This is a genomic window from Kitasatospora sp. NPDC001132, from assembly GCF_053598415.1.
In genome coordinates this window covers 1-54,466 of record NZ_JBSFKF010000020.1, presented here as the reverse complement: position 1 = coordinate 54,466, position 54,466 = coordinate 1, and the positions used below count along the sequence as shown (strand labels likewise).

Here is a 54,466-nt window from a genome sequence, read left to right as displayed (position 1 = left end):
GCTCTCGCAGGGCGCGGGGCAGAGCCGGCCGGTGAACTCCGGGAAGTTGTTGGTCGCCAGCAGCCGCGCCGCGGCCGCCCGCCAGTCGGCTCCCGCCGCCCCCGCCCCTGCTTCCTCACCCGCCCCCGACTCCGCCACCAGCCGGTTCCACTCCGGCACCAGGTTCCCCAGCGGACAGGCGCTGTGGCAGAACGGCAGCCCGCAGTCCATGCACCGCCCCGCCTGTCCGCCCACCACCGGCAGCAGAGCCCCCGGCCGGTACACCTCGTGCCAGTCCCCCAGTCGCTCCCGAGCGTCCCGCCGCGCCCGCTCCGCGCGCGGGGTGGTGAAGGGGGCCATCCGGTCTGCCATCGCGGCCTCCGGCAGGGCGTGCCGACTCGGACCCGGCGACCCACCCGGCGGTGCGCCACCGTACGGCCACCGTACGCCCGCGAAGCACCACGCAAAAGCGGCGGCCGTCGCGGACCGGCCAGGAGCGGGCCCGGACACCCCGACCCCGCCGCGAACCGTCGTGGACACGCCAGGGAGAATCTCCGCCATGACGCACACCGTGCTGATCGCCGAGGACGACCGGGCCATCCGCGACTCGCTCGCCCGGGCCCTGATGCTGGAGGGCTACCGGGTGCGGGTCGCCGCCGACGGCACCCAGACCCTGGCCGTCCTCGCCGAGCAGCGCCCGGACGTCCTGGTGCTCGACGTGATGATGCCCGAGCCGGACGGCCTGGAGGTCTGCAGACGGCTGCGCGCGGCCGGCGACCGCACCCCCGTGCTGATGCTCACCGCCCGGGTCGAGGTGCCGGACCGGATCGCCGGCCTCGACGCCGGCGCCGACGACTACCTGGTCAAACCCTTCGACGTGGACGAGCTGTTCGCCCGCCTGCGCGCCCTGCTGCGCCGCCACCCGCCCGCGCCCACCGGCGAGGTGCTGACCGTCGCCGACCTGCGGATCGAGCCGCCCGCCCGGCGCGCCTGGCGCGCCGCCCAGGAGCTCGAACTCTCCCGCACCGAGTTCGACCTGCTGGAACTGCTCGCCAGGCACGCCGGCGCCGTCCTCGACCAGGCCACCCTCTACGAGCGGATCTGGGGCTACGACTTCGGCCCCGGTTCGAAGAACCTCGCGGTGTTCATCGGCTACCTGCGCCGCAAGCTCGACCGCCCCGGCCTGGCGCCGCTGATCCACACCGTCCGCGGCGTCGGCTACACGCTGCGCGAGCCGTGACCGGCCCGGCCCGCCGCCTCCCCGGCCAACCACGCCTGCCGCGCCTGCCACGCCCCGGCCTGCGCACCACCCTCGCACTGGCCTTCGCCGCGATCGCCGCGCTGGTCGCGGTGCTGATCGGCGCGCTCGGCTACCACGCCGCCGCCCGGCTGATCCGGGACGACGAGACCGCCGACTTCGGCGCCGCCGTCGACTCCGTCGGCCGGCAGGTCCAGCGCGAGGCCCTCTTCCCCGGCGACTTCGCCGGACCGAGCGGCCTGAGCGCCGACCTGGTCCGCCCGATCCGGGTCACCACCCAGTCGCTCGACCCCGACGGCGCGGTGCTTCCCGGCACCGCCCGGCTCGACCTGCCACCGAGCCCGTCCGACCAGGAACTCGCCCACGCCGACCAGCCGGGCCGCACCTCGATCGGGCTGCGTCACCAGCACGACGAGGGCTACCGGGTCGGTGTGGTCTCGCTCGGCGGCCGGCGCGGCGCGGTCCAGATCATCCAGCAGGTCGGGCCCACCGAGGAGCTGCTGGCCACCCTGCGGACCCGCACGGTGGCCCTGGTGGCGGTCGTCGCGGTGCTCGCCGGCGGGGCCGGCCGGCTGCTGGCGCGGCGGATCACCGGTCGGCTGGTCCGGCTCACCGACGCGGCCGAACTGGTCGCCGCCAGCGGGAGGTTGGACGTCCCGGTGCCCGCCGCCGGAACGGACGAGGTGGGCCGCCTCGGCCGGGCCTTCGACCGGATGCTGGGCCGGCTGGCCACCGCCAGGGAGAACCAGCGCCGACTGGCCCAGGACGCCGGACACGAGCTGCGCACCCCCCTGACCAGCCTGCGCACCAACCTCTCGGTGCTGCCCAGCCTGGACCGGCTGCCGCCCGCCGAACGCGCCGCCCTGATGGCCGATCTGGCCGAGGAGGCACGGGAGTTGACCCAGCTGGTGGAGGAACTGGTGGCGCTCGCGGCGGACAGCAGGGCGGACGAGCAGCCGACCGAGGTGATGCTCGCCGACCTGGTCCGGGAGGCCGCCGCCCAGGCCCGGCGGCGCAGCGGCCGCGAGGTCCTGGTGGACGCGGACGGAACCGTCGTCACGGCCCGGCCGGACGCCCTGGCCCGCGCGGTGGGCAACCTGCTGGACAACGCCGCCAAGTTCGACCCGGCCGGGACCGGCCCGATCGAGGTGGTGGTGCGCGGCCCGCGGGTGGAGGTGCGCGACCGCGGCCCGGGCATCGACGCGGCCGACCTCGACCGGGTCTTCGACCGCTTCTACCGGGCCACCGCCGCCCGCAGTCTGCCCGGTTCCGGGCTGGGCCTGGCCATCGTGGACGAGGTGGCCCGCTCGCACGGCGGGACGGCCTTCGCCGCCAACCGGGACGGCGGCGGCGCGGTGATCGGCTTCACCCTCGACGGCTGAGCGCGCGTACGGGCCCGGCGCCCGAAGCGGCGGGCCCGGTACGCGCATCACCGGGCCCGGCGCGTACGACACCGGGCCCGCCGCCGCTCACCCCCACCACTGCTCCGGCACGGGCTCCGGCTCGGACGACTCCGGGACCGTCACCGGTTCGGCGTAGCGCACCAGCAGATCGCCCGCCTCCGTCCCGGCGACGAGATAGCCGCACTCGCGCAGCACGACCGCGGCCGCGCCGCTCAGCGCCGCCAACGCCTCCCGGGAGGGCGGCCCGCCCGGCTCCGCGCCCGGAGTCCAGCCGACCACCACGCCCTCGGGGTGACGGTCGATCCACAGCGGTGAGGGACCCGGTCCGAGGTCGAACCCGGCGCGGGCCAGGGCCTCGGTGACGTCCTCGAAGAGTTCACGGTGATCCACCATTGGCGCAGCGTAGGCCCCGGACGGTGCGACCCCCGGGCGCGGCGCGCGCCGAAACGCTTCAGTGGCACTCGACCGCAGCATCGGCACCCGTTGGGCCGAGCGGCGGCCAGCCGATCGGGCGTCAGGGCCCCCCGTCCGGCCCGACACGCGCGGCCGGACGGGCCGATGGACGTGCACAGTCGGCCCCCTGCCGACAGCATGACAGAGTAAGCGCTCCATCACCCTGAGCAACGAGTCCAGCGGAACACCTGGTCCGCGCGCCGGTCCGGCCGGCGGGCCCGTATCGAGAGGTCCCATGATCACAACACTTCGCCGGCCGGGGTTCGCGCCGGCGGGTCTCCAGCACGGCAGGCCGAGGACGCCGGGGAGCCCGTCGTGAGAACCGACCAGCAGTCGCAGCCGGGACCGGTGACCACCACGCGCGCCAACCCCGCCAACGGGGCCGAGGCGCTGGCCGACTGGACCGACGGCCGGCTCGGCATCTACTCCCTGGCCAAGTCCAATCTGCGCAAGATCTTTCCCGACCACTGGTCCTTCATGCTGGGCGAGATCGCGCTCTACACCTTCGTCATCATCATCCTCACCGGCGTCTGGCTGACCATGTTCTTCACGCCGAGCATGGGCGAGGTCGTCTACGACGGGACGTACGTCCCGCTCCGGGGCATCCCGATGTCCGAGGCCTACTCCTCGACCCTGAGGATCAGCTTCGACGTGCGCGGCGGCCTGCTGATGCGCCAGATCCACCACTGGGCGGCGATCGTCTTCGTCGCCTCGATGCTGACCCACATGATGCGCGTCTTCTTCACGGGCGCGTTCCGCAAGCCGCGCGAGATCAACTGGATCTTCGGCGCGCTGCTGCTGATCCTCGGCATGTTCGACGGCTTCATGGGCTACTCGCTGCCGGACGACCTGCTCTCCGGGACGGGCATCCGCTTCATGGAGGGCGCCATCCTGGCCATCCCGATCGTCGGGTCGTACCTGCAGTTCTTCATCTTCGGCGGCGAGTTCCCGGGCACCGACATCATCCCCCGGCTGTTCACCGTCCACGTGCTGCTGATCCCCGGGATCATGGTGGGCCTGCTCGCGGCGCACCTGATCCTGGTCTTCTACCACAAGCACACCCAGTTCGCCGGGCCCGGCCGGACCAACCAGAACGTGGTGGGCATGCCGCTGATGCCGGTCTACATGGCCAAGGCAGGCGGTTTCTTCTTCCTGGTCTTCGGCGTGGTCGCGGTGATGTCGGCGATCGCCACGGTCAACCCGATCTGGGCCTACGGCCCGTACCGCCCGGACCAGGTCTCCACCGACGCCCAGCCGGACTGGTACATGGGCTTCTCCGAGGGCCTGATCCGCGTGATGCCCGGCTGGGAGATCAGCGTCTGGGGCGGCCACACCCTCAACCTCGGGGTGTTCATCCCGCTGATGGTCTTCCCGCTCGTGCTGCTGGTCATCTGGTGCTACCCGTTCCTGGAGGCCTGGATCACCGGGGACCGGGGCGAGCACCACATCGCCGACCGGCCGCGCAACGCCCCGGTCCGCACCGCCTTCGGCGCCGCCTGGATCGGCCTCTACCTGCTCCTGCTGGCCGGCGGCGGCAACGACCTGCTGGCCACCCACTTCCACCTCTCGATCAACGCGATCACCTACGCGGTGCGGATCGGCTTCTTCACCGTGCCGGTGGTCGTCTTCGTGATCACCAAGCGGTGGTGCCTGGGCCTGCAGCGGCGGGACAAGGAGAAGGTGCTGCACGGCCGGGAGACCGGCGTCATCAACCGGCTCCAGCACGGCGAGTTCATCGAGGTGCACGCCCCGCTGCCGCCCGGCCGGCTCTACACCCTCACCTCGCACGACCAGCCGCAGCCGTCCGAGCTGCCGCCCGAGGTGGACGAGAACGGGGTGCCCCGCAAGGCCGGGCTGTGGACCCGCACCCGGGTCAAGCTCTCCCGCGGCTTCTACGGCAAGCACAGCCAGATCACCAAGCCCACCGTCGAGGAACGCGAGGAGATCACCAGCGGCCACGGCCACCACTGACCCCTCCCCCGGACACCGGAAAGGGCCCGCTGTGCCGTTGCCGGCGCAGCGGGCCCTTTCCGGTGTCCGCCCCGGCCCGTGGGCCGAGGGCCCGCTCAGCCCCGCAACACGGCCGGGACCACGGCGAACAGCGCCGCCGCCACGGTGACGGAGAGGCAGAGCGCCGCCCAGCGGGCGCAGATCCGGCGGCACTCGACGCGGTACCGGGCGGCCAACCGGCGGCAGCGCTCGACCGCGCGGTCGACGACCTCCTCGGCGTAGCGCAACCGGTCGGCGGTGTAAGCCTGTTCGAGGCTCTCCCGCTCCGCCGCCGGCAGCCAGGGGAACTGCGCGGCGAACGCGCGGGCGTCCCGCTCGGCCGCCGCGACCTCCGCCTCCCACGCCAGGAACCCCTCGATGCGGGCGAACGCCGCCCGGGAGTTCACCCGGGCACCGGCCCCGGCGGGCCTGCCCTGACGAGGGGTCCGCGCTCTCGGCGGACGCTGTCTGCCACCCATGACCGCTCCTCCAGTCCTGTCGAGTCGTCCCACCGGAAAGCCTGCGGGGTCGGGCTCCCGACGGGGATCGCTCCGCGACCACGCAACTACTACCAGCGACAAACCGCAGGTGGCGGGCGGCTCGCCACAGGCCGTACGGTCGGGAAGAACTTGCGTGCCGCGCACTGTTGCGCAGCGCGCACCTTCTGCGGAACGGTGGCGCCCGTGACGAACGGGCAGCCCGGGCTACGGGAACGGAAGAAGGCCGCGACGCGGGAGGCACTCGGCCGGGCGGCCCTGCGCCTGGCGGTGGAGCGGGGGCTGGAGAACGTCCGGGTGGAGGACATCGCGGCGGCGGCCGGGGTGTCCCCGCGCACCTACAACAACTACTTCTCCAGCAAGGCCGAGGCGATCGTCTCCCGGTACCGCGACCGGATCCTGCGGGCCGCCGAGGCGCTGCGGGGCCGCCCGGCGGAGGAACCGCTGTGGGAGGCGCTGACCCACTCTCTCGTCGCACCGTACGTCGGCGCGCCGGAGGGGCCCGACCCGCGGTGGGCCGCCGCCGTACGGCTCCTTCTGCGCGAGCCCGCGCTCCAGGCCGAACTGATCCGCGGCGGCGCGGCCGTCCGGACCGAGCTGGCCGCGGCGGTGGCCGCCCGGACCGGGACCGACGCCGACCGGGACCTCTACCCGAAGCTGGTCGCCTCGGCCGCGCTCTCAGCACTGCAGGTCGCCAACGAGCACCACCTGACCGCCGACCCGGCGGTGCCGTTCCAGCCGCTGCTCACCGAGGCGCTGCGGCAACTGACGGCCGGACTGCCGGACCCGTCACAGGCGTGAACCCACCGCCTCCGGGGGGACCTCGACATGACCGACGACGTCGTCGTCGGCGGTGGCGCGGGACCGCTCGGGCGAGCAGAAGACCAACAGCCTGGTCGGCCCGGTGCTCCGGCTCTTCGGCGAACTGCCGGCACACCCCGACAACCTCGGCCGGATCGCCGCGCTGTGGCCGGCAGCGACATCCGCTATGACCGCTGCGCACGTGGTTCGGCCCCGCCGACTCCTGAGCACGGGCTCCTGGCCGCCGAGCGCGGACGGGCCTGGTCCTCGGCGCGCCGAGGACCAGGCCCGTTGCCGTCGTGCACGGGGCGGCCGGGGGAGCCGCCCGACGCGTGGGGGACAATGGGCGGCATGTCCCGACGTCGTTCCGCGCCCCGCACCGCCGCGCCCCGGCTGCTGCCCTCCTCCCCCTGCCCGTGCGGCCTGCCCGCCACCTACGGCGACTGCTGCGGCCGACTGCACCGGGGCCAGACGGCGGCCACCACCGCCGAGTCCCTGATGCGCTCCCGGTTCAGCGCCTTCGCCGCACAGGACGAGGCGTACCTGCTGCGCACCTGGCACCCGGACACCCGGCCCGCCGAGGTCGACTTCGACCCGGGGCTGCGCTGGACCGGGCTGGAGGTGGTCGCGACCACCGAGGGCGGCGCGTTCCACGCGGAGGGCACGGTCGCCTTCCGGGCGCACTGGACCGAGGGCGGGGAGCAGGGCGTGCTCACCGAGAACAGCCGCTTCGTGCGGCACGAGGGCGCCTGGGTGTACCTCGACGCCCTCTCGCTCGGCTGAGCCGCCCGCGACCGGCGCCGCTAGAGGTAGTCGTCCAGCCGCGCCAGCGCGAACCCCTGCGCGGTGGCGTCGTCGACGACCTTGCGCAGCAGGTCCGGCATGGAGGCGTTCCAGATGTCGACGCCCCGGAAGTGGGTCAGGATGATGTCGCCCGGGTGCAGCTTCTGGTCGTCGTAGCGCCACTCCATGTGGTCCGGGAAGGCCTCCTCGTTCCACAGCGGCACCGCCTGAACCCCGCAGGAGGCCGCCGCGCGCAGGGTGTCGTCGTTGTACTCGCCGTACGGCGGCCGGAACAGCCGGGGGCGGACGCCGATCTGCTGCTCCAGCTGGTCCTGCTGGTTGCAGATCTCCTCGTGCTGGGTCTCGTAGTCCAGGACCTTCAGGTTGCGGTGGTTGATCGTGTGGTTGTTGATCTCCACGCCCTGGGCGTGCAGGTCGCGGAAGTAGCCGTAGTTCTCGCGGACGAGGTAGTCGGAGACGTAGGTGCTGAGCGGGATGCCCAGCTCCCGGGCCATCCGGGAGAACTCGGGGTCCTTCTCGTCCCCGTCGTCGACGGTCAGGAAGACCACCTTGTCATTGGTCGGGACCCGGTAGACGACGGGCGGGCGGCCGTCCGCGAGCTTGACGCCCTGCCCCTGGGTGAGCTCGACCCTGGTCGTCGGGCGGGGCGGGGCCTTCAGCGGCGGGCGCTCCAGGCCCCAGCGCCGGGCGGCCTCCTGCTCGGCCTGGGCGGCCGTCTCCTGACGGGCCATGGCATCGCCGCTGTTCTCCTCCTCCTTGCCGGCCGTGCCGGGCAGCCGGGGCGGCGCCACGGGCGGGGCGCCCGCGTGGTCGGGGCCCTGGCCGGCGATCTCGGCGACGGGCGCGGCGTTCGCGTTCCCGTCGACGGCCGGGGCCGGCTTCGGCCCGGCCGGAGCGGCGCAGCCGGCGAGGACGGCGGAGAGGCAGACGGCGGCCAGCAGTCCGGTCCGTGCGCCGGTCCGCCCCCGCCGACTTCCCCTCAGATCCCCTCTAATCCGACAAACTGATGGTCTGTTCATGGCTGCACTGCTCCCCCGCCGCGCAATACCGCCAACCCCCTCGTCACTCGCACGGGGCAACGACGCACCGGAGGCCTTGCCATTCCTTTGCCCGGGCGGCGGGCGATCGGGTGGCGGGCGGCAGGGCGCGCGGACGGGGCGGACGGGGCGGACGAACGGATGGGGCCGCCGGGAAAACCGATTGCGACGACGGCGCCGTGAAGTGGACCATGCGCGCATGACGAACAGCGCGCAGCACCGCCCAGGCTCCTGGACCGTCGCCACGGCCGACGTGACCACTCCCGAGGCCCTGGACCTGCTGCGCGAGTACTACTACGACGTGGCCAACCGCTACTACCGCCTGCACTTCGACCGGGAGGGCACTCCCGAGGAGCTGGAGTCCGGCCTCGCCGGCTCCCCCAGCGACGACCTCGCCGCCCCGAGCGGCCTCTTCCTGATCGGCCGCCACGACGGCGTCGCCCACTCCTGCGCCGGCCTGCGGCGACTCGACGCCACCACCGCCGAACTCACCCGGGTCTTCGTCCGCCCCGGCCTGCGCGGCACCGGCGGCGGCACCGCACTGCTGACCGCCGTCGACCGGGCCGCCCGCTCCCTGGGCGCGGACCGGATCGTCCTCGACACCCGCCTCGACCTGGTCGAGGCCCGCGCGCTCTACCTGCGGAACGGGTACCGGGAGATTCCCGCCTACAACAGCGGCCCGTACGCCCAGGTCTGGTACGGGAAGGAGCTCACCGCCCTCGCCCAGCAGGGAGGTTGAGACAGGCCCTTAGTCGACACCCGCCTCGGAGCGGGGCTGTGGCCCGGCCGTCAGCGCCGCCGCGAGTTCGGCCGCCGAGGGCGGGTTGGCGCCCGGGCGGGCGACGGTCAGCGCGGCCGCCGTCACCGCGTGGGTGAGACAGGTCGCCAGGTCTGCGCCGACCGCGCGGGCGTGCAGGAAGGCGGCCATGAAGGAGTCGCCGGCACCGACGGTGTCCGCGACCGGCACCGGGCGGGCCGCGGCCTCGGCGCGGCCCCCGTCGGCGGTGCGGGCGAACGCGCCCTCGGCGCCCAGGGTCACCGCGACGGTGGCGGGGCCGAGCGCCAGCCAGCGCTCGGCGACCGCCTCGGGCCGCTCCCCCGGGTAGAGCCAGGCCAGGTCCTCGTCGCCGGCCTTGACCAGGTCGCTCAGCGCCACCCAGCGCTCGACCCGGCGGACGGCCTCGGCCCGGTCGCCCATCAGCGCCGGGCGCACGTTCGGGTCGTAACTGATCTGCGCCCGCCCGCGCCAGCGCTCCACCAGCGCCCGCACCGAAGCGGCGCCGGGCTCGGTGACGGCCGCGATCGAGCCGAGGTGGATCGCGGCGGGCGGCTCGGCGGGTTCGGTGGGCGGGAGCGTCCAGCGGATGTCGAAGGTGTAGTGGGCCCGCCCCTGCCCGTCCAGTTCCACCACCGCCGAGGGCGTCCGGTCGACCTCGGCCGCCAGCACCCGCACGCCCGCCGACTCCAGGTGCCGCCGGATCAGCCGGCCGTTGGCGTCCGGCCCCAGCTCGGTGAGCAGCGTGGCCGGGCGGCCGAGCCGGGCCAGGCCGTAGGCGACGTTCGCGGGGCTGCCGCCGGGGTGCACCCGGTCCGGGGCCGCACCCGATCGGACGATGTCGGCGACGCACTCGCCGATCACCAGAACGGGCGAAGCGGGGCTGGTCACGGCGGCTCCTGACATCCGGTGCGCGGGCATCCTCGGACAGCCAGCCTACGGGCTGGGTCAGGGGGAAGGGCGTCAGGGCAGAGAAGTACGGCCGCCGGACCTGGCCAGGTTTTCCGACGGCCGTGGCTCGTCCGTCAGGGGACGATGCACTACTGACCTTAGACCGCGGTCCGGGGGCGCCGCCATCACCGTACGCCGTCCGGGGGACCACGGTGTGTCGCCGGCACCGCCCCGATCACGCCCGGGGCTCCACTAGCATCCGTGGCCAGGCTCTCCCGTCCCGGCGGCTCCCCGCCTCCGCTCCCGGCCGTGAAGCGCGGTGATCACCCTTGCCCAAGGTCCGCCTGCCCAGGCTCCGCTCGCTCAAGTCCCGCCTGTTCGGGCCCGGTTCGTTCAGGCCCCGTTCGTTCGGAACCCGCTCGTGCGGAACCCGCTCGTGCGGACCCCGCTCGTGCGGAACCCGCGCCAGTCTCGCGCTGTCGCTCGCGCTCGGCGCGGTGCTGCCGTCCGCGAGCGCGCCGACGGCCGGCGCCACCGGCGGGCTGGGCGATCCGGTCTTCCCCTCGCTCGGGAACACCGGGTACCGGGCGCTCCGGTACGACCTGGCCTTCGACTACCGCGCCGACACCCGGACGGTGGACGGCACGGCCGTGCTCACCGTACGGCCGGACCGCGTCCTCGCCCGGCTGGAGCTGGACGCGCTCGGACTGACCGTGCGCGCCGTCCGGGTCGACGGGCGGGCGGCGCGCTTCGCGACCCACGACGAGAAGCTGACGGTCACCCCGGCCAGGCCGTTCCTCCCGGGCGCCGTCACCCGGCTGACCGTCGAGTACACCGCCGACCCGCGGGCCCGGCTGCCGCACACCGGCTGGGTCCCCACCCCGGACGGCTTCGCGGTGGCCGGCCAGCCGAAGAGCGCGCACACCGTCTTCCCCTGTGACGACCACCCGAGCGACAAGGCCCGGTTCACCATCGCGGTGACCGCCCCCGATGCCCTCCTGGGCGTCGCCAACGGGGAGTTGACGGCCACCGAGCGACTCGGCGACGGCCGCACCACCCGCCGGTACGTCTCCCGCGAACCGATGGCCACCGAGCTGGTCCAGGTCTCCGTGGGCGACTACACGGTGCGCGAGCGCACCGGCCCGCACGGCCTGCCGCTGCGCGACGTCGTGCCGACCGCCCGCGCCGCCGAGCTGGAACCCGCGCTCGCCCTCACGCCCGGCCAACTCGCCTGGGCGGAGGCCCATCTGGGGCCGTTCCCGTTCGAGACGTACGGGCTCCTGCCGGCCAACTCGGACGATCCGGCCGCGTTCGCCTTCACCGGACTGGAGACCCAGACGCTCACCCTCTACAAGCCGAACTTCCTGCGGCAGGCGGAGCCGGCGATCGGCTCGCACATGATGCACGAGGTGGTCCACTCCTGGTTCGGCAACAGCGTCTCCCCCGCCCGCTGGTCCGACCTCTGGCTGAGCGAGGGCCACGCCGAGTTCTACGAACTGGTGTACCGCTACGAGCACGGGTGGCCGGAGGCCGACGGCAGCACCACGCTGACCGACCGGATGCGCCTGCTCTACGGGCTGGGCGACCGGTGGCGGCACGACTCCGGGCCGGTCGCCTCCCCCACCGCCGCCGACCTCTTCGGCGGCCAGCGGTACAAGGGCGGCGCGCTGGTGCTGTTCGCGCTGCGGGAGAAGGTCGGGGCGGCGGCCTTCGAGCGGATCGAGCGCGTCTTCCTGGACACCCACCGGTACGGCAACGCGACCACCGGGGACTACGTGCGGACGGCCTCGGTGGTCTCCGGGCAGGACCTGCGGGGCTTCCTCGACGACTGGCTGTACGGGCTGCGGACGCCGCCGATGCCCGGGCATCCGGACTGGGTGGTGAGCCCGGTGGGTCCGGCGGGGCAGGCGGGGCAGGCGGGGCAGGCGGGGCAGGCGGGGGCGGCTCCGGGGGGCCAGGTGCCCGCGGCGCCCGTCCCCGGGGCGCCGGCTCCGGAGGGTGGGGCCGCAGGGGCGGGCGGGCCCGTGGGGGCGCGGGGCTCCGGAACGCTCTGACGGCGCGGCTGGGGCCGCTGGTGCACGCCCGGCGCGCCGCCGTGCGTCCGGTCGCGCGTCGCGCGCCCCTGACCGGCAGGGGCGGGTGGGGCCATGGTGGTTCCCACGGCCCGCCCGCCGCCCGGCAGAGTCCCGGTCGGCTCGCGGGCCGTCCAGACGTTCCCGTGTGCGCCCGCCTGTGAGCGGGCGCGCACGGACCGGCCGTAACCCTTCCGGCGCAGCCTCGTTGGACCGGCCATGAAGAAGCGCAGCATGCTTGCCGTGGCCTCGATCGCCGTGGGTGTCGTCGCCTCCCTCACCGCGCCGAGTGCGCACGCCAGTGCCCTGGGCGGGCAGGAAGGGCTGCCCCGCCCGCTGAGCAGTGCCCCGGACGTGGTGCCCGGGCAGGTCGGCGACGCGGGTGGTGTCCTCGGGGAGGCCACGGGCTACGCGACCGGGTCGGCGGACGGCCTGGTGGCGGTCGCGCCCCACGCGTAGCCCCCACCCGTAGCCCCGCGTGGGGCTCAGGGCATCGGGGCTCCGAGGTCCTGGGTCCAGTAGGGCGTGCCGGCGGAGTTCGTGGCGAAGCCGACGCCGACGTCCTTGAATCCGCAGTCGAGCATGTTGGACTGGTGGATTCCACCGTCCATCCAGCGGGCGAGGACGGCGGCCGGGGTGGTCGGACCCCGGTCGAGGTTCTCCCCCCACTGCGACCAGCGGTACCCGGCGGCGGTGATCCGGGTCTCGGTCCGGACGCCGTCCGGGGTGACGTGGTCGAAGTAGCCCCGGGCGGCCATGTCGTCCGCGTGCTTCTGGGCCGAGCCGTGCAGTCTGGGATCGATCCGCAGCGGGGCGCAACCGGCCTTCACGCGTTCGGCGTTGACCAGGTCCACCAGTTGGCGCTCCGGGTTGGGCAGCGGTGTCGCGGAGGCGGTACGGGTCGCGGTCGGCGTCGGTGTGGGCGTCGCCGTCGGTGACGGGCTCTCCGCGGGTACCGGGGTCGGCACCGGCGTGGCGGCGGCGGGTGCGGCCGCGGCCGTCGGGGCGTCCTGGGCCGCGGCCGGGGCGGTGGGCTCCGGTGGCGTCGGCCGCGGCGGCTCACCGGCCTGCGGCCACACCAGGGCGAGGGTGGTCACGGCGACGGCCGCGGCCGCACCGCTCACCAGCACGGCCTTGCGGGCCGCGGTGCCGGCCCAACCGCCGTGGCCTCCCGCTCCGGCGTGCGCTCCGGCGCCCGTGCCCGCTCCCGCGCCGGAGCCCGCACCGGCGGCGGCCGTCGCGGAGGCGACGGAGGCGGCGGTGTGCTGGAAGTGCAGCAGCACGGGCGCGTCGAGCGGGATCGGCACCAGGGCGAGGCCGGCCAGCAGCCCTTCGGCCGGGAACAGGTCCCGCCCGAGCCCGCCGCAGTCGGCGCAGTCCCGGATGTGACGGGCGATGCGCTTGCGCCAGACCGAGTTCGGGGTGCCGTCGAACCCCGCGGTGAGCTCGGTCAGCCCGGGGCAGCGGGGGTAGGCGCAGAGCGCGCGGACGACGATGCGGCCCGCTTCGAGCTGCTTCTTCATCCGCTGCACCCGCACCGCGGTGTGCTGCGGGCTCAGGTCGAGGGCCTCGGCGAGTTCGGCGCGGGTCAGTTCGCCGGCGGCCTCCAGCCACCAGAGGGCGAGCAGTTCGCGGTCGTCCGGGTCCAGCCAGCGGGTGGCCTCGGCCACTTCGCGGCGCTGGCCGGAGAGGCCGAGGCGCAGGATGGTCAGGTCGGTGAAGTCGGCCCGGGGGTCGGCGACCTCCCAGGTCTCGTCCAGGCCGCCGACGGTCGGCTGCTGCTGGCCGGCGGTGTGCCGACGGCGCACCTGGTTCATGGTGATGGCGACCAGCCAGGAGCGGAAGGCCTCCGGGTCGCGGAGCCCGTCCAGGCCGTCCAGGGCCCGGATCATGGTCTCCTGCGCGACGTCGTCCACGTCGGCGTGGCCGCCGAGGGCGCGGCCGGCCACGTTGTAGACGAGCGGCAGCCAGGCGGCGACCAACGCCTCCCGGGCCTGCCGGTCGCCTGCCTGCGCCGCGAGCACCAGGGTGGTCCCGCTCCTGTTCTGCACATCAGCGTTCATTGTCCGCACTCCGTCTTGCCGTCTATCCGTCCGCCGCTGCCTCCTCGGAGACCCCTGGGGAGTGATCAGATAACAACAATGTGCACGGAATCGGAAAATCGGACCGACCGGACCAGGCGGACCGGGGGCGTACGGACCGAATCGTTCGGCCCGGTCCGATGGTCAGACCGGGCCGAACGAGAGCCGGTTCACGCCGGGGCGGCGAACACCTGGGTCCACCACGGACCGTTGGCACCGGTCCGCACCCCCACGCCGAGCTGCTTGAACGAGCAGTTGAGGATGTTGGCCCGGTGGCCGGGGCTGTTCATCCAGGACTCCATCACCGCGGCCGGATCCTTCTGGCCTCGGGCGATGTTCTCGCCCCAGGTGCTCCAGCTGTAGCCGGCCGCCTCGATCCGGTGGTCGGCGTGGTTGCCCTCGGGGCTGGCGTGGTCGAAGTAGCTGCGGTCGGCCATGTCGTCGCTGTGCGACTGGGCCGCGCTCGCCAGCCTGGGCTCGTTGCCGACCGGCCCGCAGCCGGCCTTGCCCCGCTCGACGTTGACCAGGTCCACGACCTGCTGGGCGTACGACGGGGACGCGCCCCCGCCCGCCGGCCGGGCCGCGGCGGCCCGGGCGGCGGCGGTCTGACCGGCGGCTGCGGTGCGGGTCGCGCTCGGGGTCGCCTTGACCGCGGCGGCCGAGGGAGTGGGGACGGCGCTCGGCGTGGCGGCGGCCGAAGCCGTCGGCGAGGCCGGAGCGGTCGCGGCCGTGGACGTGGCCGCGGCGCTCGGGGTGGCCGCCGGGTCGGCGGCGGTGGCGGTGGGGGTGGCGGGCGACGGGACGTCCGGGTTCGTCCCCCCGGTGCCGGGCACCTGGATGCCCTCACGGGTGCCCAGCTCCGCGGAGATCAGCGCGTCGGCGGTCAGCGACTGGCCCGCCAGGTCGCGGTCGGCCTGCTTGCCGCCGTACGCGGCGTAGCCTGCCCCGGCCAGGGCGGCGAACAGCCCGGTGCCGGCCACGGCGGCGACGACCGCCGTGACCGGCACGATCCCGCCGCGCCGCCGCGCCCGGCGTCCCCGGCCGGCGTGCCGCTCGGCAGCGCGCCGCGCCGCCCGGCCGCCGGAGCGGCCACGGGCAGCACTCCCGCTGTCGCTGCCCGCGCCTCCCCCGCTCGCCGGGAGGATGGTCGTCCTGTCGTCGCTGTTCACGATGGCCACGCTTTCTGTTCCGGGTCGACTGGTCGGGTGCCGACACTTGGGAGACCGCCCCGCGGGACGTCGATAACAGAAATTCCGAACGGATGTCCGGCGGCCGGGCCGCGGCCTCAGCCGGCCGGCTCCTCCGGAGCCATGTCGTAGGTGACGAACCTGGTCCGGGTGGCGACCTGGTCGTACTTGCCACGGGCCCGGTAATTGTCCTCGGAGGTGATCCAGCGGACGGTGACCCACCCGCGTTCCGCCGCGATTTCCCGCAGCCGGCCCAACAGCGCGTCCACCGCCCCGCCGCCCCGGACCTCCGGCGCCACGAACAGATCGTCCAGGAAGCACCCGACGGCCCCGTGCAGCGGCCGCGAGAACGGGCGGTAGTGCGCGAGCCCGACCGGCCGGCCCTCCCCGTCCCGCGCCAGCAGCCCGGTCAGCTCGTGCGCCGGATCCATCAGCCAGGACCAGACCAGCTCGGCCTTCTCCTCCGGGATCGGCACCCGGTAGAACTCGCAGTACCCACGGAAGAGCTCGCGCCAGGCGGCGTAGTCACCGGCCTCGGGCGCACCGACGCTCCAACGGGTCGTGGGGGTGTCGCTCATCTCGGTCTCCATCACTCAGGGGGTGGCGGGAGCTCCCAGCATGACGCCCCGCCGCCCGGCCGGTGATCACCGTCCCGGCCAAGACCGTGCCCCCCGCGCGCCACTGCGGAGCCTTGCGGCCGGGGGGCGGGAAAGGTCCGGGCCGGGAAGAGCCCGGGCCGAACCGGGGCGCCCGCCGGGGCCGTCGTGCGGGGGTGGGAGTGTGGGCGGATGCTGAAGGACGTGGAGGTGGTGCCGGCGTGACGGGATTGATGCGGTTGGCTTCGGTGTCGCGGGAGGTGGCGGCGGAGCCGGGGCGGCGGACGAAGACGGGGTTGCTGGCCGCCTATCTGCGGGAGTCGGGGCCGCTGGAGGGGGCGGTGGCGGTGGCACTGCTGTCCGGGGAGTCGCAGCGGCTGCGGACCGGGATCGGTCCGGCGGCGCTGCGGGGGCTGCCGGAGCCGGCCCTGGAGGCCTCGCTCGAGGTGCCGGAGGTGGAGCGGGAGCTGGAACGGATCGCCGGGGTGCACGGCGCGGGGGCGCAGGCGGAGCGGCGACGGCTGCTGCACGGCTTGTTCGCACGCGCGACCGCCGTGGAGCAGGGGTTCCTGCGGGCGGTGCTGGTCGGGGACCTGCGGCAGGGGGCGCTGGACGCGGTGGTCGGGGACGCCGTGGCACAGGCCGCCGGGGTGCCGGCGGCGGCGGTGCGGCGGGCGTTGATGTTCCGGGGGTCGGCCCGCGCGGTGGCGCAGGCGGCGCTGACCGGTGGGGAGGCGGCGCTGGCGGCCTTCCGGCTGGAGGTGGGGCGGGCGGTGCGGCCGATGCTCGCCGCCTCCGCGCCGGACGTGGCCACGGCGCTGGAGCGCACCGGTCCGGCCGCGGTGGAGTGGAAGCTGGACGGCGTCCGGGTGCAGGTGCACCGGGAGGGCGGGGAGGTCGCGGTGTTCACCCGCGGCCTGGAGGACGTCACCGCCCGCGTCCCCGAGGTGGTCGAGGCCGCGCTGGCCCTGCCGGTGCGCTCGGCCGTGCTGGACGGCGAGGCGATCACGCTCGGTCCGGACGGTCGGCCGCGCCCGTTCCAGGAGACCGCCGCTCGCGTCGCCTCCCGGCAGGACCCGGCCCGGTTGCGCGCCGGGGCTCCGCTCGACGCCTACTTCTTCGACCTGCTGCACCGGGACGGCGAGGACCTGGTGGACCGTCCCGGGCGGGAGCGCTGGGCGGCACTGGCCGGGGCGGTGCCGGACGTCCTGCGGCCGGCCCGGGTCGAGACCGGGGACCGCGAACGGGCGCTGGCCTTCTTCCGCGAGACGCTGGCGCTCGGCCACGAGGGCGTGCTGGTGAAGGACCCGGCGGCCCCGTACGCGGCCGGGCGGCGCGGCGCGGGCTGGATCAAGGTGAAGCCCCGGCACACCCTGGACCTGGTGGTGCTGGCCGCCGAGTGGGGCAGCGGGCGGCGCCACGGCTTCCTCAGCAACCTGCACCTGGGCGCCCGGGCGGCGGGCGAACCGGGGCTGGGCCCGTGGGTGATGCTCGGCAAGACCTTCAAGGGCCTGACCGACGAGATGCTCGCCTGGCAGACCGCCGAGCTGCTGGCCCGGGAGACCGGGCGGGACGCGTGGACGGTGCGGGTCCGGCCGGAACTGGTCGTCGAGATCGCCTTCGACGGGGTGCAGCGCAGCCCCCGCTATCCGGCCGGCCTCGCCCTGCGGTTCGCCCGGGTGGTGCGCTACCGGCCGGACAAGGCCGCCGCCGAGGCCGACACCGTCGCGACCGTACGGGAGATCGCCGCCGCGGAGGGACTGTGAACCCCCGGAAGTGCCGGCCGGAGCCCGGGCTGTGGCACCAACTCTTGTCAGGGGAACGTCAGTTCAAACCTGCCTCGCCGTCCGACGGCTCCGGCGTGAACCTAATCGGCCATTCTCGACGATCCCGCCGCCGCACCCGCCGTGGACGGATCAACGGCGGTTAGGTTGGCAATGACAACGAGAGGCGGCCGCCGGGCAGCCGGCGGCGCACTGGCGAGAGGTGCCCGACCATGCGGGTGAGTGTCGACCGGGACCGCTGCTGCAGCTCCGGAATGTGCGTCCTGAACGTTCCCGAGGTCTTCGACCAGGACGAAGACGACAGCCTGGTGAGGCTCCGTCAGACCTCCTTCCGGCCGGACCAGTTCGATGACCTCAGACTGGCCTCCCAGCTCTGCCCGGGCGGCGCGATCACCGTGGTCGAGGACGAGCCGGCGCAGACCTAGGCGATCCTCGGCCGGAAGCGGGCAACCGCCCCCGGCCGCAACGTGACCGACCCGTCCTCAGCGACCAAGTCCCCACCGGAGAACCATCGCGACGCAAGGAGACCCCGCCTTGACGAGCTCGTCCACCGCCCCCGCCATCTCCCTCCCGGCCAAGCACTCGGCCGGCTGCCCGTTCGGCCCGCCGCCCGCGTACGTCGAGGCCGCCGCCACCGCCCGGCTGACCCGGGCCACCATGCCCGGGGGCGAGCCCTGTTGGCTCGCCACCGGCTACACCGAGGTCCGCGCCATCCTGTCCGACCGCCGGTTCAGCTCGGACATCCGCCACCCGTCCTTCCCGCTGCTGGTCGCCGGCAGCCGGGAGCGGATCACCGAACACCCGAGCTTCCTGAACCTCGACGACCCCGAGCACGCCCGGCTGCGCCGCATGGTCACCGGGGACTTCCTGGTCAAGCGGATCCAGGCGATGCGCCCTGACATCCAGCGGATCACGGACGAGGCGCTGGACACGATGACCGGCGGCCGCACCGAGGCCGACCTGGTCGCCGACTTCGCGCTGCCCATCCCGTCGCTGGTGATCTGCCTGCTGCTCGGCGTCCCGTACGAGGACCACGAGTTCTTCCAGCGCGTCAGCCGGGCGCTGCTCACCCAGAGCAGCTCGCCGCAGCAGCTCCTGGACGCCCGGGACGAGATGCTGGAGTACCTGACGGAGCTGACGGCCCGCAAGCGGGCGCAGCCGCAGGACGACATCCTCAGCCGGCTCGCCGTCCGGGACGACCTCACCACGCGCCAGATCGCCACCACCGGCTTCCTGCTGCTGGTCGGCGGGCACGAGACGACCGCGAACATGATCTCGCTCTCCACCGCCCTGCTGCTGGAGCAGCCGGAGCAGATCGACAGGCTGGCCGACCCGGCCGCACTGCCCGGAGCGGTGGAGGAGCTGCTGCGCCACCTCACGATCATCCACACCGGGGTGGCCCGGGTGGCGTTGGAGGACGTGGAGCTGGGCGGCACGACGATCAGGGCCGGTGAGGGCGTGATGGCGATGCTCTCCACCGCCAACCGGGACGAGGAACTGTTCGGCGGCACCGACCGGCGGCCGGTGGAGGAGCTGGACCTGGACCGGGACGCCCGGCGCCACCTGGCCTTCGGCTTCGGCGTGCACCAGTGCCTCGGCCAGCCGCTGGCCCGCGCCGAGCTGCAGATCGCGCTGGCCACGCTGTTCCGGCGACTGCCCGGACTGCGGCTGGCCGTCCCGCGCGAGGAGCTGTCGTTCCGCACCGACTCGTTCATCTACGGCATGCACTCGCTGCCCGTCGCATGGTGACGGCCCGGTGACTGCCTGCTGACGGCCGGGCGAGGTCCGCGAGGTTCCGCAGACGTCCGCGGGGGCCGGCCGGGCACCCGGCTGGCCCCGGCGCCGGGGCGGAGGCAGGCTGGAAGGGCGAAGAGACACCACTGGCCCCACCCCGCGCGCGACCCCGCGTGCCGGGACCGGCCGAGGAGACGGAGCCCGCGATGACCGACATGAGCGACCGGTCCACGGTGAGCACCGAGGAAGACGAGGACGTCCGCGCCGCGGACCCCGAGGAGGGCATCCCCTCGATGCAGAACCTGCACGCGCAGGACACCTCCCAGGCGGAGGGCGCCCCCATGCTGGACGGACCCGGCCAGTCCGGCTGACCGTCCGCCGTGCCGACTCGACCGCCCGGTGGGACCGGGCGGTCGCCGCGACCGCGGGTGTCGCCGCTCCGGCGGCGAGCCACCCGCGGGGGAGGAGAGGCGCATGACCGAACACGACCAAGGCAACCGCCAGGCCCGACCGCCCGCGGACCCGCGCACGTCGTGGGCGACCTGGACCACTCAATCGATCATCAGCGGCCCTGGTGGGGTGACCACCACCGAGGTCGGTCCGATCTCCGGCGACCTCACCGTGCACACCACCTGGGTCGACGGCGAGGCGAGGCTGACCGTCCAGTACACCGGCGCGCTGGACTGGTACACCGTCGTCGGGAGCCCGGTGCCGGCGGCCGACGAGACCACCGCACGCGCGATCCACCAGGCGATGGTGAACGGCGTCAAGGCCGGCCGGGGCGCGGGCGCACCGGCTCCGCCGAAGGCCTAGGAACCTCCGGGAGGGAGCAGCGGCGCGCCGTGCCGCTGCTCCCCCGCCCTACGGGGCCGTCCCGTCCGCCTCCACGCTCCCGTCCGCCTCCACCGCCCCGCCGCGCGCCACCGTCTCGCCCTTCAGGGCGGGCGCGGCCACGGTCCAGTAGCTACGGTCCGACGGGCGGCGCCCGCGCAGGTCCCTGCGCACCTCGTCGGCCAGCCGGCGGGTGTCGCGGCGGTTCATGGTGGCGCCGATGCCGGCGCCGACCAGCAGCGGGATCACCGCCGGCAGGTGCCGCAGCGAGCTGCGGGTCAACCGGCGGCGGACCTTCTGGCGCACCTCCGAGCCGATCGCCAGCGCGGCGAAGCCGGCGGGCCGCACCAGCAGGCTCGCGTCGATCCCGCGGCGGTTCGCCCAGGCACCGAGGTAGGCGCCGGCCCGCTGGGTGGCGGTGCCCTGCGCCGGGGTGCCGTAGACCTCGTGCAGCTCGGCGATCAGCTTGATCTCCACGGCCGCCACCGCGAGCGTCTCGGCCGCGATCTCCACCGGCATCGCGGGTGGCACCGGCAGCATCGCCGCCGCGCCGACGCCCGCGCCGAGCGTGCCGGAGGCCCGGACGGCGCCGGTGACCAGCAGGTCGGCCAGCTGCTCAGGGAAGGCCGCCCCCGGGTGCTGCGCCCGCAGGGTGGCGAGGTCGCGCACCGGGATCCGCGGCGCGGTGTGCACCAGCTGCTCGGTCAGCGCCCTGCCCCCGTACGCGGCGCCCTTGGCCGCTCCCCGGGCGGCGGCCCGGCCACCGCGACCCAGCAGCCGGACGGTCTGCAGCACCAGCGCCCGGCCGCGGCCGCGCTGCTTCGCCGTGTACTCGGCGACCGGGCCCTCGCCGACGGGCTGCTCGGACTCCTCGACCAGTTCGGCGAGGTGCTCGGTCAGTTCGGCCTCGGCCCGGTCGGGCCCGGCGGGCGGCCGGGGGCGGCCCGGCCTGGGGAAGCGGACCGGTCTGCGGAAGACTGCCATGGGAATCCGGTACCCCTTTCGCGGCGGCGACGGCACGGCCGGCCCGGGCCGGCTACTCGACGATCTCCACCCCTTTCCAGAAGGCCACCCGGTCGCGCACGTGCTCGGCCTCGGGCTTCGGATCGGCGTAGAACCAGGCGGCGTCCGGGTTGGTCCGCCCGTCCACCTCCAGGGTGTAGTAGCCGGCGGTGCCCTTCCAGCCGCACACCGTGGTGGTGTCCGAGGGGCGCAGGTACTCGGTGCGCACCGCCGCGGCCGGGAAGTAGTGGTTGCCCTCGACGACGACGGTGTCGTCACTCTCGGCGATGACGACGCCCTGCCAACTCGCTGTGGTCATACCGTGATTGTGCCTGACGGGCGGGCGTCGCGCCCAGGGTTCCCCGCACCCCCCGGGCGGCCGGGGCGGTCAGGACAGCGGGTGGGCGTGCACCGGCACGTGCGGGCTCTGGTGGCCGCCGCTGGCGAGCATCCGGACCTCGCCCGCGTCGCTGATCTCGGCCCGGACGATCCCGCTCTCGTCCTCGTACACCGGGTGACCGCCCGGGCCTGTCGCGTCGGTGCGGGCGACCACCACGACGTCCTGCGGGGCCTGGGTCCCCGGGGTGCCGGGGAAGGTGAGTGCGTAGCGCTCGGCGGGGTTCATCACGGCTGCTCCTGCCTACCCGGCGGCCTCGGCCGGCACGGCGGCCCGAATGTGCGGGCCTCGGACCTCCAGTTCCGCCAGCAGCCGGGCGGTGGCCTCGGCGACCGCCTCCACGGCCCGGTCGAAGGCCTCCCGGTTGTGCGCCGCAGGGGCGCGGAACCCGGAGACCTTGCGGACGTACTGGAGAGCCGCCGCGTGGAAGTCCGCCTCGTCGGCGTCGGGCGTGACGGGGGGTCGCAGGGTCTTGATGTTGCGGCACATGCTCCCAGTCTCGCGCGCGGGGGCCGCGGCGGCGACCCCCTTTCGTCACACGCACCTCACGGCGCCGTCATCCGGCCTGATTAGGATGCCGGACGAACGAATTCATCCCACCTCCGCCCCTCCCTCGTCCCGCCGCGCGCTCTCCCGGTCCGTCGGCATCACCCCGGAGTCACTCCCTTGCCTCTCGCGCTGCTCGCGCTGGCCGTCACCGCGTTCGCCATCGGAACCACCGAATTCGCCGCCATGGGGCTGCTCCCCCAGGTCGCCGACAGCCTCCACGTCTCCATCCCGCAGGCGGGCTGGCTGATCTCGGCGTACGCGCTGGGGGTGGTGGTCGGTGCGCCGCTGCTGACCGCGCTCGCCGCCGGGCGGCCGCGCAAGGCGGTGCTGGTGGCGCTGGCCGGGCTGTTCGCGACCGGCAACCTGCTCTGCGCGGTGGCCCCGGACTTCTGGACACTGGCCGCCGCCCGGCTGGTCACCGGGCTGCCGCACGGCGCGTTCTTCGGCGCCGGCGCGGTGGCGGCGGCCGAACTGGTCGCACCGGACCGGCGGGCCCGGGCGGTGGCCGTGATGTTCTCCGGGCTGACCGTCGCCAACATCGTCGGCGTCCCGGCCGCGACCCTGCTCGGCCAGCACCTGGGCTGGCGGGCGACCATGCTGGTGGTCGTGCTGATCGCGGCGGCCGGTACGCTCGCCATCGCCCGGCTGGTGCCCGCGCTGCCCTCCCCCGGCCAGTCCGGGCTCCGGCACGAGCTGCGGGCCTTCCGCAGCGGGCAGCTCTGGCTGGCGCTGGCCACCGTGGTGTTCGGCTGCGGCGGCTTCTTCGCCTGCTACAGCTACATCACGCCGCTGCTCACCGAGGTCTCCGGGTACGCCGCCGGCTCGGTCACGCTGGTGCTGGCACTGTTCGGGGTCGGCATGACGATCGGCAACGTACTGGGCGGGTTCGCCGCCGACCGGGCGCTGCGCCCGACCGTCTGCGCGGCCTTCGTGCTGCTCTCGGCCACCCTGGCGCTGTTCGCGGTGACCGCGCACGCCCGCTGGTCGGCGGCCGTCACGGTGGTGCTGATCGGGCTGTTCGGCTTCGCGATCGTGCCGGCCGTGCAGACCCTGGTGCTGCAGAAGGCGCGCAGCGCGCCGACCCTGGCCTCGGCGACGGTGCAGGGCGCCTTCAACCTGGCCAACGCCCAGGGCGCGTACTTCGGCGGGCTCGCCTTGGACGCCGGGCTCGGCTGGACCGCGCCGACGCTGGTCGGCGCGGTCCTGGCCGCCTCGGGAACGCTGGTCGCGGTGCTCGCCTGGGCGGTCGACCGGCGCCGGCCGGCGCCCGTTCCGACGGAACCGGCGGCGGCCGCGATGACCACGGTCTAGAGATGACCACGGTCTAGATCGGTCTAGATCTCCCGGTGGGCCTCGGCGAGGAGCCGGTAGGCGGCGCCGTTGTCCCTGATGCCCGACTTCTCGTCCTCGGTCAGCTCGCGGCGGACCTTGGCCGGGACGCCGGCGACCAGCGAGCCGGGCGGGACGACCATGCCCTGCGGCACCACCGCGCCGGCCGCGACCAGCGAGCCGGTGCCGATCCGGGCGCCGTTGAGCACGGTGGCGCTCATGCCCACCAGCACGTCGTCCTCGACCGTGCAGCCGTGCAGCACGGCGTTGTGGCCGACCGAGATCCGCTCGCCGACCACCAGCGGGAAGCCGGGGTCGGCGTGCAGGGTGCAGTTGTCCTGGATGTTGCTGCCAGCGCCGACGGTGATCGACTCGGCGTCGCCGCGCAGCACCGCGCCGTACCAGACGCTCGCGCCGGCGGCGACGGTCACGTCCCCGACCACGACGGCGTTCGGGGCCACGAAGGCGCCCGGGTCGACGGCGGGCTCCCTGCCCCCGACTGCGGCGATCAGCGGCTCTGCCATGGCGCGTCCTCCTGGTGACGGTGTGGGCCGTTGGGTCGCCGGTCAGCGTAGGGGGTCGGTCACGGTGCCATGCGGGCGAGGTCGGGTACGGCGGCGGTGGGCCGGGCGCCGCAGAGGGCGGTCGTGGTCACCCTGTGCCAGGCCGCGTTGGCGGCGTCCGGGTCCGGGATGTCGTAGACGGTGGTGTTCGCGGCGAACGCGCGCCGTCCGTCCGGGGAGGCGAGCATCATCGTGCTGTAGCCGGGGATGCCGCCGGCGTGGCCCCAGAAGGGGCCGCAGGGGGTGTCCAGGCGCTGGAGCCCGAGGCCGTACGTCCGGCCCTCCCCGTGGGCGGTGGTCTCCTTCATCGCGGCGAGTTCGGCCGGCCGCAGCAGGCGGCCGCCGAGCAGGGCGTCGAGGAAGGCGGTCAGGTCGGCGGTGGTGGAGATGCCGCCGCCGGCGGAGCCGGCCATGGAGGGGTTGAGCACGGTGACGTCGACCGGGCCGGTGGCCGCCTTGACGTAGCCGTGGGCGTGCGGGCCCGGGATGAACGGGAGGTCGCCGGGCATCCAGGTGTCGACGAGGCCGAGCGGGCGGATGATCCGGCGGGTGACCTCGTCGTTCCAGCTGTGGCCGGTGAGCTTCTCGATGATCATCCCGACCAGGATGTAGTTGGTGTTGGAGTACTGCCAGTCCTGGCCGGGGGCGAAGGCCGGCGGGTACCTGTTGGCGAGGTCCACCAGGTCCCGCAGCCGGTAGGACGTGTAGCGGCGGTCGCTCAGCCAGTCCGGGTCGTCGAACCGGAAGGCCGGGTCCTGGGTGTAGTCGGCGACGCCGCTGGTGTGGTCGAGCAGTTGCCGCACGGTGATCGCGGTGCTGTTCGGGACGACGCCCGGCAGCAGGCACTCCAGGCGGTCGTCGAGGTCCAGCCGGTGCTCGCCGACGAGTTGGAGCAGGGTGGTGGCGACGAAGGTCTTGGTGGCGCTGCCGATCCGGAACGCGCCCTCGGGGTCGGCGGGCTCGCCGGTGGCGAGTTCGGCGACGCCGGTGGCGTTCCGCCAGACCAGCCGGCCCCGTTCGCGGACGGCGGCGAGGGCGGAGGTCGAGTAGCCGGGGTCGGTCATCCCGGCGAGGGCGGCGTCGGCGGCCGTCCAGTCGCCCCGGCGCTCGGCGGCGGCGCGCTCGGCGGTGATGCCCCCGGTGGGGGTGCCCTCGGTGGGGGTGCCCTCGGTGGGGGTGCCCTCCGCGCCGGGGACGGCGAGGTGCACGGCGCCGTGGCAGCCGGGGGTCGGCAGGAAGTCGACGGGTCCGGCGACGGCGGCCGGGGCGAGGACGGTGAGCAGGCCGACGCCCACGGCGGCAGCGAGGGCGGCGCGCAGGGCCTTCCGGCGGCGACCTGGGGCGGGGGCGGTCGGGTCGGCGGTCATGCCGTCCTCCCTGGTCCGGGGTCGGAGGAGTGGTCAACTCCGAATGGTGGGTGCTTACTTGACACCATGCTGGGCCGACCGGGAGCGGGTCGTCCACCTGGGGACGGGCTCCGACCCCGAGGAACCCCGGAGCCGGACCCCGACGCATCTCGGGGTCCGGCTCCGGCGGTGCGGCTCCGGATCCGGCGGTCCGGCTCCGGTGAGCGGCGGTGCGGGTCAGGCGCCGGTGGTACGGGTCAGCCGAGCGGCGCCTTGGTGCGCAGGACCTCGATGAAGGCGCGCAGCCACGCCGGGTGGTCGGGCCAGGCGCGGGCCGAGACGACCACGCCGTCCACCACCGCCTCGCCGTCCACGAACTCGGCGCCCGACGCCTTCACGTCCGGGGCCAGCGCCGGGTAGGCCGAGGTGCGGCGGCCGTCCAGCAGGCCGGCGGCGGCGGTGATCAGCGGGCCGTGGCAGATCTGGGCGACGGGCTTGTCCTCGTCGAAGAAGTGCCGGGCGATCCGCTGCACCTCCGGGTCGTTGCGCAGGTACTCGGGGGCGCGGCCGCCGGGGATGACCAGGGCCACGTAGTCGGCCGGCTCGACGTCGGCGAAGGCCAGGTCGGCGGGCCAGGTGTAACCGGGCTTCTCGGTGTAGGTGTCGAACCCCTCGACGAAGTCGTGCACCACGAACTGGAGGCGCTTCTTCGTCGGGGCCGCGATGTCGACCTGGTAGCCCTCCTCGCGCAGCCGCTGGTAGGGGTAGAACACCTCCAGTGACTCGGCGGCGTCCCCGGTGATGAGCAGGATCTTCGATGTCATCGCCGACATCCCTCCACGTGGTCGAGCCTCAGGTCGGGTACGGGCGCCGGGCCGTGGCGGCCGGCCCGGGCCCGGTCCAACCTCCCGTACCGGCGGCACCGTTGGCAACGGGGCGCACCGGGCGTACGACGGCGCAGAACGGAGGTGCGCGCGCCTGTCGCCGGGGGTGCGCGCCGGGTCGGCCGCCCGGATGCGGGGGCCTGACGCCCGCGGCCTAGACTCCTGCTGCCCACGACCGTCCTTCTCCGGAGGAGCCCATGCCGGACCGCACCACCCACCTCGTCCTTCCCGGCTACCAGAATTCCGGCCCCGAGCACTGGCAGACCCGCTGGGAGGCGGCCGAGCCGGAGTCCTTCCGCCGGGTCGAGCAGGCGGACTGGGACCACCCGGAGCGGACGGACTGGGTGGCCCGGGTGGACGCGGCGGTGGCCGCGGCCGCCGCCGAGGGCCCGGTGGTGCTGGTCGCCCACAGCCTGGGCTGCGTCACGGCGGCCCACTGGGCGGCCACCGCCTCCGCCGAGCGGACCGCCGCCGTCCGGGGCGCGCTGCTGGTCGCCCCGGCGGACGTCGACACCGCCGAGGTCCCGGAGCTGGTGAACTTCCGCCCGGTGGCGCTGGAGCGGTTCCCGTTCCCGACCATCGTGGTCGCCTCCACCGACGACCCGTGGGTCTCCGCGGAGCGGGCCCGCGCGTTCGCGGCCGCCTGGGGAGCCCGCTACGTCGAGCCGGGCGCGTACGGGCACCTCAACTCCGAATCCGGGCTGGGCGACTGGCCTCAGGGCCGCGAGCTGCTCGCCGAGCTGTGACCGCCGCGACGGCGGACGGGGGAAACGGGGGAACGGTGGACCGACGGACGACGGACCGACGGACGTCCCGGGCCAGGCGCGGGCTGGTCCGGATGCTGGTGCTCGGCGGGCTGGCCGCCGTGCTGCTCTACACCGAGGGGCAGTGGGAGAGCCGGTCGGGCGGGCGGATGGCGGTGGCCGACCTGCTCAACCGGCCGGGGCTGCTGCTCGGCGGGGCGCTGGCGGCGCTGATCGCCGCCGCCTGGCTGAGCGACCTGCGCACCGCCGTGCGGACGGCCACCCGGGCGGTCACGGTGACCGCCGGGGTGGTGTTCCTGCTCGGCGTATTGGCCGTGCACAAGGTGTCGGCGGCCGAGACCCGCAGCCGGGAGGACGCCCCGGCCGGGGCCGAGAACGCCCTGGTGGTGGTGCACCGCTCGTACGCCGCCGGGCCGGAGGCTGACGAGCACTGGCAGGTGCTGCTGGAGAGCGGTGAGGGCTGGTCGGCCCGGCGCTGGTCGCTGGCGGACGTCGGCCGGGGCCGGGGCGACGCCCGGCTGGTGGAGGCCCGCTGGACCGGGCGCTCGCAGATCACCGTGGTGACGGACTCCTACCGGCGGGTGTTCAACCTCGACCAGGACAGCGGCGAGCCCGTCGAGGCGCGATAGCCGGCGATCGAGGCGTCGGAGGCCGGCGGGTGGGGCGCGGTAGCCGGCGATCGAGACGCGGCAGGCCGACGGGCCCGCCCTCTCGACCGGCGCGGATCGGGCCGCGGCCCCGCGCGAGCACCCGTAGTCGCGCGGGGCCGGCGGTTCACTGGTCCTCGGGGTCGGTGGCGCCGGGCGGGACGGGCGACCCGGTACGGCCGGGGGCCGGGTTGACGCCGCGCGGCCGGCCGCCGTTCGTCGGGCTCCCGGTGGCGGGGGCGCCGGTGCAGGTGACCGAGCCCGGCGAGCCGCTGGAGGTGGTGCAGTTGGGGTCCCGTCGCACCGGGTCGGGGATGTAGACGGTGGTGAAGTCCTTCTCCGGCATGTTCCGCACCGCGTCGCTCATCGCCTTCTGCCAGATCGGCCCGGGGCCGGTGGCGCCGAAGACCTCCGCCTGGTAGGTGCCGCCGATCCGGATGTTGCGCATGGGCACCTTGGTACCCGGGCTGCCCAGCCAGACCGAGCCGGCCAGGTTGCCCGTGTAGCCGGTGAACCAGGCCGACTTCTTCTCGTCCGTGGTCCCGGTCTTGCCGGCGATCTGGCGGCGGTCGTCCAGGCCGAGGTCCCGTGCGGTGCCGCCCTTCTCCGTCACCCCGAGCAGCACGCTGTTGATCACGTCCGCGGTGTCCTCGGACATCGCCGGGGTGCACCGGGCCGGGGGCACCGGGACGTCGGTGCCGCCCACCGTGGTGATCCGGTTGATCGCCAGCGGCGCGCAGTAGGTGCCCCGGGCGGCGAAGGTCGCGTACACGTTCGCCATGGTCAGCGGGGTGACCTCCTCGGTGCCGAGGCCGAGCCCGGGCACCTCCGACAGCGGCGAGCCGTCGGCCTTTCCGGCCACGCCCAGCTTGTTGGCCATCTGCTTGACCGCGCAGAGGCCGATCTCCTGCTCCATCTGCACGAAGTAGGTGTTCACGGAGAGCGCCATGGCCTGCTTGAGCTCGTACGGGCCCACCTCGGAGGCGCTCTCGTTGGGGATGGTCCCCTCCTTCTTGCCCTTGCTGAGGTTCTTCCAGGTGCCGTCGCAGGTCCGCATCGTCGGCCAGTCCATCCGGTTGGGCGAGTCGTACCGCTGGGTGGGCGGCAGACCGGCCTCCAGGGCGGCGGCGGCCACGATCGGCTTGAAGTTGGAGCCGGGCTGGAAGCCGATGCCGCCGCCCATCGCCGCGTCGACGTTGTAGTTGACGACGGTCTCGTTCTTCTCCTTGGCCAGGCCGTACGGGCGGGTCTGGGCCATCGCCAGGATCTTGCCGCTGCCGGGCTCGACCATCGTCATCGCGGCCGAGACCGGGTCGGTGACGTACACCTTGGTGGAGACGGCCTTCTGGGCGGCGGCCTGCTTCTCCGGGTCCAGGGTGGTGTAGATGTTCAGGCCGCCGGTGTCCCAGAGCCGCTTGCGCTCGGCCGCGCTCTTGCCGAAGGCCGGGTCCTGCTTGACGACGTGGCGGACGTAGTCGCAGAAGAAGCCCATGCCGGCCTGCGCGGTGATGCAGCCGTTGCGCGGGTCCTGGTAGTTGAGGCCGAGCGGGGCCGCCTTCGCCTCCCTGGCCTGGTCGGCGGTGATGTGCTTGTTCTCCACCATCTTGTCGATCACGGTGTCGCGGCGCTTCTGGGCGGCCACCGGGTGCAGCTTCGGGTCGTACTGGGACGGGTTCTGCACCAGCCCGGCGAGCATGGCCGCCTCGGGCAGGTCGAGGTCCTTGGCGTCCTTGCCGAAGTAGCGCTGGGAGGCGGCCTGGATGCCGTACGCCTGGTGGCCGTAGAAGGTGATGTTGAGGTAGTTGGTGAGGATCTGCTCCTTGGTCAGGTCCTCCTCCAGCTTGATGGCGTACCGGAGTTCCTGGATCTTGCGGCCGAGGGTCTTGCGCTGCGCCTCGCGCACGGCGTCCGCGTCGTCGCCGGCCTTCTCCACGTTGACGTTCTTCACGTACTGCTGGGTGAGCGTGGAGGCGCCCTGGACGGCGGCTCCGCTCTCCGCGTTCTTGGTGATCGCGCGCAGGACGCCCTTGAGGTCGACGGCGCCGTGCTCGTAGAAGCGGGCGTCCTCGATGTCCACCTGCGCCGTGCGGATCAGCGGGGACATCTGGTCGGCGGATATGACGGTGCGGTCGCGCTCGTAGACCTTGGCGATCAGGCCGCCGCCGGCGTCGAAGATCTGCGTGGCCTGGCTCAGCGGCGGGGTCTTGAAGTCGTCGGGGATGCTCTCGAAGCCCTCGGCGCCGTTCTTCGCGCCGAGTCCGACCGCCCCGGCCGCCGGGAGGATCAGGCCCGCCACCAGGATGCCGCCCAGCACGCTGGCGCCGAGGAAGGTGGCCGCGTGGCCCAGGATGCCGAGCGGGGTCTCGCGGCGCCTCGGGCGGGGCACCCAGGTGTCGCCCGGGTCCGAGGCGGCGGGTATGCGGCTCTTCGGTGACATAGATCGAACACTACGGCCGTGAACAGGCGCTGGGGGACGGGTGTTGGCGAAGGATTGTCACAAAATCGCGACGGATTCGACTCATTCCCGAGCGTCGAACGGGCACGCGCGCCGGTGCAAGGGCCGTTCGTCCACGGCCCGTTGCCCCCCTCGTGCCGCTCCCCGCTCCCCTACCGGTCGCTCAGCTTGCCCGGCAGAGGACGTCCCCGGCCGGGCGGCGGCCGGTGGTCAGGCAGTCCGTCACCACCCCGTCGGCACAGGCGTTGTCCAAGAGCCCGCCTCGGCAGGGAGCTTGGGCCCATCCGGGCAGCGGGCCGGCCGGGGGTGGGGAAAGCGCCCGGGAACGGGTGGAGACCGCTACAGGGGCGGTCTCCGGCCGCGGAGGATGATGGGGGCGGAACCGGGTGTCGGGTCAGAGGCCGAGCAGGCCCGGGTCGGCGGCCAGGGCGCGCAGCGGCTCGCGCGGGTCGGCGACCAGCCTGCGCTCCTTCAGGTCGAGGATGCCGCCGACGCCGGTGATCTCGGCGGCCAGCACGCCGTCCTCGCGGACCAGCCGCTGCACCACCTGGAAGGTCTTGCCGTCCCGCCAGGTGAACGAGCAGCCGACCTCCACCGAGTCGCCCGCGCGCAGCTCCCGCAGGTATTTGACCGTGGTCTCGAGGACCACCGGGCCGACGCCCTCGGCCACCAGGTCCGTCTGGCGGATCCCGGCCGCCCGGAGGTACTCCCAGCGGGCGTGCTCGGCGTACTGGAGGTAGACCGCCTGGTTGAGGTGACCCTGCGAGTCGGTCTCGTAGCCGCGGACGGTGATGCGTGTGCTGAAGGCCTGATCACTCATGCCCCGCACGGTACTCCGGGCCACCGGGGCACCACCGCGTGTCCTCCGTCACCCCGGCCGGACGGCCTCCGGGGCCACCCGGACAGGGTGGTCGACGGCGGTGCCCGGTCGGATCAGGGCAGGGTGAGGACGCGCGGGCCGTCCTCGGTGACGGCGACGGTGTGCTCGATGTGGGCGGCCCGGCGGCCGTCGACGGTGCGCAGGGTCCAGCCGTCCGGATCGGTGCGGTGGTCGTCGCGGCCGCCGGCCAGCAGCATCGGCTCGATCGCCAGCACCAGACCGGGGCGCAACGGGTAACCCCGGCCCGGGCGGCCTTCGTTGGGCACGTGCGGGTCCTCGTGCATCCGGCGGCCGATGCCGTGGCCGCCGTAGCCGTCCAGCAGGCCGTACCGGCCGGCGCGGGCGACGGTGCCGATGGCGTGGGCGATGTCCCCGGTCCGGTTGCCGACCACGGCGGCGGCGATGCCCGCCTCCAGGGCGCGCCGGGTGGTCTCGATCAGGGCGGTGTCCTCGGGGCGGGCGGTTCCGACGGTGAAGCTGACCGCCGAGTCCCCGGCCCAGCCGTCCAGGACGGCGCCGCAGTCGATGCTCACCAGGTCGCCGTCGCGCAGCCGGTAGCCGTCCGGGATGCCGTGCACCACGGCGTCGTTCACCGAGGCGCAGATGACGGCCGGGAACGGGACGGGCGCGAAGGCGGGGCGGTAGCCGAGGAACGGCGAGGAGGCTCCGGCAGCCTTGAGCACCCCGCGCGCCACCTCGTCCAGCTCCAGCAGGCTCACGCCGACCGCGGCCTGCTCCCGGACGGCCGCCAGCGCGTCCGCCACCACCCGTCCGGCCTCGCGCATCGCGGCCAGCCCGGCGTCCGACTTGAGTTCGACCATGGCGCATCCCTCCTGGATCCAATTCTTATACCGGTATTTGTATCACGGCCGATGGGTGGGACGGCACCGCCTGACGGTGCCGCAGGACCGTCCCGGGAAGGATCCGGGAGACAGGCCCTAGACTCGTCGGCATGGTGAGGACTCCGCTGACCCCGTGGGAGCGCGAGCGCGGCGAGCGCTTCGGGGCGCTGCTGCGCGAGGCGCGCGGCGAGCGCAGCATGGTCGAGGTGGCGGCGGTGGCGGGCGTCTCGGCGGAGACGCTGCGGAAGATCGAGACGGGCCGGGCACCGACACCGTCCTTCTTCACCATCGCCGCGCTGGCCTTCGCGCTCGACCTCTCGCTGGACGAACTGGCGGCCGCCTGCGCGCCCCCGGAGGACGGCGAGGCGCTCTCCGCCTGAACGGCGGCGGCCCGCCCCGCGCGCGGTGCGCGGGGCGGGCCGTCGTCGTGGCGGCGCCCGGTGGCGGCGCTGAGCCGTGGCGGGTTCAGCCGACCGAGCTGTTGTAGCTCTCGATCGCCGGCTGCAGCTCCTTCGCGGCGTCGGCCAGAGCCTGCTGGGCCGGCTTGGTGCCCGCGATGGTCTGCTCGATCGCGGTCTCCACGCCCTTACGGGCCTGCGGCATCACGCCGAGCAGGCAGCCGGCCGTGGCCGGGGTCGGCTTGGTGGCCTTCAGCTGGTCGATCGCGGTCTGGAACTGCGGGTACTTGGCCACCCACTCCTTGTCCTTGGGGTCGTCCAGGGACTTGGTGTTGACCGGGAAGTAGCCGGTGCCGGTGTGCCAGACGGCCTGCTGCTCGGGGGCGGAGACGAACTTCTCGAACTCCCAGGCGGCGCGCTTCTCGGCGTCCGAGTGGCCGGGGCCGCTGATCCACAGCGAGGCGCCGCCGATCACCGGGCCGCCCTGGTCGGCGGCGGTGACCTTCGGGAAGGCCGCGGTGCCTACGCCGAACTTCGCGGCCTCGGTGTAGCCGCGCAGCACGCCGGTGGACTCCAGGTGCATCGCGACCGTGCCGGCCTTGAACGCGGCCTGGGCGTCGTCGGTGGTGCGGCCGGTGTTGGCGGCGTAGCCGCCCTTGACCAGGTCGGCCCACCACTGGACGATCCGGGCGCCCTGGGCGGAGTCGAAGACGACCTTGCCGGCCTTGTTGCCGCGGCCGTTGTCGTTGTCGCAGTACATGGCGCCGGACTCGGCGAGCAGCTGCTCGACGAACCAGCCGTAGATGGCGGCGCCGAAGCCGTACCGGACGGTCTTGCCGTCGGCGTCCTTCTTGGTGAGCTTCTTGGCCAGCTCGCCCAGCCCGTCGAGGTCCTTGGGAGCCTGGGCCGGGTCGAGGCCGGCCTCCTTGAAGGCGTCGGTGTTCAGGTAGAGCAGCGGCATCGAGGAGTTGAACGGCATCGACTGGAGCTTGCCGCCGACCGAGTAGTAGTTGCGGATGTTGGCGTCCAGGTCGTCCAGCGCGTAGCCGTCCTTGTCGGCGAAGGCCTGGGCCGGGACGGTCTGCCTGGAGTCGATCATGAACCGGGTGCCGATGTCGTAGACCTGCGCCAGGGCGGGGGTGCCCTTCTGCTGCACCGCGGCCTTGTACTTGGTGACCAGCTCGTCGTACTTGCCCTGGAACTCCGCCTTGACCTCGATCTTGCCCTGGTGGGCGGCGTTGAACTGGCTGACCAGGCCGTTCAGCACGTCGGCGTTCTTGCCGGTCATCGAGTGCCAGAACTCGACGGTGGTGACACCGGAGGCCTGGTCGAGGGCCTGGGCGCCGGGCGCGCCGGCGTCGGAGGAGCCGCCGGCGCCGGAACCGGAGCCGCCGGAGCTGCAGGCGGTCAGGGACAGGCCGGCCACCAGCAGGGCCGCGAGCGCGCGCGCACTCTTCTTCACGAGGGTTCTCTCTCTATCCGGGGAAGCGGGTCGTGGACGGGAAGCGGGTCAGCGGACGGCGCCCGCGGTCAGGCCGCGGACGATGAAGCGCTGGCCGAAGACCACCAGGGCGAGGGTGGGCAGCAGGGAGAGCACGACGCCGGCCAGGATCAGCCCGGGGTCGGCCATCTCGGAGTCGCGCAGCGAGGTCAGACCGATCTGGAGGGTCTGCATGTTCGCCGTGCGGGTGATGATCAGCGGCCAGAAGTACTGGTTCCAGGCCGACAGGAAGACGTAGATCGACAGCGCCGCGAGGGCCGGCTTGTTGAGCGGGACGACGATCCGCCACAGGAAGCGCCAGTGGCCGGCCCCGTCGATCCGGGCCGCGTCCCGCAGCTCGCCGGGCAGCTGCCGGAAGGCCTGGCGCAGCATGAAGGTGCCGAAGCCGGAGGCCAGGAAGGGCAGCACCAGGCCGAAGTAGGTGTTGCCGAGCCCCCAGCCGGACAGCGTCAGGTAGTTGGGGATGATGATGGCCTCCCAGGGGACCATCAGCGTGGCCAGGAACACCCCGAACACCACGGCCCGCGCCTTCATCGGCAGGAAGACGAAGGCGTACGCGGCGAGGATCGAGGTGAACAGCTGGGCGAGGGTGATGACCGTCGCCACGATCGCCGAGTTGGCGTACTGGCGGGCCAGCGGGATGGCCTCCACGGCGCCGGAGAAGTTCCGGCCGGTGACCGAGTGCGGCACCAGGGCCGGCGGGTAGGAGGAGAGTTCGGACGGGCCCATGAAGGCGCCGGCGATCGCGTAGTAGACCGGGAAGGCCACGGTGACGACGGCGACGGCGAGCAGCAGGTAGACGGCGGCACGGCCGAGCAGGTCGCGCGGGGAGCGCCCGGCGAGGGCGCGGGCGCGCGGGCGGGGCGCCTCGGCCGCCGTCTTCTCGGCCTCGGTGGTCAGGGTGGTCACGCGTAGTGCACCTTCCGCTCCAGGACGCCGAACTGGACGGCCGTGCAGGCGAGGACGACCACGAGCAGCACCACGGCCTGGGCACTCGCGGTGCCGAAGTCGCTGGAGCCGTAGGCGAAGGCCTTCTCGTACACGGAGTAGACGAGGGTCCGGGTGGAGCCGTCCGGCCCGCCCTTGGTGAGGATGTGGATCTGGCCGAAGCTCTGGAGCGCGTGGACGGTGGAGACCACGGTCAGGAAGAACAGGTTCGGACCGAGCATCGGGATGGTGATCGAACGGGCCAGCCGCAGACCGGAGGCGCCGTCGATGCGGGCCGCCTCGACGACCTCGCCCGGGATCGACCCGATGCCCGCGGAGAGCACCAGCACGTTGTAGCCGAGGTTCATCCACACCGTGGTGACGGCCACCGAGAACAGCGCGTAGCGGGAGTCGGTCAGCCAGCCGACCGGGCCGAGGCCGACGTGCGAGAGCAGGCCGTTGAGCACCCCGCTGGCGGGGTTGAAGAACACCGCGAACACCACCGAGGCACTGGCCACCGAGAACGCGAAGGGCAGTGCGAAGGCCGAGCGCAGCAGCCGCACGCCGCGGATCCGGTTCTCCAGGAGCAGGACCAGCGCCAGCGCGCCGAGCACCCCGGGAACCACGGTGATCAGCGTGAACAGCGCCGTGGTCGTCAGGGTGCGGCCGAAGTCGGCCGAGGCGAACAGGTCGGTGTAGTGCTTCGTCCCCACGTAGCGCGAGGGCGCGCCGAAGAGGTCGTTGGCGTGCCCGCTGAGGTAGACGGTCCGCCCCAGCGGGTAGCCGATGAAGAGGACGAAGACCACCAGGGACGGCAGCAGGAAGGCCCAGGCGAGCCCGTGTTCGCCCCAGCGTCCTCCCCGGTGCGCTCGTGGGCGGCGGCCCGGGAGGGCCGCGGTGTGCGGTGCGGTCGGCATCTTTCGCGCGTCCGCCTTTCGTGATGTCGGTTCAGGCCGAAACCGTGTCTTGCCCGAACGACGGCCCGGAAACCTCGTGGTGATCAACGGGTGTCACCGGGATTACGCGTTCGCGTCAGATCCGGCCGGTCGTGCGCGGACGGGCGGCGGACGGGCGGCAGACGGGCGGCGGAGCGCCAGTTGGGCGGGCGGTCCGGCGGTTCACCGCGCTGTCGGAGGGGTGGCGTACGGTGCGCGGGTGGACGAAACGGAATTCGACATCCCGGCTGCAATGGCCGAAAGTGTGCGCTCCCGCGCGGGTGCCTGGGAACTCGTCAAGGGCTTCGCCGCGTACTGGGGCGAGCCGCTGGGCCCGGACGACGGCTTCACGGACGCGGAGTTGGACGCCGCCGAGCTGCGCCTCGGCCTGCGGCTGCCGGCGGCGCTGCGCGAGGCGTACCGGTTGTTCGGCCGCCGGGCGGACCTGACCAGCAGCCAGGACGTGCTGCTGACCCCGACGGAGCTGTACGTGCTGGACGGCGCGCTGGTGTACCGGGCGGAGAACCAGGGCTGCGCGTACTGGGGCGTGCTGCTGGACGACCTCGACCGGGAGGACCCACCGACGGTGGGCCGGCTCGACCTGGCGGACAAGTCGCAGGAGCGGTGGGAGCCCTGGGAGGAGCGCTTCTCGACGGCGGCCGCGGCGATGGCGCTGACGGAGAAGCTGCTGGAGGACCACGAGCTGACCGACGTCCTCGACCTGGAGGACGAACTGCCGGTCGGTATGCGGGAGTTGCCCGCGCTTGGCCGCAACTTCCGCTGGTACCAGGGGCCGGAGGCGCTGATCGGGGTGGCCGAGGGGGCCTGGGCGGCGGCCCGGGCACGCACCCCGCAGGCGCTGGAGGCGCTCTACGAGGCGGTGCCCGGGAAGTGGCTGGGCGAGTGAGCCCTGCGGCGATCGCGGCGGCGATCGCCGCGGAGCAACCCGGTCAGGCGGAGGAGCCGCCGTCCAGCACCAGGTCGCTGCCGACGGTGTAACCCGCCTCCGGCGAGGCCAGGTACAGCACTGCGGCGGCCACCTCCTCGGTCGCGCCGGCCCGGCCGACCGGGACCTCGGCCCTCATCCGCTCGGCCTTGGCCCCGGCGCCCTCGCCCGGCCGGGAGGACATCGGGGTGTCCACCGCGCCGGGGCTGACGGTGTTGATCCGCACGCCCTCGGCGATGTGGTCGAGGGCGGCGGCCCTGGTCAGCACGGTGACCGCGGCCTTGCTGGCGGCGTAGGCGCCGACGCCCGCGAGCCGCCGGTGAATACCCAGGTTGGACGAGACGTTGACGATCGCGCCGCCGCCGTGGGCCCGCATGTGGGCGATCTGCGCCTGCATGGCGAGCAGGGTGCCGGTGACGTTGGTGCCGATCACCCGCTGCCACTCGGCCTCGTCGATCTCGGCGACCGGGCCGGCCGCACCGAACACTCCGGCGTTGTTGACGGCGACGTCCAGGCCGCCGAACAGCTCGACGGTCTCCCGGACCAGCCGGGCGGCGTCCTGGGAGTCGGTCACGTCGCCCGTGAGCGCGACCGCCTTGCCGCCGGCCCGCTCGATCAGCTCGACGGTCTCGGTGAGCGGCCCGGCGGTGCGGCCTGCGACCGCCACCCGGGCGCCCTCGCCCGCGAAGGCGAGCGCGATGGCCCGGCCGATGCCGCTGCCGGCGCCGGTGACCAGGACGGACTTGTCAGCGAAACGCGTGGTCATGGGGTGAACTCCTCGATGTGGTTGGCGCGTTCGGTTGTGCTGGGGATGGTGGTCGGATCGGGGACTGTGGTCCCGTTGGGCATGGTGGTCCGGTCGGGGACGGCGCTGCGGGGCAGGGCGGCGACCGCGACGGCGGTGAGCGCCAGCCCCGCCGCGGCCGCCGCGAAGGCCGCGGCGTAGCCGCCGACGACGCTCGGGCGGGTGGCGGCGAGCGCCATCAGGGCGGCCAACCCCGCGGTGGGGCCGAGTTCCATGGCCGTGTTGAACACCCCTGCGGCCAGCCCGGTGCGCTCGGGCGGCACCCCGCCGGTGGCGAGCACGGCCGCACCGGCGAAGGCCGCGGCGGCGCCGGCGGGCAGCAGGAGCAGTCCGGGCAGCAGGCCGGGGGCGTATCCGCTGTCGGGGGCGAGCCCGGCGAGCAGGCCGAGTCCGGCGGCCGCCACGGCGAGGCCGCCGGCGGTGACCGCCACCGGCCCGTACCGGACGGTCAGCGGGCCCGCCAGCCGGCCGGAGAGCAGCAGGACCGCCGCGTACGGCAGGAAGGCGGCGGAGGTGGCCGCGGCGCTCCAGCCGCGCAGCTGCTGGAGGTAGAGCGAGAGCAGGACGAAGGTGAGCGCGGTGCCGGCGGCGGTGGCCATGACGGCGGCGAGTGCGGTGGCGCGGCGCCGGTCGGCGAGGAAGCCGGGCGGAAGCAGCGGATCGGCGGTGCGGCGCTCGGCGGCGGCGAAGGCGATCAGCAGGGCGAGCCCGGCGGCCAGCGGGCCGTACGTCCCGGGGCTGTGCCAGCCGTGCTCGGTGGAGCCGACCAGGGCGTGACTCGCCGCGCAGACACCGGCGGTGGCGAGGACCGCCCCGCGCAGGTCCAGTGCGGGGCGGGTGCCGGCGGGCGCGGGGGCGGGCAGGGCGGCGGAGCGGGCGAGGCCGACCAGGGCGACGAGTACGGGCACCGCGAACAGCCAGCGCCAGGAGACGGCGGCGGCGACCGCGCCCGAGACCACGCTGCCGGCGGTGGCGCCGAGCACCGACAGGCCTCCCCAGGTGGCCATCGCCCGGCGGTAGGCGGCCGGTTCGGGATGCAGCACCCGGACCCCCGCGACGGCGGCCGGGGCGGCCAGGGCGGCGCCCGCGCCCTGCACGAAGCGGCTCGCCAGCAGAACTGGGTAGCCGGGCGCGAGGGCGCAGGCGATCGAGGCGGCGGCGAGCAGCGCCAGGCCCGCGCGGAGCACCGGGCGCCCGCCGTGCCGGTCCGCCAGTCTTCCGCCGAGCAACAACAGGGAGCTGAAGGACAGCCCGTAGGCGGCGCTGAGCAGCAGCACTCCGGACGAACCGAGCCCGAACTCCCGTGCCACCAGCGGTAGTGGCACGGTCAGGATCGTGATGGTGAAGATCAGCACCGCCTGGACGGCGCCGAGCAACGCGAAGCCGTACCGGCCGGTAGTGATGGCGGCCATGTAAAACCCTCCCCCCTATATAGACCATTCGGTTCAGAATGAGCACAGCAGAAGACGCCGGTCCACGTCGGCCGGCCGTCAGTCCAGCAGTGCCAGCGCCTGCTCGGCGGCGGCCCGCGCCCGGGCCCCGCCGTCGGCGGTCTTGCCCACCACCCGGATGCCCTGGAGCAGCACCACCAGCATCCGGGCGAGCGCCCGGGGCTCCCGCCCGGCGGGCAGTTCACCCTGCGCCTCGGCCCGCACCAGGGCCGCGGTGAGCAGCGTCTCCAGGCGGTCCAGGCTCGCCTCCACCCGGCGGGACGCGTCCGGGTCGTGCGGGGCCAGCTCGACCGCCGTGTTGGTGACGAAGCAGCCGCGCCGCCTCTCCCCCTCGCCCACCTCGGCGTACTGGCGGACCAGCGCCCTGACCGCGGGCAGCGCCGGGCCGGGCTGGGAGAGTTCGAGCATCCGCGCCGAGTCGCTCTGCTCGCAGTAGCGCTCCAGCGCCCGCAGGTACAGCTCTCGCTTGCTGCCGAAGGTCGCGTAGACGCTGGCCCGGGCGATGCCGAGCCGTTCGACCAGATCGGCCATCGAGGTCGCCTCGTAGCCGCGCTGCCAGAACAGCTCCAGAGCCGCCTGCAGCGCCGCGTCCGGGTCGAATTCCTTCGTTCGCGCCATGCCGGGAACGGTAGTCCTTTCCGGATCGATCGGTCAAGAAAGCCAACTATTGGTCCAGACCTGATCTCTGACGGAGCATTGCCAAGTGGACTAGACCATAGCTACCCTACCGATCCCATCCACCTCCTACCCCCACAGGAGGCGCTTCGCATGCCCGCACACCGTCCCACCCACACCCGGCAGGCCGTCGACGCCGCCGGACCCGCCGTGCTGACGGCGTTCCGGATCGTCGTCGGCCTGTTGTTCATCTGCCGCGGCGCGTCCTCGCTGTTCGGCGTGCTCGGCGGCGCCAAGGGCGGCGGCGGCACCGTCCCGCTCGGCCAGTGGCCCGGCTGGTGGGCCGCGCTGATCCAGCTGGTCGGCGGCGCCCTGGTGCTGCTCGGCGCCGGCACCAGGGTGGCCGCCCTGCTCTGCTCCGGCTCGATGGCGTACGCCTACTTCACCGTCCACCAGGAGCACGCCCTGGTGCCCCTGCAGAACGGGGGCGAACTCGCGGTGATGTTCTGCTGGGCCTTCCTGGCCATCGCGGTGCTCGGCTCCGGCCCGTACGCCCTGGACCGCCTGCTCACCCGCCGACCCCGAGCCGCGTCGGCCGAACCGGCGGCCCGGCCGACGTCGACGGTCTGACCCACGTCAACGGCCCGGCCGACGTCAACGGTCAGACCGACCCGCCGGGCTGACCGGCTCCGACGTCACCGACCCGAGGGGTCGCCCGCGGCCAGGTGGCGCTCCACCGAGGCGACCTTGGCGGTGAGGCCGTCGGTGACCCCGGCCCGGTCGTCGATCTTGATGACCGTGCTGACCCGGTTGCTGTGGGTCTTCACCGCCTCGATCGCCGCCTTGATCACCGGCATCACCTCGTCCCACTCCCCCTCGATGCTGGTGAACATCGCGTCCGTGCGGTTCGGGAGTCCGCTCTCCCGGACCACCCGGACGGCGGCGGCCACCGCCTCCCCCACGTCCTCGCCGATCCCCAGCGGGGTCACCGAAAAGGCTACGATCACGGCTCTGCGCTCCTTGCGTGTCGACGGCACTGGTCGCCGGTTCGGGTCCGCCCGAACCAGCGACCAGGCTAGAACCAGCGACCAGGCCAGACGTCAGGCCACGGACGGCAGCGGCGGTTCGACCGCCAGCGGCGCGCTGGAGCGGGCGCGGTGCTGGGCCGCCCAGGAGACCAGGGCCACCGTGCAGGCGTGGTCCAGATGGCGCAGCCCGGACCAGTCCAGTTCCACCGGCCGGTCCCCCGGAAGCCGTTCCAGGGTGTCCAGCAGCCGGGGCAGCCGCAGGAAGGTGGCGTTGCCGCTCAGCCGCACCCGGTGCACCGGCGCTCCGCTCTCCCCCTCCTGCTCCTCCACCGTGATCTGCAGGTGCGAGGTCTGCCAGGCGGACTTGGCCACTGCCAGGCCGACGCCGATCAGCACCCCGTCGAACAGGTCGGTGACGATGATCGCCGCCGCCGTCACCACCAGCACCAGCGCCTCGCCCAGGTGGCCGCGGCAGAGCGCGACGATCCGGCGCAGCGGCACCAGCTTGGCGCCGGCGTGCACCAGGACGGCGGCCAGCGCGGTGAGCGGGACGAGCCCGAGCGCGCCGGGCAGCAGCGCGGTGAACAGCAGCAGCCAGCCGCCGTGCAGCACCCGGGAGGCCTTGCTCCGGGCGCCGGCCTGGACGTTGGTCGCGCTGCGCACGATCACCGCGGTCATCGGCAGCGCGCCGAGCAGCCCGCAGACGGTGTTGCCGACGCCCTGGGCGGTGAGTTCGCGGTCGTAGTCGGTGCGCGGGCCGTGGTGCATCCGGTCGACGGCGGCGGCGCTGAACAGCGTCTCGGCGGAGGCGATCAGGGTGAGGGCGACGATCGTGCCGAGCCCGGCGGTGCCCGCCAGGGCGGTCAGCGCGTCGCGGTCGGGCAGGTGCACCACGTCGAGCAGTCCGGCCACCCGGACCCGGGCCACCGGCAGGTCGGCGGCCGCGGTGACGGCGGCGGCCAGCCCGACGGCGGCCAGCGGGGCGGGCACGGCGCGGGCGGCGCGTTCCGGCAGGTACTTCCACCCGACCAGGACCAGCAGGGTGCCGAGGCCCAGGGCGACGGCGCAGGGGTTGGCCGTGGCGGTCAGCACGTCGCCCAGCAGCGCGGGCAGTCCGGCGATCTTCTCCGGCCCGGTGGCGGGGGCGCGGCGGTCGGCGAGCGCGTACAGCTGGCCGAACACCAGGGTCAGTCCGATGCCGGCCAGCATGCCGTGCACCACCGAGGCGGACATCGCGCGGAACCAGCGGCCGAGCCGCAGGGCGCCCATCGCCAGTTGGAGCAGGCCGGTGCCGAGGACCAGGAGGCCGAGCGCGCCGGTGCCGAAGCGCTGGACGGCGTCGGCGACCAGGACGGTCAGCCCGGCCGCGGGCCCGCTGACCTGGAGGCTGCTGCCGGGCAGCAGGCCGGCCACCAGGCCGCCGACGATCCCGGTGACCAGCCCGAGTTCGGCCGGGACGCCGGAGGCGACGGCCACGCCGACGCAGAGCGGGAGGGCGACCAGGAACACCACCAGCGAGGCGGGCAGGTCATGGCGCCAGGGGACGGCGCGCAACAGGGCGGCCGGGGTGCGGGGCCGGCCCGGCGGGCCGTGCTTGCGGAGGCGGCCCGGCGGGCTGTCGCTCCGGTGGGGCGGCGGGTTCACCCGGTCACCGCCAGGGACCGGGCAGGGGTGCAGCAGCACATGGGGGTGTTCCTTCCGCGCACCCGACGCAGCGGGCGCGCCGTTGCAAGGGCGGGGAGCAGGATGGCGGGGAAGGGCGGCGAGAGCGGTACGGCCGCGGGTTCGGGCGGGACCGGAGCGCGGCGGCGGGTGTCGGGTCGGTGCGGCCAGGGGGTGCGTCCCTCGCTCGGGTGCGGCGGACCGGGCACGCTGGTCCTGGACGGGGCCGCCGGCGGAGTTCCCCCGCTCCGCGGCGCTCCCGAACCCCCTTGCCGCGGCCTCAGTTGGACGTCACGGGCCCGGCGTGCCACCGACGGTACCCAGCACGGCGGGGCGGGCCCACCGACGCCACCGCCTCTTCACCACCACTGCACACCGGCTGCGCTTTCCGGCGCGGAGCGTCCGGTTCCCTGGGTACACCTGCGCGACCGCCGTGCTGGCGTACGAATCCCCGCCCTCGGAGCAGCCGTCCGGGCTGCCACATCCTGTTGAAGTCCCCTTGAGGCCGCATCTTCGTCCACGTCGACGTCGAGCCCACCCAGCTCGGCCGGATCTTCGCCCCCGACCTCGGGATCGCCGTCGCCGAGGGCCTGGGCTGCAGGGCGATCCGGGTCACCGAGCCGGAGGGCCTGCTGCCCGCCTTCCTGGAGGCCGGGAGACTGGCCGCCGAGTTCCGCGTCCCGGTCGTGGTCGAGGTGATCCTGGAGCGGGTCACCGACATCCCGATGGCCGCCGCCGACATCGACGAGGTCCACGAGTCCGAGGAGCCGGCCACCCTCCCGGAGCACGCCCCGACGGCGATCAGGCCCCTGGCGCGCTGAGCCCCCCGAACGCGTGCGCTCCGAGCGGTCGCGCGCCCGGCGTGCGGGGGGCGTGCGGAGCGGCTCGTCCGCCTCCACGCCCCCGCACGCCCGGAACACCGGCACGCCGACCGCGGTTGACCAGGTCGCGGGCCGCTACCGTGGCCCCGGAAGAGGCCCGGCCCGACGACCCTCCGAAAGGACCACCCCCGTGAGCCTGTACGACATCCCGCTGCGCACCCTCGACGGCGCGGCCACCTCGCTGGCCGACCACAAGGGCAAGGCGCTGCTGATCGTCAACGTCGCCTCCCAGTGCGGCCTGACGCCGCAGTACACCGGCCTGGAGAACCTCCAGAAGCGCTACGCCGGGCGCGGGTTCACCGTGCTGGGCTTCCCGTGCAACCAGTTCGCCGGGCAGGAGCCGGGAAGCGCCGAGGAGATCCAGGCCTTCTGCTCCACCACCTACGGCGTGACCTTCCCGCTGTTCGAGAAGATCGACGTCAACGGGGAGGAGCGGCACCCGCTCTACGCCGAGCTGACCACGGTCGCCGACGCCGAGGGCCAGGCCGGGGACGTCTCCTGGAACTTCGAGAAGTTCCTGATCTCCCCGGACGGCACCGTGGTGGCGCGGCTGCGCCCGCCCGTGGAGCCGGAGTCGGCGGAGCTGACCGCCGCGATCGAGGCCGTGCTGCCGGCCTGAGGCCGCTCCTGACGGAGGCCCGCACCCCGGGCCTCCGTCACAGCAACAGCCTTGTGCCCGGCGGCAGTTCGCCGTCCCTGGCGGCGTCCCGCAGATGTGCCAGGAAGGTCTCCCGCAGCGCCTCGGCCGCGCGGGTCGGCGGCACCTCGTGGCCGTGCGCCACGGCGATGGTGCGGCCCAGGCCCGGCCCGGCGAACGCCGTCACCGCGAGGCCCGAGCGGGCGGCCACCATTCCCGGGACGACGGCGGGCCCGATCCCGGCCCGGACGAAGCCCAGCACCGCGTCCATCTCGCCGCCCTCCACCGCGAACTCCGGCTCGAACCCGGCCGCCCGGCAGGCCGCCAGGGTCGCCTCGCGGACGTCGTAGCCCTCCCGGAACATCACCAGCGGCCGGCCCCTCAGCTCCGCCACCCGGACCTTCCCGCGGGCCCGCCGCTCGGCCGCGACCAGCACCAGCTCCTCGTGCAGCAGTTCGGTGACCGCCAGTGCGGGCTCCTGCTCCCCGCTCGGCCGGGTGATGATCAGCGCGAGGTCCAGCTCCCCCGCCGCCAGCCAGCCGACCAGGTCCCGCGAGCCGCCCTCGCGCACCACCAGCGTCACCCCCGGGTAGCGGTCCCGGAAGAGCCTCAGCACGTCCGGCACCAGGCTGGTGCACAGACTCGGCGGCGCGCCCAGCCGGACCCGGCCCCGGCGCAGCTGCACCGTCTCCTGCACGGCCAGCCGGGCGCTCTCGGTGTCCGCGAGGATGCGCCTGGCCAGCGGCAGCAGGGCGTCCCCGGCGTCCGTCAGCGCGATGTTGCCCCGGGTGCGGTGGAACAGCTCGGCCCCCAACTCCCGCTCCAGGGAACGGATCTGTTGCGAGAGTGACGGCTGGGCGACATGCGCCGCCTCGGCGGCCCGGGTGAAGTGCCGGGTCTCGGCGACGGCCAGGAAGTAGCGGAGTTGCTGGAGCTGCACAGGGCCAGGATAGGCCGCATCGATAGTCCATGCCTATCGTCACGAGCCGCATCATGTCTTGGACGCACCGAAGCGCCGTCCCTACCGTTGCAGCCATGACAACCGCGACTCGGACGGCCCGGCATCCGTCCACCCTGGCGATCCTGTGGCGGTCGACCGTCGGCAAGAAGGCGGTCATGGCCGTCACCGGCCTGGCGATGCTGCTGTACCTGGTCGCGCACATGCTGGGGAACCTCAAGGTGTTCTTCGGCCCGGACGACATCAACGGCTACGCGGCCTGGCTGCGCACCATCGGGCAGCCCTTCCTCGGCCACGAGTGGTTCCTGTGGCTGGCCCGGGCGGGCCTGCTCGCCGCCGTGGTGCTGCACGGCGTCTCCGCGTACCAGCTCAGCCGCCGCGACCTCGCGGCCCGCCCGAGCAAGTACGTGCACCAGCGCCGCCGGGCGAGCTACGCCACCAGGACCATGCGCTGGGGCGGGGTGATCCTGGCGCTGTTCGTCGTCTGGCACATCCTCGACCTCACCACGCTGACCGTGAACCCGGCCGCCGAGCACGGCCACCCGTACCAGAACATCGTGGCCTCCTTCGGCCGCTGGTACGTGGACGTGTTCTACGTCGTCGCGATGCTGGCCGTCGGCCTGCACATCCGGCACGGGTTCTGGAGCGCCGCGCAGACCCTCGGTGCCAACAACGCCCGCCGCGACCGGGCGCTCAAGCTGATCGCGAACGGCCTGGCGCTGGTGCTGACGGCCGGCTTCCTGTCCGTTCCCGTGGCCGTGATGACCCGAGTCGTGAAGTGAGCAGTGGTGACGTGAGCTACCTGGACTACACCCTCGGCGAGCCGGTCGCCGACACCAAGGCCCCCGCCGGGCCGATCGAACAGCGCTGGGACCAGCGGCGGTTCGACGCCAAGCTGGTCAACCCAGCCAACCGGCGCAAGCACACCGTGATCGTGGTCGGCACCGGCCTGGCCGGCGGCGCGGCCGGCGCCACCCTGGCCGAACAGGGCTACCACGTCGTGCAGTTCTGCTTCCAGGACTCCCCCAGGCGGGCCCACTCGATCGCCGCCCAGGGCGGCATCAACGCGGCCAAGAACTACCGCAACGACGGCGACTCGATCCGCCGGCTGTTCTACGACACCGTCAAGGGCGGCGACTTCCGCGCCCGCGAGTCCAACGTGCACCGGCTGGCCCAGGTGTCGGTGGAGATCATCGACCAGTGCGTGGCCCAGGGCGTGCCCTTCGCCCGCGAGTACGGCGGCCTGCTGGACACCCGCTCCTTCGGCGGCGTCCAGGTCTCCCGCACCTTCTACGCCCGCGGCCAGACCGGCCAGCAGCTGCTGCTCGGCGCCTACCAGGCGCTCTCCCGGCAGATCGCCGCCGGAAACGTGGAGCTGCACCCGCGCACCGAGATGCTCGACCTCCTGGTGGTCGACGGCCGGGCCCGCGGCATCGTCGCCCGCGACCTCGTCACCGGCGAGATCCGCTCCCACACCGCGGACGCCGTGGTGCTCGCCAGCGGCGGCTACGGCAACGTCTTCTACCTCTCCACCAACGCCAAGAACTCCAACGCCACCGCGATCTGGCGGGCGCACCGGCGCGGCGCGTACTTCGCCAACCCGTGCTTCACCCAGATCCACCCGACCTGCATCCCGCGCTCGGGCGACCACCAGTCCAAGCTCACCCTGATGAGCGAGTCGCTGCGCAACGACGGCCGGATCTGGGTGCCCAAGGCGAAGGGCGACAACCGGCCGCCCGGGCAGATCCCGGAGGAGGAGAGGGACTACTACCTGGAGCGGATCTACCCCTCCTTCGGCAACCTGGTGCCGCGCGACATCGCCTCCCGGGCCGCCAAGAACGTCTGCGACGAGGGCCGCGGCGTGGGCCCCGGCGGCCAGGGCGTCTACCTGGACTTCGCCGACGCGATCCGCCGGATGGGCCGGGAGGCCGTCGAGGCCAGGTACGGCAACCTCTTCGAGATGTACGAGCGGATCACCGCCGAGGACCCGTACCGGGTGCCGATGCGGATCTACCCGGCGATCCACTACACGATGGGCGGCCTCTGGGTCGACTACGACCTGCAGACCACCGTGCCGGGCCTGTTCGCCATCGGGGAGGCCAACTTCTCCGACCACGGCGCCAACCGGCTCGGGGCCAGCGCCCTGATGCAGGGCCTGGCCGACGGCTACTTCGTGCTGCCGCCCACCATCAACGACTACCTGGCCCGCCACCCGCTGCCGGCCGTGCCCGCCGACCACCCGGTGCTCGCCGAGGTGGAGGCCGAGGTCGAGGACCGGCTCAACCTGATCCTCGCGGTGGACGGCGACCGCACCCCGGACTCCTTCCACCGCGAACTCGGTGAACTGCTCTGGGACGAGTGCGGGATGGCCCGCGACGAGGCCGGGCTGCGGCGGGCGCTGGAGCGGATCCCGCGGCTGCGCGAGGAGTTCTGGCGCCGGATCAAGGTGCCCGGCACCGGGCAGGAGCTCAACCAGTCGCTGGAGAAGGCCAACCGGCTGGTCGACTACTTCGAGCTGGCCGAGCTGATGTGCCTGGACGCGCTGCACCGCGCCGAGTCCTGCGGCGGCCACTTCCGCATCGAGAGCCAGACCCCCGACGGCGAGGCCGCCCGCCGCGACGAGGAGTTCTCCTACGCCGCCGCCTGGGAGTTCACCGGCACCGGCGAGCCACCCGTCCTCCACCGCGAGGACCTCGAGTTCGAGCACGTCCACCCCACCCAGCGGAGCTACGCATGAACCTCACCCTGCGCATCTGGCGCCAGGCGGGCCCGGACGCACCCGGCTCGATGACCACCTACCAGGTCAGCGGGATCAGCCCGGACATGTCCTTCCTGGAGATGCTGGACACCCTCAACGAGGAGCTGATCACCCGCGGCGACCAGCCCGTCGCCTTCGACCACGACTGCCGCGAGGGCATCTGCGGCGCCTGCGGCATGGTCATCAACGGCCAGGCGCACGGCCCCGAGCGCACCACCACCTGCCAGCTGCACATGCGGCACTTCCAGGACGGCGACACCATCGACGTCGAGCCCTGGCGGGCGGCGGCCTTCCCGGTGGTCAAGGACCTGGTGGTGGACCGCTCGGCCTTCGACCGGATCATCGGCTCCGGCGGGTACATCACCGCCCCCACCGGCAGCGCGCCCGAGGCGCACGCCACGCCCGTCCCCAAGGAGGTCGCCGACACGGCCTTCGAGCACGCCGAGTGCATCGGCTGCGGCGCCTGCGTGGCGGCCTGCCCGAACGGCTCGGCGATGCTCTTCACCTCCGCCAAGGTGGTGCACCTCAACGTGCTGCCGCAGGGCGCCCCGGAGCGGGCCGCCCGGGTGCGGAACATGGTCTCGGCCATGGACGCCGAGGGCTTCGGCGGCTGCACCAACACCGGTGAGTGCGCCACCGCCTGCCCCAAGGGCATCCCGCTGCCCAGCATCGCGGCGATGAACCGGGAGTTCCTGCGGGCCGCCCGCGGCTGACGGCTCCCCCCGTACGGTCGGCCCCTCGCGTTCGGTGCTCGTCGCGGGGGGCCGGCGCCTGCCCCCGCGGCCCGTCCCGCCGGGCCCGGCGTTACCCGTACGGGTGGCGGACCGTTCGGACCGTGCTTCCCGGCGGGGAATCGCGCTACGGTAGTCCTCCGCCAAGGAAGGACGGCATATGCCCGAGGTTCAGTCCTGTTCCGGTTGCGGCGGGTCCGGGGGGACCCAGAAGACCGAGGCAACGGTCGAACTGGACGAGGAAGGAAGCATGGTGCCCAGCGTCCACACCTTCTGGTCGCCCTGCGGTCGGTGCCACGGATCCGGGACGGTGATCGTCGGATGAGGTTCATCTTCGAGTGCGTCGAGTGCGGTGGGCACTACCTGCCGCCCGAGGAGATGGTGTACCCGGACGGGCCGGCCTCGCCGGTCTGGTGCGCCGACTGCCAGAGCGCCAAGCGCGCGGCCGGCGTCCGGGAGGACCCGCTGCTCGCACGGGTCGCGCTGGCGGCCGCACGGGCCGCCCTGGCCGGGCGGGCCGCCGAGCCGGCCGAGCAGCCGGCCCGCTTCGACGTCCGCCCGTCCCGGCCGCCGCTGTCCCGCCGGGCCCGGTCCGGCCCCGGCGTGGTGCGCGGCAAGCTGGGCTGACCGACGGCTTCCGGCAGGCCGGGCGCCTTCGCCGACGGTCCGTCATGTGCCGCTTGTGACAAATGACTTGTGCCGCCACCGAGCGTGCTGGTTAATGGTCGTCCCGCACATGGCGAGCCTTGGGGGAAACGTCCATGCAGCCGACCGATCCACCCGATCCGAGCCAAGTCGGCCAGACCGGCTTCACCCCGCTCGGCCCACTGCCGCCGTCGGCACCTCCGCCGCCGGTCGCGCCCACCGTACCGCCGCCGGTCTCCACCCCCAAGTCCGTCACCCGGGTGGCCGTGACCAGGCGCATCCTCTGGGTCGGCGCCGCGGCGTACCCGCTCGCGATGATCGCCCGGGTCACCACCACCGTCCTGGTGCCGGAGAAGGCGGGCGCGGTCATGCGGCTCCTGCGGGTGATCGGGATCATGACCGTGGCCACGCTGATCGTCAGCCTGCTCGCCTCCCTGGACAACAACAACCGCTCGTACGGCGGGTCCAGCGGCTTCGCCGCGGGCCCGTTCGTGGTGGTGGCGGTGATCATCGTGGTGGTGTACTTCTTCACCGTCACCCTGCCCCGGCTGGTCCAGCCGCGCCTGTACGCGCTGTCCGTGGACACGGCGGGGACGCCGACCGCGCTGCTGGCCTGGGAGTCACCCGGGCCCGCGCAGCAGCTGCAGGCCACCATCACGCAGGCGATCGAGAACCCGCAGATCGAGTTCCAGCAGTTCGTCAACACCGTCAACATCGACCGGCGGCACTACCAGTCCGGCGACCACGTCAACATCTACGGCGGCCACGGCATCACGGGAGTCAGCAAGTGAGCGACAACGGCAACGGCTCGCACGTCCACGGGGACCAGGTCAACATCCACGGCGGGACCAACGTCGTCGGCATCCAGCACAACAACGGGCCGGTCGGCGACCAGTCGCTGCCGCCGGCGGTCGCGGCGCTGTTCTCCCGGCTCGCCGACGCCGTCACCGAGCTGGCCCGCGACGGCCGGCTCCACGAGGCGGACCGGCAGAGCCTCGCCGATACCCTGCCGGTGCTGAACAGCCCCGCCGCCGAGGAGCCGGGCCACCGGCGCAACACCCTCCTGCTGCTGGCCGGCGTGGCCCAGCGCCTCGGCGAGGCCGCCGCGCCGGCCCTGGGCCTGGCGAACCAGCTCCTCGCCCTGATCAGCGGCTGACCGCCCGTCCGGCGCCCGGCGGTCCCGAGCGCCGGACCGACCGCCCTCGCGGGGGTGGCGGAGGCCTCAGAAGAGCGCCTCCTGGGTGTCCGGCTCCGGTGGGCGCAGGCGCTCGTGGAGGGTCAGGCCGGCGGAGCCGCGGCCGGTGACGGGGCTGAGCGTCCAGCCGGTGAGCAGCCGGGTGTCCAGCAGCAGCGGGCCGGAGCCGTCCGCCTGGTCGAGGAAGAGGTGCCGGCCCACCGGCGGCCGGAGCCGGCCCGCGACGACGGCGCCGTCGGCCAGGGCGGCGATCTCCCGGTACGCCTGCGGGGCGCCACCGGCCAGGCCGTAGCGCTCGACGTGGTCGACCACCGGGCGGTCTGCGAGCAGCTCCAGGGCGTGGCCGTCCAGCAGCCGGTGGGCCCGGGCCCGGGCCTCGGTGAGCACCGTGCGGCGGTGCGGGGCGTCGCCGTGCGACCACCAGTGCTCGGTCTTGAGCCGGGACTTGAACCGTTCGCGGGCCAGGCCCGAGGCGGCGACGGTGAGTTCGGCGCGCCGGATCGACGGCAGGGCGCCGCGGGCGGTGAACGCGTAGGCCAGGGCGCCCTGTTCGAGCAGTCGGCTGTCGCCGCGCTGCTCGGCGGTCAGGCCGACCTTGAGCAGGCCCTCGCCGAACCAGGCGAGGTAGAGCAGGTAGGTGCGGCCGTCGTCGAGGATCTGGTCCCGAGCGAGAGCGAGGCCGCGGTCCACGCTCTGGCAGGCCGGGCACTGCGTGGCGCCGCCGTCGGGATCGATCAGCGCGTGGTGCGGGCAGGGCGTGCGCTCCGCCGCCCCGGCCAGCCAGGCCCCGACGCAGCGGCGCGGGCCGCCCAGCAGCCAACCCACCTCCGCCCCGGGTGCCACGGCGCGCTCGTGCACCCGGCCGCCGCGCGCGGCCCCGAGCACGGCACGGCCGTCCCGCCAGCTCAGGCCGGTGGAGACCCAGCCTTCGGGGCGGCCCCGGTGCTGCGGTGCGATCGTCACGGGTACCCCCTCCTTCTCGAAGCTGCGAGGGTACCCGTTGGCACCGACAGCGGAGGCCGGACCGCCCTCCGGACTCGTGCGTCAGGAGCACATCCGGGCGGCCACCTGGGCGTTCGAGCCGGCCTCGAGGCTCACCGCGGTGACCTTGACCACCCAGTAGCAGGCGGAGATCGAGGGCGGCGTGAAGGTGGCCCGGTAGCCATGGGCGTCCCCGTACCCCGGATAGGCGGCGCCGACGTCGGGCCGGGCCTGGTCGGCCGGGAAGGGCCCGAAGGTGTTTCCCTGGTAGGAGATGTACACCTGGGTGGAGGCCGCCGAGTCAGGGTCCAGCGCCCAGCCCGTCGCGGTGACGGAGCCGTCCTTCGTCGTGAACGTGTCCAGCTTGCCGATCGGGTCGTGACCCACCAAGAGCGAGGAGCAGCCCAGGAAGGCGTCGGCCCCGGAGCCGATGTTGAGCGCGGTCGCGCAGACCGTGCCCGTCGCGGTGGGGACGGGCACGACACCGGTGAACGCGTCGCTTCGCCCGTCCGGCCCTCCGGGCCTGTCGGCCGACAGGTAGCCGACGGGCACGCCGCCGACGCTGATCCGGACCGTGACCGACCCGCCGTCGACGTCTTGGGCCCAGCCGGAGACCGAGAGGCCCCCGGGCACCCGGGCCACCGAGAGCAGCGCCCCGGTCGGGTCGTTGCCCTCACCGACGACGTCGCACCGGCCCGACGGAGTCGGCCCGGTGCACACCGACTGCGCCTGCGCGGGCATCGCGGCGGGCACCACGGCCGCGGCCGCGAACGCCAGACCGGCGGCAAGACCGCGAAGAGTTCTGCCTGACTTCATGGTTGTCGTCCCCCTTGCTCGGTTGCTGTGCGAGCAGCTTCCCAAGCGTCGATAAGTGACGATTCAACAGTTGATAAATGAACTACATGCCAGTCGTGCAACGGGTGACGGGCAGTCAGGAGCCCGCGGAGTCCGCAGGTCACCGGCGCTTGGCCCGGCGGGGTGTTCACGTTCTATTGTGGCGGGCGCGGTCGGCGGCGGGGCCAGGAGGCGGTGCCGCGGCGGCCGCCCGATGGTCGGCGCGAGGCGAATGGGGTGGACGGACGGTGTCGGGGCGGCGGAGCAGCGGGGTGCTGGCGATCTGGGCGGAGGCGCAGCGACAGCAGCAGCGCCGGGAGGAGGCCCGGTGGCGCGCCGAGGCGGCGGAGCAGCGCCGCCGGGAGCGGGAGCAGCGCGAGACGCAGCGGGCGGCGGCCCGCGACGAGCGCGAGGCGCAACGCGCCTACCAGCAGTCGCGGGAGGCGGAGGCGGCCCGGCGGACGGCCGAACTGGACGCCCGGGTGCAGGAGTTGAGGGGGCTGCTGGCCGCCGGCCTGGCCGCGCCGGCGTTCGGCCCGCAGGCCCTGCTGGCGCCGCGGGCGGTGCCGGCCTTCGACCCGGGGCCGCTGGGCGATCCTGTGCCGATGCCGGACCAGTCCTCGCCCCGCTACTTCGTGCCGCCGCCGGACCCGGTCCAGGCCCGCAACCGTGGTGTGCGGCAGCAGTACGAGCAGTACCTGGCCCAGGCCCGGGCCAGGTTCGAGCAGGACTGGTACGCCGCGCAGGCCCGGGAGACCGACCGGCAGCACCGGCTGGCCGCGTACCACCGGGAGTACCTGGCCTGGGTCGAGCAGTCCCGCCGGCAGCAGGAGGAACTGGCCGCCCGGACCGAGGAGTTGCTGCGTCGGCTGCGGGCGGGTGAGCCGGAGGCGGTGCAGGAGTACTTCACGGCCGGCCTGTACGCCTCGGCGGCCTGGCCTGAGGGCTTCCCGCACCGGCTGGTGGCGGCGTTCGACGCCGGGGGCCGCCAGCTGGTGGTGGACTGGGAGCTTCCCGGGCCGGACGTGGTGCCGGCCGCCGGCCGGGTGCGGTACGTGAAGTCGGACGACCGCGAGGCCGAGGTGGCCCGCCCGGCGACGGAGCGCAAGGCGCTGTACCGGGAGGTGCTGGCGCAGTCGGCGCTGCGGGTGGCGGCGGAGCTGTTCCGGGCGGACCGGGACGGCCTGTTGGACTCGGTGGTGGTGAACGGTTTCGTCCTCGGCATCGACCCGGCCACCGGTCGGGAGGCGGAGCGCTTCCTCTCCACCCTGACCGCCACCCGGGCCGGCTTCGCGGGCCTGGCGCTGGACCGGGTGGCCCCGGTGGAGTGCTTCCAGGGCCTGGGCGGCCGGCTGTCGGCGCGCCCGGAGCGGCTGGACGAGGTCCGGCCGGACCGCCGGCCGGAGTCGGTCGGCGGGAGCCTGGCGGGGCACGGCGGCGAGGACGAGCCGGACCTGTTCGAGATGGATCCACTGGAGTTCGAGGACCTGATCGCCGAGTTGTTCCGGCTGCGCGGCTTCAAGGTGATGACCACGGCCCGCAGCGGCGACGTCGGGGTGGACGTGGTGGCCGAGGACCTGGACCCGGTGACCGGCGGCAAGATCGTGATCCAGGCCAAGCGCTACAAGAAGACCGTTCCGCCGACGGCGGTGCGCGACCTGGAGTCCACCGTCCGCCACCACGGCGCGAACAAGGGCATCCTGGTCACCACCGCGGGCTTCGGCCGCGGCTCGTACAGCTACATCGAGGGCAAGCCGCTGACCCTGGTGAGCGGCCCGGAGCTGGTGGTGCTGCTCGCCGAGCAGGGCCTGCGCGGCCGGCTCGGTGGCGGCGCCGCCACCGCCGACGCCACCGCCACCGCCACCGGCGACAAACCCGCGGAGGCCGGCGAGACCGCCCTCACGGTGAGCTGGCAGAGCCGGACGGCCGGCGGGGACGCGGTGGAGCTGGACGTCACCGCCTTCCTGTGCGCCGGGGGCCGGGTGCTGAGCGACGAGCACTTCGTGTTCTTCAACAGCCCGCAGGACCCGGACGGCGCCGTCCGGCTGCATCCGACCCACTCGGTGCCGGGCGAGCCGACCCGGGCGGCCCGGCTGGCGCTGGACCTGCACCGGCTGCCGGCGACCGTGGAGGAGGTGGTGGTCGCCGTGTCCACCGAGGAGGAGGAGCATCCCGCGCTGCCGCTCGGCTACGTGCACGGGCTGGCCCTCGCCGCCGCGTACGGGCCGGGCGCGGGCGGTCCGGACGCCTGGGCGGGGCCGACCGGCGGGGTGCCGGACAGCGCGATGCTGCTCGGGGTGTTCCGCCGGGGCGCCGGCGGCTGGGAGTTCAGCCCGTCCGGGCGGGCGGTGACGAACGGCCTGGCCGGGCTGGCGGCGGCCTTCGGGGTGGCGGTCGAGTAGGCGGGCCGCACCGGACCGGCCCCGCAGGGCCCTTGGTCCTCAGGGTCCGGGTCATACCTGAGGAGGACAAGGGCCCCCGCCACCCCGCCGGGTCGGCGGGGGCCGACCACCGCGCGGCATGACACATCGCGTTCGAACAGCTTGGGATGATGTTACGGAGTTAAACATTCCGTTCACCCGTTCCAGGAGTCCTCGTGACCTTCCCCGCAACCGCCGTCCACACCGGCCGGGCGGCCGCCCGCGCCGCCAGCCTGAACAAGGTCTACGGGGAGGGGGAGACCCGCGTCGTCGCCCTCGACAACGTCAGCGTCGTCTTCCCCCAGGGCGAGTTCACCGCGATCATGGG

56 protein-coding genes and 2 pseudogenes (1 of these 58 cut by a window edge) are annotated in these 54,466 nt (G+C 74.1%); 29 read left to right on the top strand and 29 right to left on the bottom strand.

What is annotated here, in order from left to right; genetic code table 11:
* Positions 1–351, bottom strand: partial view of a glutamate synthase subunit beta gene (locus ACWDBE_RS24680; protein ID WP_449790146.1) — the 5' portion only. It extends 1,158 nt beyond the left edge of the window; 351 of the gene's 1,509 nt are visible here — the first part of the coding sequence; its start codon is at positions 349–351; its stop codon lies beyond the left edge, outside the window.
* A 187-nt stretch (positions 352–538) separates the two neighbouring features.
* Here ACWDBE_RS24680 and ACWDBE_RS24675 point away from each other — a divergent pair, with 187 nt between their 5' ends.
* Positions 539–1,219 carry a response regulator transcription factor gene (locus tag ACWDBE_RS24675; protein WP_392883525.1) on the top strand — a complete coding sequence of 227 codons (681 nt, stop codon included), beginning with the start codon at positions 539–541 and terminating at the stop codon, positions 1,217–1,219.
* Positions 1,216–2,619 (top strand): HAMP domain-containing sensor histidine kinase, encoded by a 1,404-nt coding sequence (locus ACWDBE_RS24670; protein WP_449790145.1) that lies wholly within the window; start codon positions 1,216–1,218, stop codon positions 2,617–2,619. The genes ACWDBE_RS24675 and ACWDBE_RS24670 overlap by 4 nt, the downstream gene beginning before the upstream one ends.
* 87 nt (positions 2,620–2,706) lie before the next feature.
* Here the strand turns inward: ACWDBE_RS24670 and ACWDBE_RS24665 are convergent, their stop codons facing one another.
* Positions 2,707–3,033 (bottom strand): hypothetical protein, encoded by a 327-nt coding sequence (locus ACWDBE_RS24665; RefSeq protein WP_449790144.1) that lies wholly within the window; start codon positions 3,031–3,033, stop codon positions 2,707–2,709.
* A gap of 408 nt (positions 3,034–3,441) precedes the next feature.
* Here ACWDBE_RS24665 and qcrB point away from each other — a divergent pair, with 408 nt between their 5' ends.
* On the top strand, positions 3,442–5,064 hold the full coding sequence (gene qcrB / locus ACWDBE_RS24660) for a cytochrome bc1 complex cytochrome b subunit (protein WP_449790218.1): 1,623 nt from the start codon (positions 3,442–3,444) through the stop codon (positions 5,062–5,064).
* A 95-nt stretch (positions 5,065–5,159) separates the two neighbouring features.
* On the opposite strand, the gene ACWDBE_RS24655 is transcribed toward qcrB, so the two are convergent.
* On the bottom strand, positions 5,160–5,489 hold the full coding sequence (locus ACWDBE_RS24655) for a hypothetical protein (RefSeq protein WP_449809056.1): 330 nt from the start codon (positions 5,487–5,489) through the stop codon (positions 5,160–5,162).
* Between the two features lie 276 nt (positions 5,490–5,765).
* Here ACWDBE_RS24655 and ACWDBE_RS24650 point away from each other — a divergent pair, with 276 nt between their 5' ends.
* Both ACWDBE_RS24650 and ACWDBE_RS24645 read left to right on the top strand, forming a co-directional pair.
* Complete coding sequence (locus tag ACWDBE_RS24650) at positions 5,766–6,380, top strand: acyl-CoA-like ligand-binding transcription factor (protein WP_449809055.1); 615 nt, start codon at positions 5,766–5,768, stop codon at positions 6,378–6,380.
* 351 nt (positions 6,381–6,731) lie between these two features.
* The gene (locus tag ACWDBE_RS24645) at positions 6,732–7,163 is read left to right on the top strand and encodes a YchJ family protein (protein ID WP_402411664.1); all 432 of its coding nucleotides are present in this window, start codon (positions 6,732–6,734) and stop codon (positions 7,161–7,163) included.
* 20 nt (positions 7,164–7,183) lie between these two features.
* Here the strand turns inward: ACWDBE_RS24645 and ACWDBE_RS24640 are convergent, their stop codons facing one another.
* Entirely contained in the window at positions 7,184–7,975 is a 792-nt protein-coding gene (locus ACWDBE_RS24640; RefSeq protein WP_449809054.1) for a polysaccharide deacetylase family protein, read from the bottom strand.
* 445 nt (positions 7,976–8,420) lie between these two features.
* On the opposite strand from ACWDBE_RS24640, the gene ACWDBE_RS24635 reads away from it, so the two are divergent.
* Positions 8,421–8,960: a GNAT family N-acetyltransferase gene (locus ACWDBE_RS24635; protein WP_449809053.1), complete on the top strand. Its 540-nt coding sequence runs from the start codon at positions 8,421–8,423 to the stop codon at positions 8,958–8,960.
* Between the two features lie 9 nt (positions 8,961–8,969).
* On the opposite strand, the gene ACWDBE_RS24630 is transcribed toward ACWDBE_RS24635, so the two are convergent.
* Positions 8,970–9,887 (bottom strand): carbohydrate kinase family protein, encoded by a 918-nt coding sequence (locus tag ACWDBE_RS24630; protein WP_449790139.1) that lies wholly within the window; start codon positions 9,885–9,887, stop codon positions 8,970–8,972.
* Positions 9,888–10,384: 497 nt separating this feature from the next.
* On the opposite strand from ACWDBE_RS24630, the gene ACWDBE_RS24625 reads away from it, so the two are divergent.
* Together ACWDBE_RS24625 and ACWDBE_RS24620 are read left to right on the top strand one after the other, a co-directional pair.
* Positions 10,385–11,941: a M1 family metallopeptidase gene (locus tag ACWDBE_RS24625; RefSeq protein WP_449809052.1), complete on the top strand. Its 1,557-nt coding sequence runs from the start codon at positions 10,385–10,387 to the stop codon at positions 11,939–11,941.
* A 237-nt stretch (positions 11,942–12,178) separates the two neighbouring features.
* Positions 12,179–12,418 (top strand): hypothetical protein, encoded by a 240-nt coding sequence (locus tag ACWDBE_RS24620; RefSeq protein WP_449790138.1) that lies wholly within the window; start codon positions 12,179–12,181, stop codon positions 12,416–12,418.
* Between the two features lie 26 nt (positions 12,419–12,444).
* On the opposite strand, the gene ACWDBE_RS24615 is transcribed toward ACWDBE_RS24620, so the two are convergent.
* The 3 genes from ACWDBE_RS24615 to ACWDBE_RS24605 form a co-directional block, all read right to left on the bottom strand.
* Entirely contained in the window at positions 12,445–14,022 is a 1,578-nt protein-coding gene (locus ACWDBE_RS24615; RefSeq protein ID WP_449809051.1) for a sigma-70 family RNA polymerase sigma factor, read from the bottom strand.
* Between the two features lie 188 nt (positions 14,023–14,210).
* Entirely contained in the window at positions 14,211–15,209 is a 999-nt protein-coding gene (locus ACWDBE_RS24610; RefSeq protein WP_449790136.1) for a CAP domain-containing protein, read from the bottom strand.
* A 116-nt stretch (positions 15,210–15,325) separates the two neighbouring features.
* Positions 15,326–15,805, bottom strand: coding sequence for an N-acetyltransferase family protein (locus ACWDBE_RS24605; RefSeq protein ID WP_449790135.1), 480 nt, complete (start codon positions 15,803–15,805; stop codon positions 15,326–15,328).
* Between the two features lie 251 nt (positions 15,806–16,056).
* Between ACWDBE_RS24605 and ACWDBE_RS24600 the strand changes: the two genes are divergently transcribed.
* The 5 genes from ACWDBE_RS24600 (at position 16,057) to ACWDBE_RS24580 (ending at position 20,154) form a co-directional block, all read left to right on the top strand.
* Positions 16,057–17,589 (top strand): ATP-dependent DNA ligase, encoded by a 1,533-nt coding sequence (locus ACWDBE_RS24600; RefSeq protein ID WP_449809109.1) that lies wholly within the window; start codon positions 16,057–16,059, stop codon positions 17,587–17,589.
* 230 nt (positions 17,590–17,819) lie between these two features.
* The gene (locus ACWDBE_RS24595) at positions 17,820–18,032 is read left to right on the top strand and encodes a ferredoxin (protein WP_449790134.1); all 213 of its coding nucleotides are present in this window, start codon (positions 17,820–17,822) and stop codon (positions 18,030–18,032) included.
* Positions 18,033–18,141: 109 nt separating this feature from the next.
* On the top strand, positions 18,142–19,356 hold the full coding sequence (locus tag ACWDBE_RS24590) for a cytochrome P450 (RefSeq protein ID WP_449790133.1): 1,215 nt from the start codon (positions 18,142–18,144) through the stop codon (positions 19,354–19,356).
* Between the two features lie 191 nt (positions 19,357–19,547).
* A complete protein-coding gene (locus ACWDBE_RS24585) occupies positions 19,548–19,712 on the top strand; it encodes a hypothetical protein (protein ID WP_449790132.1) in 165 nt (54 codons plus the stop codon).
* Between the two features lie 103 nt (positions 19,713–19,815).
* On the top strand, positions 19,816–20,154 hold the full coding sequence (locus ACWDBE_RS24580) for a hypothetical protein (protein ID WP_449790131.1): 339 nt from the start codon (positions 19,816–19,818) through the stop codon (positions 20,152–20,154).
* 48 nt (positions 20,155–20,202) lie between these two features.
* On the opposite strand, the gene ACWDBE_RS24575 is transcribed toward ACWDBE_RS24580, so the two are convergent.
* From ACWDBE_RS24575 to ACWDBE_RS24560, 4 genes are all read right to left on the bottom strand, one after another.
* A complete protein-coding gene (locus ACWDBE_RS24575; protein ID WP_449790130.1) occupies positions 20,203–21,156 on the bottom strand; it encodes a hypothetical protein in 954 nt (317 codons plus the stop codon).
* Positions 21,157–21,208: 52 nt separating this feature from the next.
* Complete coding sequence (locus ACWDBE_RS24570) at positions 21,209–21,493, bottom strand: DUF427 domain-containing protein (protein WP_449790129.1); 285 nt, start codon at positions 21,491–21,493, stop codon at positions 21,209–21,211.
* Between the two features lie 69 nt (positions 21,494–21,562).
* Positions 21,563–21,799: a DUF6296 family protein gene (locus ACWDBE_RS24565; protein ID WP_392883556.1), complete on the bottom strand. Its 237-nt coding sequence runs from the start codon at positions 21,797–21,799 to the stop codon at positions 21,563–21,565.
* 15 nt (positions 21,800–21,814) lie between these two features.
* Positions 21,815–22,060 carry a DUF2277 domain-containing protein gene (locus ACWDBE_RS24560; RefSeq protein WP_449790128.1) on the bottom strand — a complete coding sequence of 82 codons (246 nt, stop codon included), beginning with the start codon at positions 22,058–22,060 and terminating at the stop codon, positions 21,815–21,817.
* Positions 22,061–22,237: 177 nt separating this feature from the next.
* Here ACWDBE_RS24560 and ACWDBE_RS24555 point away from each other — a divergent pair, with 177 nt between their 5' ends.
* Positions 22,238–23,431 carry an MFS transporter gene (locus ACWDBE_RS24555; RefSeq protein ID WP_449790127.1) on the top strand — a complete coding sequence of 398 codons (1,194 nt, stop codon included), beginning with the start codon at positions 22,238–22,240 and terminating at the stop codon, positions 23,429–23,431.
* Positions 23,432–23,454: 23 nt separating this feature from the next.
* Here ACWDBE_RS24555 and ACWDBE_RS24550 read toward each other — a convergent pair whose 3' ends face one another.
* The 3 genes from ACWDBE_RS24550 to ACWDBE_RS24540 all read right to left on the bottom strand — a co-directional run bounded on the left by ACWDBE_RS24550 (position 23,455) and on the right by ACWDBE_RS24540 (position 26,182).
* The gene (locus tag ACWDBE_RS24550; protein WP_449809050.1) at positions 23,455–23,973 is read right to left on the bottom strand and encodes a gamma carbonic anhydrase family protein; all 519 of its coding nucleotides are present in this window, start codon (positions 23,971–23,973) and stop codon (positions 23,455–23,457) included.
* Between the two features lie 59 nt (positions 23,974–24,032).
* Positions 24,033–25,379 carry a serine hydrolase domain-containing protein gene (locus tag ACWDBE_RS24545; protein ID WP_449809049.1) on the bottom strand — a complete coding sequence of 449 codons (1,347 nt, stop codon included), beginning with the start codon at positions 25,377–25,379 and terminating at the stop codon, positions 24,033–24,035.
* Between the two features lie 236 nt (positions 25,380–25,615).
* Entirely contained in the window at positions 25,616–26,182 is a 567-nt protein-coding gene (locus ACWDBE_RS24540) for a DJ-1/PfpI family protein (RefSeq protein ID WP_449790124.1), read from the bottom strand.
* A 257-nt stretch (positions 26,183–26,439) separates the two neighbouring features.
* On the opposite strand from ACWDBE_RS24540, the gene ACWDBE_RS24535 reads away from it, so the two are divergent.
* Both ACWDBE_RS24535 and ACWDBE_RS24530 read left to right on the top strand, forming a co-directional pair.
* The gene (locus tag ACWDBE_RS24535) at positions 26,440–26,988 is read left to right on the top strand and encodes an RBBP9/YdeN family alpha/beta hydrolase (protein WP_449809048.1); all 549 of its coding nucleotides are present in this window, start codon (positions 26,440–26,442) and stop codon (positions 26,986–26,988) included.
* 35 nt (positions 26,989–27,023) lie between these two features.
* Complete coding sequence (locus tag ACWDBE_RS24530) at positions 27,024–27,635, top strand: hypothetical protein (RefSeq protein ID WP_449809047.1); 612 nt, start codon at positions 27,024–27,026, stop codon at positions 27,633–27,635.
* A 145-nt stretch (positions 27,636–27,780) separates the two neighbouring features.
* On the opposite strand, the gene ACWDBE_RS24525 is transcribed toward ACWDBE_RS24530, so the two are convergent.
* From ACWDBE_RS24525 to map, 3 genes are all read right to left on the bottom strand, one after another.
* Positions 27,781–30,090, bottom strand: a complete 2,310-nt coding sequence (locus tag ACWDBE_RS24525; RefSeq protein WP_449790121.1) for a transglycosylase domain-containing protein — start codon at positions 30,088–30,090, stop codon at positions 27,781–27,783.
* Between the two features lie 412 nt (positions 30,091–30,502).
* A complete protein-coding gene (locus ACWDBE_RS24520) occupies positions 30,503–30,928 on the bottom strand; it encodes an acyl-CoA thioesterase (protein ID WP_449790120.1) in 426 nt (141 codons plus the stop codon).
* A gap of 113 nt (positions 30,929–31,041) precedes the next feature.
* On the bottom strand, positions 31,042–31,809 hold the full coding sequence (gene map / locus ACWDBE_RS24515) for a type I methionyl aminopeptidase (RefSeq protein WP_392883573.1): 768 nt from the start codon (positions 31,807–31,809) through the stop codon (positions 31,042–31,044).
* A 131-nt stretch (positions 31,810–31,940) separates the two neighbouring features.
* Between map and ACWDBE_RS24510 the strand changes: the two genes are divergently transcribed.
* A complete protein-coding gene (locus tag ACWDBE_RS24510) occupies positions 31,941–32,210 on the top strand; it encodes a helix-turn-helix domain-containing protein (protein WP_449790119.1) in 270 nt (89 codons plus the stop codon).
* Positions 32,211–32,295: 85 nt separating this feature from the next.
* On the opposite strand, the gene ACWDBE_RS24505 is transcribed toward ACWDBE_RS24510, so the two are convergent.
* Genes ACWDBE_RS24505 through ACWDBE_RS24495 form a run of 3 tightly spaced genes read right to left on the bottom strand, consistent with a single transcriptional unit; the run spans position 32,296 to position 35,573 of the window.
* A complete protein-coding gene (locus tag ACWDBE_RS24505) occupies positions 32,296–33,690 on the bottom strand; it encodes an ABC transporter substrate-binding protein (protein ID WP_449790118.1) in 1,395 nt (464 codons plus the stop codon).
* Between the two features lie 48 nt (positions 33,691–33,738).
* Positions 33,739–34,638, bottom strand: coding sequence for a carbohydrate ABC transporter permease (locus ACWDBE_RS24500; protein ID WP_449790117.1), 900 nt, complete (start codon positions 34,636–34,638; stop codon positions 33,739–33,741).
* Positions 34,635–35,573 carry a carbohydrate ABC transporter permease gene (locus ACWDBE_RS24495; RefSeq protein ID WP_449809046.1) on the bottom strand — a complete coding sequence of 313 codons (939 nt, stop codon included), beginning with the start codon at positions 35,571–35,573 and terminating at the stop codon, positions 34,635–34,637. Before ACWDBE_RS24495 ends, ACWDBE_RS24500 begins: the two co-directional genes overlap by 4 nt.
* 238 nt (positions 35,574–35,811) lie before the next feature.
* Here ACWDBE_RS24495 and ACWDBE_RS24490 point away from each other — a divergent pair, with 238 nt between their 5' ends.
* The gene (locus ACWDBE_RS24490; RefSeq protein ID WP_449790115.1) at positions 35,812–36,498 is read left to right on the top strand and encodes an SMI1/KNR4 family protein; all 687 of its coding nucleotides are present in this window, start codon (positions 35,812–35,814) and stop codon (positions 36,496–36,498) included.
* 43 nt (positions 36,499–36,541) lie between these two features.
* Here the strand turns inward: ACWDBE_RS24490 and ACWDBE_RS24485 are convergent, their stop codons facing one another.
* The 3 genes from ACWDBE_RS24485 to ACWDBE_RS24475 all read right to left on the bottom strand — a co-directional run bounded on the left by ACWDBE_RS24485 (position 36,542) and on the right by ACWDBE_RS24475 (position 39,411).
* On the bottom strand, positions 36,542–37,303 hold the full coding sequence (locus ACWDBE_RS24485; RefSeq protein ID WP_449790114.1) for an SDR family NAD(P)-dependent oxidoreductase: 762 nt from the start codon (positions 37,301–37,303) through the stop codon (positions 36,542–36,544).
* A complete protein-coding gene (locus ACWDBE_RS24480) occupies positions 37,300–38,754 on the bottom strand; it encodes an MFS transporter (protein WP_449809045.1) in 1,455 nt (484 codons plus the stop codon). The genes ACWDBE_RS24485 and ACWDBE_RS24480 overlap by 4 nt, the downstream gene beginning before the upstream one ends.
* A gap of 78 nt (positions 38,755–38,832) precedes the next feature.
* Positions 38,833–39,411, bottom strand: a complete 579-nt coding sequence (locus ACWDBE_RS24475) for a TetR/AcrR family transcriptional regulator (RefSeq protein WP_402413939.1) — start codon at positions 39,409–39,411, stop codon at positions 38,833–38,835.
* A gap of 150 nt (positions 39,412–39,561) precedes the next feature.
* On the opposite strand from ACWDBE_RS24475, the gene ACWDBE_RS24470 reads away from it, so the two are divergent.
* Positions 39,562–40,038 carry a DoxX family protein gene (locus tag ACWDBE_RS24470; protein ID WP_449809044.1) on the top strand — a complete coding sequence of 159 codons (477 nt, stop codon included), beginning with the start codon at positions 39,562–39,564 and terminating at the stop codon, positions 40,036–40,038.
* 65 nt (positions 40,039–40,103) lie between these two features.
* Here the strand turns inward: ACWDBE_RS24470 and ACWDBE_RS24465 are convergent, their stop codons facing one another.
* Both ACWDBE_RS24465 and ACWDBE_RS24460 read right to left on the bottom strand, forming a co-directional pair.
* Positions 40,104–40,415, bottom strand: coding sequence for an MTH1187 family thiamine-binding protein (locus ACWDBE_RS24465; RefSeq protein WP_449790110.1), 312 nt, complete (start codon positions 40,413–40,415; stop codon positions 40,104–40,106).
* A gap of 93 nt (positions 40,416–40,508) precedes the next feature.
* A complete protein-coding gene (locus ACWDBE_RS24460; protein WP_449809108.1) occupies positions 40,509–41,990 on the bottom strand; it encodes a SulP family inorganic anion transporter in 1,482 nt (493 codons plus the stop codon).
* 686 nt (positions 41,991–42,676) lie between these two features.
* Between ACWDBE_RS24460 and ACWDBE_RS24455 the strand changes: the two are divergent.
* A pseudogene (locus ACWDBE_RS24455) lies at positions 42,677–42,919 on the top strand (glyoxylate carboligase); the annotation flags it as partial.
* Positions 42,920–43,109: 190 nt separating this feature from the next.
* Positions 43,110–43,598, top strand: coding sequence for a glutathione peroxidase (locus tag ACWDBE_RS24450; protein WP_449809043.1), 489 nt, complete (start codon positions 43,110–43,112; stop codon positions 43,596–43,598).
* Between the two features lie 37 nt (positions 43,599–43,635).
* On the opposite strand, the gene ACWDBE_RS24445 is transcribed toward ACWDBE_RS24450, so the two are convergent.
* Positions 43,636–44,556, bottom strand: coding sequence for a LysR family transcriptional regulator (locus ACWDBE_RS24445; protein WP_402413929.1), 921 nt, complete (start codon positions 44,554–44,556; stop codon positions 43,636–43,638).
* 95 nt (positions 44,557–44,651) lie between these two features.
* Between ACWDBE_RS24445 and ACWDBE_RS24440 the strand changes: the two genes are divergently transcribed.
* The 6 genes from ACWDBE_RS24440 to ACWDBE_RS24415 all read left to right on the top strand — a co-directional run bounded on the left by ACWDBE_RS24440 (position 44,652) and on the right by ACWDBE_RS24415 (position 49,864).
* Complete coding sequence (locus tag ACWDBE_RS24440) at positions 44,652–45,356, top strand: succinate dehydrogenase cytochrome b subunit (protein WP_449809042.1); 705 nt, start codon at positions 44,652–44,654, stop codon at positions 45,354–45,356.
* An 11-nt stretch (positions 45,357–45,367) separates the two neighbouring features.
* Entirely contained in the window at positions 45,368–47,311 is a 1,944-nt protein-coding gene (locus tag ACWDBE_RS24435; protein ID WP_449809107.1) for a fumarate reductase/succinate dehydrogenase flavoprotein subunit, read from the top strand.
* Positions 47,308–48,045: a succinate dehydrogenase/fumarate reductase iron-sulfur subunit gene (locus tag ACWDBE_RS24430; protein ID WP_392871609.1), complete on the top strand. Its 738-nt coding sequence runs from the start codon at positions 47,308–47,310 to the stop codon at positions 48,043–48,045. The genes ACWDBE_RS24435 and ACWDBE_RS24430 overlap by 4 nt, the downstream gene beginning before the upstream one ends.
* 339 nt (positions 48,046–48,384) lie before the next feature.
* Positions 48,385–48,690: a hypothetical protein gene (locus ACWDBE_RS24425; protein ID WP_449790107.1), complete on the top strand. Its 306-nt coding sequence runs from the start codon at positions 48,385–48,387 to the stop codon at positions 48,688–48,690.
* A 134-nt stretch (positions 48,691–48,824) separates the two neighbouring features.
* The gene (locus tag ACWDBE_RS24420) at positions 48,825–49,499 is read left to right on the top strand and encodes a DUF6232 family protein (RefSeq protein WP_449809041.1); all 675 of its coding nucleotides are present in this window, start codon (positions 48,825–48,827) and stop codon (positions 49,497–49,499) included.
* Positions 49,496–49,864 (top strand): hypothetical protein, encoded by a 369-nt coding sequence (locus ACWDBE_RS24415; protein ID WP_449809040.1) that lies wholly within the window; start codon positions 49,496–49,498, stop codon positions 49,862–49,864. Before ACWDBE_RS24420 ends, ACWDBE_RS24415 begins: the two co-directional genes overlap by 4 nt.
* A 66-nt stretch (positions 49,865–49,930) precedes the next feature.
* Here the strand turns inward: ACWDBE_RS24415 and ACWDBE_RS24410 are convergent, their stop codons facing one another.
* Positions 49,931–50,866: a DUF2797 domain-containing protein gene (locus ACWDBE_RS24410; protein ID WP_449809039.1), complete on the bottom strand. Its 936-nt coding sequence runs from the start codon at positions 50,864–50,866 to the stop codon at positions 49,931–49,933.
* A gap of 81 nt (positions 50,867–50,947) precedes the next feature.
* Positions 50,948–51,700, bottom strand: a complete 753-nt coding sequence (locus tag ACWDBE_RS24405) for a hypothetical protein (protein ID WP_449809038.1) — start codon at positions 51,698–51,700, stop codon at positions 50,948–50,950.
* 290 nt (positions 51,701–51,990) lie between these two features.
* Between ACWDBE_RS24405 and ACWDBE_RS24400 the strand changes: the two genes are divergently transcribed.
* Positions 51,991–54,120, top strand: a complete 2,130-nt coding sequence (locus tag ACWDBE_RS24400) for a restriction endonuclease (RefSeq protein ID WP_449809037.1) — start codon at positions 51,991–51,993, stop codon at positions 54,118–54,120.
* 194 nt (positions 54,121–54,314) lie between these two features.
* A pseudogene (locus ACWDBE_RS24395) lies at positions 54,315–54,466 on the top strand (ABC transporter ATP-binding protein); the annotation flags it as partial.

Coding starts and splice junctions, on each gene's coding strand:
- ACWDBE_RS24675 (WP_392883525.1), top strand. CDS start 539: ATGACGCACACCGTGCTGATCGCCGAGGACGACCGGGCCATCCGCGAC.
- ACWDBE_RS24600 (WP_449809109.1), top strand. CDS start 16,057: ATGCGGTTGGCTTCGGTGTCGCGGGAGGTGGCGGCGGAGCCGGGGCGG.
- ACWDBE_RS24405 (WP_449809038.1), bottom strand. CDS start 51,700: ATGAAGTCAGGCAGAACTCTTCGCGGTCTTGCCGCCGGTCTGGCGTTC.
- ACWDBE_RS24485 (WP_449790114.1), bottom strand. CDS start 37,303: ATGACCACGCGTTTCGCTGACAAGTCCGTCCTGGTCACCGGCGCCGGC.
- ACWDBE_RS24635 (WP_449809053.1), top strand. CDS start 8,421: ATGACGAACAGCGCGCAGCACCGCCCAGGCTCCTGGACCGTCGCCACG.
- ACWDBE_RS24480 (WP_449809045.1), bottom strand. CDS start 38,754: ATGGCCGCCATCACTACCGGCCGGTACGGCTTCGCGTTGCTCGGCGCC.
- ACWDBE_RS24595 (WP_449790134.1), top strand. CDS start 17,820: ATGCGGGTGAGTGTCGACCGGGACCGCTGCTGCAGCTCCGGAATGTGC.
- ACWDBE_RS24425 (WP_449790107.1), top strand. CDS start 48,385: ATGAGGTTCATCTTCGAGTGCGTCGAGTGCGGTGGGCACTACCTGCCG.
- ACWDBE_RS24440 (WP_449809042.1), top strand. CDS start 44,652: ATGACAACCGCGACTCGGACGGCCCGGCATCCGTCCACCCTGGCGATC.
- ACWDBE_RS24585 (WP_449790132.1), top strand. CDS start 19,548: ATGACCGACATGAGCGACCGGTCCACGGTGAGCACCGAGGAAGACGAG.
- ACWDBE_RS24495 (WP_449809046.1), bottom strand. CDS start 35,573: ATGCCGACCGCACCGCACACCGCGGCCCTCCCGGGCCGCCGCCCACGA.
- ACWDBE_RS24510 (WP_449790119.1), top strand. CDS start 31,941: ATGGTGAGGACTCCGCTGACCCCGTGGGAGCGCGAGCGCGGCGAGCGC.
- ACWDBE_RS24575 (WP_449790130.1), bottom strand. CDS start 21,156: ATGGCAGTCTTCCGCAGACCGGTCCGCTTCCCCAGGCCGGGCCGCCCC.
- ACWDBE_RS24420 (WP_449809041.1), top strand. CDS start 48,825: ATGCAGCCGACCGATCCACCCGATCCGAGCCAAGTCGGCCAGACCGGC.
- ACWDBE_RS24525 (WP_449790121.1), bottom strand. CDS start 30,090: ATGTCACCGAAGAGCCGCATACCCGCCGCCTCGGACCCGGGCGACACC.
- ACWDBE_RS24605 (WP_449790135.1), bottom strand. CDS start 15,805: ATGAGCGACACCCCCACGACCCGTTGGAGCGTCGGTGCGCCCGAGGCC.
- ACWDBE_RS24550 (WP_449809050.1), bottom strand. CDS start 23,973: ATGGCAGAGCCGCTGATCGCCGCAGTCGGGGGCAGGGAGCCCGCCGTC.
- map (WP_392883573.1), bottom strand. CDS start 31,809: ATGGTCGAACTCAAGTCGGACGCCGGGCTGGCCGCGATGCGCGAGGCC.
- ACWDBE_RS24565 (WP_392883556.1), bottom strand. CDS start 21,799: ATGAACCCCGCCGAGCGCTACGCACTCACCTTCCCCGGCACCCCGGGG.
- ACWDBE_RS24430 (WP_392871609.1), top strand. CDS start 47,308: ATGAACCTCACCCTGCGCATCTGGCGCCAGGCGGGCCCGGACGCACCC.
- ACWDBE_RS24545 (WP_449809049.1), bottom strand. CDS start 25,379: ATGACCGCCGACCCGACCGCCCCCGCCCCAGGTCGCCGCCGGAAGGCC.
- ACWDBE_RS24645 (WP_402411664.1), top strand. CDS start 6,732: ATGTCCCGACGTCGTTCCGCGCCCCGCACCGCCGCGCCCCGGCTGCTG.
- ACWDBE_RS24475 (WP_402413939.1), bottom strand. CDS start 39,411: ATGGCGCGAACGAAGGAATTCGACCCGGACGCGGCGCTGCAGGCGGCT.
- ACWDBE_RS24520 (WP_449790120.1), bottom strand. CDS start 30,928: ATGAGTGATCAGGCCTTCAGCACACGCATCACCGTCCGCGGCTACGAG.
- ACWDBE_RS24535 (WP_449809048.1), top strand. CDS start 26,440: ATGCCGGACCGCACCACCCACCTCGTCCTTCCCGGCTACCAGAATTCC.
- ACWDBE_RS24615 (WP_449809051.1), bottom strand. CDS start 14,022: ATGAACGCTGATGTGCAGAACAGGAGCGGGACCACCCTGGTGCTCGCG.
- ACWDBE_RS24620 (WP_449790138.1), top strand. CDS start 12,179: ATGAAGAAGCGCAGCATGCTTGCCGTGGCCTCGATCGCCGTGGGTGTC.
- ACWDBE_RS24570 (WP_449790129.1), bottom strand. CDS start 21,493: ATGACCACAGCGAGTTGGCAGGGCGTCGTCATCGCCGAGAGTGACGAC.
- ACWDBE_RS24560 (WP_449790128.1), bottom strand. CDS start 22,060: ATGTGCCGCAACATCAAGACCCTGCGACCCCCCGTCACGCCCGACGCC.
- ACWDBE_RS24540 (WP_449790124.1), bottom strand. CDS start 26,182: ATGACATCGAAGATCCTGCTCATCACCGGGGACGCCGCCGAGTCACTG.
- ACWDBE_RS24580 (WP_449790131.1), top strand. CDS start 19,816: ATGACCGAACACGACCAAGGCAACCGCCAGGCCCGACCGCCCGCGGAC.
- ACWDBE_RS24470 (WP_449809044.1), top strand. CDS start 39,562: ATGCCCGCACACCGTCCCACCCACACCCGGCAGGCCGTCGACGCCGCC.
- ACWDBE_RS24665 (WP_449790144.1), bottom strand. CDS start 3,033: ATGGTGGATCACCGTGAACTCTTCGAGGACGTCACCGAGGCCCTGGCC.